47 protein-coding genes (1 of these 47 running past the window's edge) are annotated in these 57,671 nt (G+C 59.0%); 25 read left to right on the forward strand and 22 right to left on the reverse strand.

The features are described from left to right. The first annotated feature begins 305 nt into the window (after positions 1–305). A complete protein-coding gene (gene mrdA / locus CKW14_RS00005) occupies positions 306–2,198 on the forward strand; it encodes a penicillin-binding protein 2 (protein WP_034156458.1) in 1,893 nt (630 codons plus the stop codon). Positions 2,199–2,263: 65 nt separating this feature from the next. On the opposite strand, the gene CKW14_RS00010 is transcribed toward mrdA, so the two are convergent. The 7 genes from CKW14_RS00010 to CKW14_RS00035 all read right to left on the reverse strand — a co-directional run bounded on the left by CKW14_RS00010 (position 2,264) and on the right by CKW14_RS00035 (position 6,031). Next, positions 2,264–2,935, reverse strand: coding sequence for a hypothetical protein (locus CKW14_RS00010; protein WP_095124315.1), 672 nt, complete (start codon positions 2,933–2,935; stop codon positions 2,264–2,266). Positions 2,936–3,020: 85 nt separating this feature from the next. Next, a complete protein-coding gene (locus CKW14_RS00015; RefSeq protein ID WP_007910409.1) occupies positions 3,021–3,227 on the reverse strand; it encodes a helix-turn-helix transcriptional regulator in 207 nt (68 codons plus the stop codon). A 9-nt stretch (positions 3,228–3,236) separates the two neighbouring features. Beyond that, positions 3,237–3,842: a hypothetical protein gene (locus tag CKW14_RS00020; protein WP_095050453.1), complete on the reverse strand. Its 606-nt coding sequence runs from the start codon at positions 3,840–3,842 to the stop codon at positions 3,237–3,239. Positions 3,843–4,148: 306 nt separating this feature from the next. Next, entirely contained in the window at positions 4,149–4,379 is a 231-nt protein-coding gene (locus CKW14_RS30105; RefSeq protein ID WP_256579960.1) for a hypothetical protein, read from the reverse strand. Further along, complete coding sequence (locus CKW14_RS30110) at positions 4,339–4,542, reverse strand: nitroreductase family protein (protein ID WP_245397992.1); 204 nt, start codon at positions 4,540–4,542, stop codon at positions 4,339–4,341. Before CKW14_RS30110 ends, CKW14_RS30105 begins: the two co-directional genes overlap by 41 nt. A 106-nt stretch (positions 4,543–4,648) precedes the next feature. Next, positions 4,649–5,053 (reverse strand): lysozyme inhibitor LprI family protein, encoded by a 405-nt coding sequence (locus CKW14_RS00030; protein ID WP_093433626.1) that lies wholly within the window; start codon positions 5,051–5,053, stop codon positions 4,649–4,651. Between the two features lie 57 nt (positions 5,054–5,110). Continuing rightward, positions 5,111–6,031, reverse strand: a complete 921-nt coding sequence (locus CKW14_RS00035; RefSeq protein WP_095050454.1) for an ADP-ribosylglycohydrolase family protein — start codon at positions 6,029–6,031, stop codon at positions 5,111–5,113. Between the two features lie 196 nt (positions 6,032–6,227). Between CKW14_RS00035 and CKW14_RS00040 the strand changes: the two genes are divergently transcribed. After that, positions 6,228–6,716, forward strand: coding sequence for an SRPBCC family protein (locus tag CKW14_RS00040; RefSeq protein WP_093433632.1), 489 nt, complete (start codon positions 6,228–6,230; stop codon positions 6,714–6,716). 443 nt (positions 6,717–7,159) lie between these two features. Here the strand turns inward: CKW14_RS00040 and acnA are convergent, their stop codons facing one another. Continuing rightward, a complete protein-coding gene (gene acnA, locus CKW14_RS00050) occupies positions 7,160–9,901 on the reverse strand; it encodes an aconitate hydratase AcnA (RefSeq protein WP_095050456.1) in 2,742 nt (913 codons plus the stop codon). Positions 9,902–10,123: 222 nt separating this feature from the next. Between acnA and rlmM the strand changes: the two genes are divergently transcribed. Next, a complete protein-coding gene (gene rlmM, locus CKW14_RS00055) occupies positions 10,124–11,197 on the forward strand; it encodes a 23S rRNA (cytidine(2498)-2'-O)-methyltransferase RlmM (protein WP_095050457.1) in 1,074 nt (357 codons plus the stop codon). Between the two features lie 165 nt (positions 11,198–11,362). Further along, positions 11,363–11,611: a sulfurtransferase TusA gene (gene tusA / locus CKW14_RS00060; protein WP_095050458.1), complete on the forward strand. Its 249-nt coding sequence runs from the start codon at positions 11,363–11,365 to the stop codon at positions 11,609–11,611. A 48-nt stretch (positions 11,612–11,659) separates the two neighbouring features. Here tusA and CKW14_RS00065 read toward each other — a convergent pair whose 3' ends face one another. Next, on the reverse strand, positions 11,660–13,069 hold the full coding sequence (locus tag CKW14_RS00065) for an MATE family efflux transporter (protein WP_095124316.1): 1,410 nt from the start codon (positions 13,067–13,069) through the stop codon (positions 11,660–11,662). Between the two features lie 159 nt (positions 13,070–13,228). On the opposite strand from CKW14_RS00065, the gene pdxB reads away from it, so the two are divergent. Further along, positions 13,229–14,371: a 4-phosphoerythronate dehydrogenase PdxB gene (gene pdxB, locus CKW14_RS00070; protein ID WP_095050459.1), complete on the forward strand. Its 1,143-nt coding sequence runs from the start codon at positions 13,229–13,231 to the stop codon at positions 14,369–14,371. Between the two features lie 169 nt (positions 14,372–14,540). Here the strand turns inward: pdxB and CKW14_RS00075 are convergent, their stop codons facing one another. Then, positions 14,541–14,720 (reverse strand): PA1571 family protein, encoded by a 180-nt coding sequence (locus CKW14_RS00075; RefSeq protein WP_016983726.1) that lies wholly within the window; start codon positions 14,718–14,720, stop codon positions 14,541–14,543. Between the two features lie 255 nt (positions 14,721–14,975). On the opposite strand from CKW14_RS00075, the gene CKW14_RS00080 reads away from it, so the two are divergent. Continuing rightward, on the forward strand, positions 14,976–16,781 hold the full coding sequence (locus tag CKW14_RS00080) for an ABC transporter transmembrane domain-containing protein (RefSeq protein WP_095124317.1): 1,806 nt from the start codon (positions 14,976–14,978) through the stop codon (positions 16,779–16,781). Positions 16,782–16,863: 82 nt separating this feature from the next. On the opposite strand, the gene CKW14_RS00085 is transcribed toward CKW14_RS00080, so the two are convergent. Then, positions 16,864–18,792: a transglycosylase SLT domain-containing protein gene (locus CKW14_RS00085; protein ID WP_095050461.1), complete on the reverse strand. Its 1,929-nt coding sequence runs from the start codon at positions 18,790–18,792 to the stop codon at positions 16,864–16,866. A gap of 214 nt (positions 18,793–19,006) precedes the next feature. Here CKW14_RS00085 and CKW14_RS00090 point away from each other — a divergent pair, with 214 nt between their 5' ends. After that, positions 19,007–20,929, forward strand: a complete 1,923-nt coding sequence (locus CKW14_RS00090) for an ATP-binding cassette domain-containing protein (RefSeq protein ID WP_095050462.1) — start codon at positions 19,007–19,009, stop codon at positions 20,927–20,929. A 174-nt stretch (positions 20,930–21,103) separates the two neighbouring features. Here CKW14_RS00090 and CKW14_RS00095 read toward each other — a convergent pair whose 3' ends face one another. After that, positions 21,104–21,541: a universal stress protein gene (locus CKW14_RS00095; protein WP_095050463.1), complete on the reverse strand. Its 438-nt coding sequence runs from the start codon at positions 21,539–21,541 to the stop codon at positions 21,104–21,106. 103 nt (positions 21,542–21,644) lie between these two features. On the opposite strand from CKW14_RS00095, the gene CKW14_RS00100 reads away from it, so the two are divergent. The 7 genes from CKW14_RS00100 to CKW14_RS00135 all read left to right on the forward strand — a co-directional run bounded on the left by CKW14_RS00100 (position 21,645) and on the right by CKW14_RS00135 (position 30,041). After that, positions 21,645–22,082 carry a hypothetical protein gene (locus tag CKW14_RS00100; protein WP_095050464.1) on the forward strand — a complete coding sequence of 146 codons (438 nt, stop codon included), beginning with the start codon at positions 21,645–21,647 and terminating at the stop codon, positions 22,080–22,082. A gap of 517 nt (positions 22,083–22,599) precedes the next feature. Next, a complete protein-coding gene (fadB, locus tag CKW14_RS00110; protein WP_095124318.1) occupies positions 22,600–24,747 on the forward strand; it encodes a fatty acid oxidation complex subunit alpha FadB in 2,148 nt (715 codons plus the stop codon). 29 nt (positions 24,748–24,776) lie between these two features. Then, positions 24,777–25,952, forward strand: a complete 1,176-nt coding sequence (gene fadA / locus CKW14_RS00115) for an acetyl-CoA C-acyltransferase FadA (protein WP_007910465.1) — start codon at positions 24,777–24,779, stop codon at positions 25,950–25,952. A 99-nt stretch (positions 25,953–26,051) separates the two neighbouring features. Then, positions 26,052–26,288, forward strand: a complete 237-nt coding sequence (locus CKW14_RS00120) for a DUF1653 domain-containing protein (RefSeq protein WP_007910467.1) — start codon at positions 26,052–26,054, stop codon at positions 26,286–26,288. Positions 26,289–26,402: 114 nt separating this feature from the next. Next, positions 26,403–29,033 carry a type I DNA topoisomerase gene (gene topA, locus CKW14_RS00125; RefSeq protein WP_095050466.1) on the forward strand — a complete coding sequence of 877 codons (2,631 nt, stop codon included), beginning with the start codon at positions 26,403–26,405 and terminating at the stop codon, positions 29,031–29,033. 143 nt (positions 29,034–29,176) lie between these two features. Next, on the forward strand, positions 29,177–29,701 hold the full coding sequence (locus CKW14_RS00130; RefSeq protein WP_007910470.1) for a DUF6586 family protein: 525 nt from the start codon (positions 29,177–29,179) through the stop codon (positions 29,699–29,701). A gap of 106 nt (positions 29,702–29,807) precedes the next feature. Beyond that, positions 29,808–30,041 carry a hypothetical protein gene (locus CKW14_RS00135; protein ID WP_007910471.1) on the forward strand — a complete coding sequence of 78 codons (234 nt, stop codon included), beginning with the start codon at positions 29,808–29,810 and terminating at the stop codon, positions 30,039–30,041. 92 nt (positions 30,042–30,133) lie between these two features. On the opposite strand, the gene sulA is transcribed toward CKW14_RS00135, so the two are convergent. After that, entirely contained in the window at positions 30,134–30,607 is a 474-nt protein-coding gene (gene sulA, locus CKW14_RS00140; protein ID WP_095124319.1) for an SOS-induced cell division inhibitor SulA, read from the reverse strand. A gap of 10 nt (positions 30,608–30,617) precedes the next feature. Beyond that, positions 30,618–31,226 carry a transcriptional repressor LexA gene (lexA, locus tag CKW14_RS00145; protein ID WP_003226590.1) on the reverse strand — a complete coding sequence of 203 codons (609 nt, stop codon included), beginning with the start codon at positions 31,224–31,226 and terminating at the stop codon, positions 30,618–30,620. A gap of 229 nt (positions 31,227–31,455) precedes the next feature. Between lexA and CKW14_RS00150 the strand changes: the two genes are divergently transcribed. The 4 genes from CKW14_RS00150 to CKW14_RS00165 all read left to right on the forward strand — a co-directional run bounded on the left by CKW14_RS00150 (position 31,456) and on the right by CKW14_RS00165 (position 37,385). Continuing rightward, positions 31,456–32,163: a TetR/AcrR family transcriptional regulator gene (locus CKW14_RS00150; RefSeq protein WP_007910473.1), complete on the forward strand. Its 708-nt coding sequence runs from the start codon at positions 31,456–31,458 to the stop codon at positions 32,161–32,163. Between the two features lie 158 nt (positions 32,164–32,321). Next, positions 32,322–33,332, forward strand: coding sequence for a beta-N-acetylhexosaminidase (gene nagZ, locus CKW14_RS00155; protein WP_095050468.1), 1,011 nt, complete (start codon positions 32,322–32,324; stop codon positions 33,330–33,332). Positions 33,333–33,344: 12 nt separating this feature from the next. Then, positions 33,345–34,082: an S-methyl-5'-thioinosine phosphorylase gene (locus CKW14_RS00160; protein ID WP_095124320.1), complete on the forward strand. Its 738-nt coding sequence runs from the start codon at positions 33,345–33,347 to the stop codon at positions 34,080–34,082. Between the two features lie 9 nt (positions 34,083–34,091). After that, complete coding sequence (locus CKW14_RS00165) at positions 34,092–37,385, forward strand: DEAD/DEAH box helicase (RefSeq protein ID WP_095124321.1); 3,294 nt, start codon at positions 34,092–34,094, stop codon at positions 37,383–37,385. A gap of 148 nt (positions 37,386–37,533) precedes the next feature. Here CKW14_RS00165 and CKW14_RS00170 read toward each other — a convergent pair whose 3' ends face one another. The 3 genes from CKW14_RS00170 to mfd are packed head-to-tail and all read right to left on the reverse strand — an operon-like array spanning position 37,534 to position 44,262. Then, complete coding sequence (locus CKW14_RS00170; RefSeq protein WP_095124322.1) at positions 37,534–40,224, reverse strand: DEAD/DEAH box helicase; 2,691 nt, start codon at positions 40,222–40,224, stop codon at positions 37,534–37,536. An 11-nt stretch (positions 40,225–40,235) separates the two neighbouring features. Continuing rightward, positions 40,236–40,802, reverse strand: coding sequence for a CsiV family protein (locus CKW14_RS00175; protein WP_095124323.1), 567 nt, complete (start codon positions 40,800–40,802; stop codon positions 40,236–40,238). A 10-nt stretch (positions 40,803–40,812) separates the two neighbouring features. Then, on the reverse strand, positions 40,813–44,262 hold the full coding sequence (gene mfd, locus CKW14_RS00180) for a transcription-repair coupling factor (RefSeq protein WP_095124324.1): 3,450 nt from the start codon (positions 44,260–44,262) through the stop codon (positions 40,813–40,815). 354 nt (positions 44,263–44,616) lie between these two features. On the opposite strand from mfd, the gene CKW14_RS00185 reads away from it, so the two are divergent. Further along, on the forward strand, positions 44,617–46,080 hold the full coding sequence (locus CKW14_RS00185) for a glyceraldehyde-3-phosphate dehydrogenase (protein WP_093433692.1): 1,464 nt from the start codon (positions 44,617–44,619) through the stop codon (positions 46,078–46,080). A gap of 184 nt (positions 46,081–46,264) precedes the next feature. Here the strand turns inward: CKW14_RS00185 and CKW14_RS00190 are convergent, their stop codons facing one another. Continuing rightward, entirely contained in the window at positions 46,265–47,563 is a 1,299-nt protein-coding gene (locus tag CKW14_RS00190; RefSeq protein ID WP_095050472.1) for an MFS transporter, read from the reverse strand. 120 nt (positions 47,564–47,683) lie between these two features. On the opposite strand from CKW14_RS00190, the gene CKW14_RS00195 reads away from it, so the two are divergent. Together CKW14_RS00195 and sthA are read left to right on the forward strand one after the other, a co-directional pair. Next, positions 47,684–48,670 (forward strand): FAD:protein FMN transferase, encoded by a 987-nt coding sequence (locus tag CKW14_RS00195; protein ID WP_176471231.1) that lies wholly within the window; start codon positions 47,684–47,686, stop codon positions 48,668–48,670. Between the two features lie 197 nt (positions 48,671–48,867). Then, positions 48,868–50,262, forward strand: coding sequence for a Si-specific NAD(P)(+) transhydrogenase (sthA, locus tag CKW14_RS00200; protein WP_064117858.1), 1,395 nt, complete (start codon positions 48,868–48,870; stop codon positions 50,260–50,262). A gap of 42 nt (positions 50,263–50,304) precedes the next feature. Here sthA and CKW14_RS00205 read toward each other — a convergent pair whose 3' ends face one another. Together CKW14_RS00205 and CKW14_RS00210 are read right to left on the reverse strand one after the other, a co-directional pair. Beyond that, complete coding sequence (locus CKW14_RS00205) at positions 50,305–51,027, reverse strand: glycerophosphodiester phosphodiesterase (protein WP_007910500.1); 723 nt, start codon at positions 51,025–51,027, stop codon at positions 50,305–50,307. Positions 51,028–51,041: 14 nt separating this feature from the next. Next, a complete protein-coding gene (locus CKW14_RS00210) occupies positions 51,042–51,623 on the reverse strand; it encodes a PilZ domain-containing protein (protein ID WP_034156427.1) in 582 nt (193 codons plus the stop codon). A gap of 94 nt (positions 51,624–51,717) precedes the next feature. Here CKW14_RS00210 and CKW14_RS00215 point away from each other — a divergent pair, with 94 nt between their 5' ends. From CKW14_RS00215 to CKW14_RS00225, 3 genes are all read left to right on the forward strand, one after another. After that, positions 51,718–52,968 (forward strand): lipoprotein-releasing ABC transporter permease subunit, encoded by a 1,251-nt coding sequence (locus tag CKW14_RS00215; RefSeq protein WP_034156426.1) that lies wholly within the window; start codon positions 51,718–51,720, stop codon positions 52,966–52,968. Continuing rightward, positions 52,961–53,659, forward strand: coding sequence for a lipoprotein-releasing ABC transporter ATP-binding protein LolD (gene lolD, locus CKW14_RS00220; RefSeq protein WP_007910506.1), 699 nt, complete (start codon positions 52,961–52,963; stop codon positions 53,657–53,659). Before CKW14_RS00215 ends, lolD begins: the two co-directional genes overlap by 8 nt. A 63-nt stretch (positions 53,660–53,722) precedes the next feature. Continuing rightward, a complete protein-coding gene (locus CKW14_RS00225; protein ID WP_093433700.1) occupies positions 53,723–54,967 on the forward strand; it encodes a lipoprotein-releasing ABC transporter permease subunit in 1,245 nt (414 codons plus the stop codon). A gap of 119 nt (positions 54,968–55,086) precedes the next feature. Here the strand turns inward: CKW14_RS00225 and CKW14_RS00230 are convergent, their stop codons facing one another. Both CKW14_RS00230 and CKW14_RS00235 read right to left on the reverse strand, forming a co-directional pair. Then, positions 55,087–56,433: a heavy metal sensor histidine kinase gene (locus CKW14_RS00230; RefSeq protein ID WP_095124326.1), complete on the reverse strand. Its 1,347-nt coding sequence runs from the start codon at positions 56,431–56,433 to the stop codon at positions 55,087–55,089. Beyond that, positions 56,433–57,113: a heavy metal response regulator transcription factor gene (locus tag CKW14_RS00235; protein ID WP_038362249.1), complete on the reverse strand. Its 681-nt coding sequence runs from the start codon at positions 57,111–57,113 to the stop codon at positions 56,433–56,435. Before CKW14_RS00235 ends, CKW14_RS00230 begins: the two co-directional genes overlap by 1 nt. Before the next feature lie 154 nt (positions 57,114–57,267). On the opposite strand from CKW14_RS00235, the gene CKW14_RS00240 reads away from it, so the two are divergent. Beyond that, positions 57,268–57,671, forward strand: the 5' portion of a protein-coding gene (locus CKW14_RS00240; protein WP_095124327.1) for a plastocyanin/azurin family copper-binding protein. It continues 130 nt past the right edge of the window; the window shows 404 of its 534 coding nt (coding positions 1–404); it begins with the start codon at positions 57,268–57,270; the stop codon falls past the right edge of the window.

Here is a 57,671-nt window from a genome sequence, read left to right on the forward strand (position 1 = left end):
CATCCCGAACTCAGCAGTGAAACGATGCATCGCCGATGGTAGTGTGGGGTTTCCCCATGTGAGAGTAGGTCATCGTCAAGATTAAATTCCGAAACCCCAATTGCGAAAGCAGTTGGGGTTTTGTTTTGCCCGCGGGAAAGTTTTCACAGGACAACGCTGTCCCAGCTGTCGCAAGAAATGGCCATTGGGGAAATTCCTTCTGAAATGACCGGGCAGTTTTTGGTATGGTGCAGCTCGTTTTTTTTAACGGACTGATGTCATGCCCACGGATCGGCACTCATTTATGTCAAAGAGTTGCTGTAGAAATGCCTGAACCCATCCCGATCAAAGACCACGAAAAAGAGACGCGCCTGGTCAACAAACGGTTGATCGCCTGCGCCTTGTTCGTTTTCGCCATCAGCTGCGCCCTTGTCGTGCGCCTGTACATCCTCCAGGTGGTGGAGTTCGACTACCATTCCACGATCTCCGAAAACAACCGCGTCCACGTATTGCCAATCCCGCCGACACGCGGCTTGATCTACGACCGCAACGGCGTCTTGCTCGCCGATAACCGCCCCAGTTTCAACCTGACCATCACCCGCGAGCGCGCCACCGACGTCAATCAAGAACTGGACGAGGTCATCAACCTCCTGCACTTGCCTGCAGAAGATCGTACAGTCTTCGATAAAGCCATGAAGCAGTCCCGTCACCCGTTTACGCCGGTGACGCTGTTCTATGAGCTGACGGAAGAGCAAATCGCTGTATTGGCCGTCAATGAGTTCCGCCTCCCGGGCCTCGATGTCGAACCCCAGTTCGTCCGGCATTACCCGCTCGGCGCGCATTTCGCCCACTCGATCGGCTACGTCGGGCGGATCAATGAAAAAGAGTCGAAGAGCCTCGACTCGGTCGAATATCGCGGTACGCAATCCATCGGCAAAACCGGCATCGAACGCTTCTACGAGGCGCAATTACACGGCCACGTCGGTTACGAAGAAGTGGAGACCAACGCTCAAGGTCGCGTACTCCGTGTGCTCAAACATACCGACCCGGTCCCGGGCCAGAACATCGTCCTGAGCCTCGATATCAAACTGCAGGAAGCCGCCGAAGCCGCTCTGGGTGATCGTCGTGGTTCAGTGGTAGCGCTCGATCCGTCGACGGGCGAGGTGTTGGCCATGGTTAGCAATCCGAGCTTCGATCCGAATTTATTCGTCACCGGTATCAGCTCCAAGGAATACTCGGCACTGCGAGATTCGATCGACAGGCCGCTGTTCAACCGTGTGCTGCGCGGGCTCTACGCACCGGGCTCGACGATCAAGCCAGAAGTGGCAATCGCCGGCCTCGACGCCGGCGTCGTAACACCGCAGACGCGCGTCTTTGACCCCGGTTATTACCAACTCCCGGACTTCGATCACAAGTACCGCAACTGGAACCACAGTGGCGACGGCTGGGTGGACATGGACGCGGCGATCATGCGTTCCAATGACACCTATTTCTACGACCTTGCGCACAAGCTCGGCATCGATCGCCTGCACGATTACATGGCAATGTTCGGCTTGGGTGAGAAGGTCTCGCTGGACATGTTTGAAGAGTCGCCCGGCCTGATGCCATCGCAAGCGTGGAAGCGCGCGACCCGCCGTCAGGCCTGGTTCCCGGGCGAAACGGTTATCCTTGGCATCGGCCAGGGCTACATGCAGGTCACGCCGCTGCAACTGGCTCAGGCCACGGCATTGATCGCCAACAAAGGTGTATGGAACCGGCCGCACCTGGCCAAGACCGTCGACGGTGTCGCTCCTGTCGACGAACATCCGATGCCGAACATCCTGCTCAAGGATCCGCGAGACTGGGAGCAGGTCAATCACGGTATGCAGATGGTAATGCACGATGCGCGAGGTATCGCGCGTGCGGCCGCGGCCGGTGCGCAATATCGCATCGCTGGCAAGAGTGGTACCGCGCAAGTGGTGGCGATCAAGCAGGGCGAGCGCTACAACCGCGAGAAAACCCTGGAGCGCCATCGTGATAACGCCTTGTTCGTCGGCTTCGCGCCGGCCGAGCATCCGAAGATTGCGATTTCGGTGATGATTGAGAACGGCGAGGCCGGTGGTCGTGTTGCCGGCCCTGTGGTGCGGCAGATCATGGACGCCTGGCTGCTTGATCAGGACGGCCATCTCAAGCCGCAATACGCTGCGCCGACGAAAGCGCCGGGTGACCCGCACGTTTAACCTTCAACAGTTCACAGTAGCGGCTCATGCAAGCTGAACCGCTACTGTGAACTGTCTTGCAAAGACTATTTGCAGCTGTAACCCTCGGGCATCGTGACGGTGTAGTTGCGCTGCACGCGATCCTCGAAGTTCAGGTTCTGCAAGCCTTGTTCCACCAGAAAGGCTTCAACCTTGGTGGATTGGCAGTCTTCGTTATAGGACGACGCGCGAAGCAGGTAGACCGGGCGCTTACTGACTTCGTCGCGGGCAGTGGCAACGAAGGTGCTGAGCGTGGTGTAACCGGTGCGCTCCGAGGTCCCTACCGGGCCATAGGTGGTGTTCGGTTTACTCGTACAGGTCAGTCGGTCGTCTTTTTTCTTGCTGGTCTTGCACACGGTAGAGGTGCTGGTCGGAACTTGCCCATAGTCGGTGGCGGTATAGCGGTAAGTCACTTGTCGACTGCCAATATCGAGGCTGACAGTCATTTTTATCGGCGCGTGGTTTTTCGGCAGACTGGCGTCGGTATAGACCTCCTGGAAACCCCTGTCTTTCAGCGCGTTAACCATGTCGCGAAGATAATAGCGGGCATTAAGAGCGTTTTCGTCGCTGCCACTCGCAGACGTCACCAGCACAGTCGCCTTTCGGTCAAAATGATAGTCCGGATCGGGTGTCGCATTTAGCGCTACGTCCATTTGCGTGGCGCAGCCGCTGATCAACGCTGTCAGTAAAAACAGCGCGCAAAGTAAAAACCGGGTCATGACAAAGCCGCCTTACAAACTAAGGATTGAATAAGAGTTAAACGGTGTGGACTGGCGACAATTAACTTGCACGCCTGCGCAAGGCTCAGTCTTTCTGGTATTCCAGCAAATCGCCTGGCTGGCAATCGAGTGCTGCGCAGAGCTTGTCCAGGGTGGCCATCTTCACGCCCTTGACCTTGCCATTCTTCAGTAATGACAGATTGGCCTCGGTGATGCCCAGCAGGCTGGCCAACTCTTTCGAGCGAATTTTTTGCGTGGCCATGACAACGTCAAGGCGGACGATAATGGTCATTGTGTTGTTCTATATGTATTGGCTTTGCTCATCGCTGAGTACTTTTGCATCGCGCATGATAATTGAAAACAAACAGAGCAATACGCCTTTGACAATCTCATAGGCAGAAGTGGAAGACAGGCCGATCGAGAACTGAAAAATACGATCCCCTGGCGGTAGATCAATAGACAGGGCCAAACCTTGCAAAGTCTCTACCAGTGGGTAGGCGGCCGGAGAAATGATGCAAAGAATCCCCACTCGCCATAGCACCTTGATGTTGCGCTCGGTCCAGGTTTCGCCGCGGGACAAGCGCAGGAAAAACAACCCTGTCAGCCAGAGCACGTAGGTCGAAAGCAGGACGGGCAGGAAATCCAAAACGACAAGCAGCGCAGTGACCAGTGGCGAGAGCCATGTATCGGGAGCAAGCAGGGCGCCTTCGACAAACGGGTCAAGTAATTGCGGCGAGTTTTCGGCGAAGGCGTAGAGCAGAGCTGCGAGCATTTCATCCGTTTGGAAGAACCAGATCGACGCGTTGCCACCGACCTCGGTCACCCCTAAGACCCAGACAAGAATCGCTGCCAGTAGTCCGACCCAATGCATGCGCTGCAGTGCCAATCCGTTGTTACGAGTACTCATGAAAAATCCTTGCGGTGTCATTGGGAATGACTAATTCTCGATGTAAAATTATCGAATGGCAATAATAAATTGTTCTTGTTTTGTGAAGGGCGTTGTTAGCATCGGACGCAGAGGCCATAGAATGAACCTCAGTTCAATCGATTTGCGGGGATTTCAATGTCGATAGACTCTCGAGTTCGAAGCAAGTCGAGAGCAGGGAGAGGCGCGACCCACGCGGTGAACGCTGATATCGATGACGGGTTCAGCGAATGATTGGAGCGGGGGGCATGCGCCACAAGCATGCTTCAGTCCCCGCTCTAACCGGTCTTACTTGATCTCGGTAATGAAGTTTTCCCGCGAGCGGCGAACCTTTTTCAAGTTGACCAACCAGTCTCCCTCAGTTGCTCTATGCCCTAGCGGCAGAATCACTACACCGCGCAAGTTGCGGGCCGTGAGTCCGAGGATTTCATCGATGGCTGCCGGGTCGAAACCTTCCATCGGTGTCGCGTCGACTTCTTCAAATGCCGCAGCGATCAGAGCCGAGCCAAGACTCTGCATTGGTCACTACGAGCAATTCAAAGGGCCGCAGTCCACTTGATGTCGGCGTTAGCCGTACCACCTCCAGAATGCGCTCGATTTTTTCATCGAACACCGTCCGGGAAGGGTCGTACTTTTTCGTTGCATAGCGCCATTTCAGCAGGTCTGTCAGTGTGCTCGTCATCAAATTCCGTAAAGGTGAAAGATGTTCTCCGCCCCCCACATTTGAAATGCGTTCCAATGTGGGAGCGAGCCTGCTCGCGAAGGATCCTCAAAGCCGCCGCAAAAAATCAGGCCCCAGGCACCGGGCAGCTCATGTCACCTTCTTCACACTTCAAATACTGTTTCAGCGACTCAACCCGCAGCTTGGTCACCCCTGTCAGACAACTGCTGTAAACCCATGGATAAACGCTCCCGCCAGTAACTCCCGACGATGAAAACTTGCACTCGGCATCCCGAAACCCGAGCCACGCCCGCTGCGCGCTGACCAACAGCTTCTTGCCATCCGGGTTGTCCTTCAAGCGCCCGATGATCTGTTGATACACGGTGTTCAACTCTTTGTCCGCCGCTTTGAAGTCTTGCCCGGCGCACTGATTCATCGTCGCTTGATCGCTGGCATTTGCACAGTCCACGGCGGCGTGGGCGAGGGGAGTGAACAGAAAGGGCGTGAGAGCCAGAAGCAGGCGTGGGGACATGGTCAAGTCTCGCTGTATCGAAGATAAGTGCCGAGCAGTGTAGCGGCTGCTTCGCACTTATTCAGGCAGGCGCATTCGGGAGGCGTCGAGCAAACGGTCGGCGATGGCCGCAATCTCTTCACCATCGTGCAGCCTTTCCAGCCAATGTGCAGGAATGCCCCGCACGCCGTAATAGGCGCCGGCCAACTGACCGGTGATCGCAGCGGTGGTATCGGCGTCATCCCCCAGGTTGGCCGCTCGCAAAATGGCCGCTTCGAAGCTGTCCGTCTGGTGAAAGCACCACAGCGCCGCTTCCAGGGACTGCACGCTGTAGCCATTGCCTCTGATGTCCGTCTCGGACAGAACGAGGTATTCGCCATGCGCAATGGCGGCGACCTTGGATTGCGAGAAGCTGGCGAAAGGCAACTGACGCAGTTCTGCTTTGCTTGCGCCTTCAAGCGCTCTGGCAATCAACCCGGCCAACAATTGGCAGCATTCGATGGCTTCAGGTGCTGCGTGGGTGGTTCGCGAACTGTCGGCGGCAAAGCTCTGGATTTTCCGGGCATCGGGAAAGTAGAACAGCACCACCGGCACCAGACGCATCAGCGAACCGTTGCCGGCGCTGCACGGGTCGGTCGAGCCGGCGAAGGGATCAGCGGTTTGTTGATACTGCGCGAGCGCCTGGCTGACGGTCATGCCGACATCGAAACATTCACCGGTCGAACTGAGGTAACCCCATTGCCACCAGTTGAGGTAGCGCCCCATCTGATCGGCAGCGTTGAATCCATTCTTGTTCAGCAGGCTTTCTGCCAGACAGAGGGCCATGGAAGTGTCATCGGTCCACTGCCCTGGCTTGAGGTGGAACGGGCCACCGCCGACCATATCGGTCAATGGTGGGAATGATCCCCGTGGTTTGAACTCAACCGTAGTACCGACAGCGTCGCCGCACGCAAGACCGAGCAGGGCTCCGCGGTAACGTTCAGCGAGGGATGGCGGCATGATTCGTCCTTGTAGATTCAAATTCGCTGGAGAAGGTAACAGTTTCGTTGGGCGGAGGGTGCCTGGATCCATCACAGCAACGGTCAAAAAGTGCAGCTTGATGTGTCTTTGCTGATGAATGACTGCACCGCCTTGATACAACTTCACATTGGACATGTGGTCATACAGGCCTAGTGTTCAAAACAGGAGGTGACGTATGAAACCAGTACCCAATAGTTTCGAACGCAAAATCACGCTCAAGGCGCCGCGTTCGCATGTCTGGCGTGCATTGGTCGATGCCGAGGCGTTTGGCCAGTGGTTTGGGGTGGCGCTGGAGGGCAGGCGTTTTATTGCCGGTGAATGGACGCAAGGGCAGGTCACGTATCCGGGTTATGAACACGTGTTGTGGAACGTGCTGATCGAGCGGGTCGAGCCGCAGCAGTTGTTTTCGTTTCGCTGGCATCCGTATGCGGTCAATCCGAAGATCGACTATTCACAGGAGCCGACTACGCTGGTCAGGTTCGAGCTGGAAGACTTCGAGAGCGGTACGTTGCTGAAAGTGTCCGAATCCGGCTTCGCGCACATTCCTGACATTCGCCAGAAAGAGGCGTATTACATGGACAGCCGTGGCTGGGAGGAGCAGTTGAGCCGGCTCGAACAGTTTCTTGCTGAGAGCGCCAAGGCCCGCGAGCGTGACGGTGGTTGAGACCTTCGAGTCTTGCCTGAACGACAGCGATAGCCGGCTATGTGCACGGTGGTGCTGGAAGCAGGCCTCAGGGCCGCTGAAAGTCGCTTAGATCGTGGCTTCCATGCTTTCTGCATGACACGGCTAAGGGTTTTCGGAAGGGTTGCTATGGCGAATGTCCTACACGCGCTGGTAGCTTTTACGACTATTGGCGATTGGATCCACCGCGTAATCTACACACATCAACTGAGACACAGGGAGTGTTTCAGGATCAAGGATGATCGACCATTTGCAAGGATCGCTGCCGACAGGGAGTCGATAATGGTCTTGGGAAAAACCCGCTTCGGCGGGTTTTTTTTCGCCTGTATGTAGGAGCTGCCGCAGGCTGCGATCTTTTGACTTTGGCTTTTAAAAGCAAGATCAAAAGATCGCAGCCTGCGGCAGCTCCTACTTTGGTTTGTGCGTTACGAGGCGATCAATTGGCGCAGGACGTAATGCAGAATCCCGCCCGACTTGAAGTACTCCACCTCATTCAACGTATCGATCCGGCACAACACCTCGATCTTCTCCTGGCGCCCGTCCTCACGGGTGATCAGCAGCGGCAGATTCATCCGCGGTATCAGCTCGACGCCGGTCAGACCCTGGATTTCAAAGGTTTCCTTGCCGGTGAGATTGAGGCTCTTGCGGTTCTGATCAAGCTTGAACTGCAGCGGCAATACGCCCATGCCCACCAGATTGGAACGGTGAATTCGCTCGAAGCTTTCCGCGATCACCGCTTTGACTCCCAGCAGATTGGTGCCTTTGGCCGCCCAGTCACGGCTGGACCCGGTGCCATATTCTTGCCCGGCAACCACCACCAGCGGCGTTCCCGAAGCCTGATACTTCATCGCCGCGTCGTAGATCGCCAGTTTTTCGCCGGTCGGAATGTAGATCGTGTTGCCACCTTCTTCACCGCCGAGCATTTCGTTGCGAATACGGATGTTGGCGAAGGTGCCGCGCATCATCACTTCATGATTGCCACGCCGTGAACCGTAAGAATTGAAGTCCCGTGGCTCCACGCCTTTTTCGCGCAAATAACGCCCGGCCGGGCTGTCGGCCTTGATGTTGCCGGCGGGGGAGATATGGTCGGTGGTCACCGAATCACCCAGCAGGGCCAGCACTCGTGCACCTTTGACATCCTTGATTTCAGGCAACGGGCCGGAAATGTCGTCGAAAAATGGCGGATGCTGGATGTAAGTCGAATCGTCCTGCCACACATACGTCGCCGCCTGCGGCACTTCGATGGCTTGCCACTGTTCATCACCGGCGAACACTTCGGCGTATTCCTTGTGGAACATTGCCGTACTGACCTGATTGACCGCGTCGGCGATCTCTTTGCTGGTCGGCCAGATATCGCGCAGGTACACCGGATTGCCTTGCTGATCTTCGCCCAGCGGTTCGCTGCTGATGTCGCTGCGCACGCTGCCGGCCAGGGCATAGGCGACCACCAGCGGCGGTGAGGCCAGCCAGTTGGTTTTCACCAATGGATGCACGCGGCCTTCGAAGTTGCGGTTGCCGGAGAGCACCGAAGCGACGGTGAGATCAGCTTTCTGGATGGCTTTCTCGATCGGTTCCGGCAGCGGCCCGGAGTTGCCGATGCAAGTGGTGCAGCCATAGCCGACCAGGGAAAAGCCGAGCTGATCTAGGTATTGCGTCAACCCCGCAGCCTTGTAGTAGTCGGTGACCACTTTCGAACCCGGTGCCAGCGAACTCTTCACCCAAGGTTTGCGGGTCAGGCCTTTCTCCACCGCTTTTTTCGCCAGGAGGCCGGCGGCCATCATCACGCTCGGGTTCGAGGTGTTGGTGCAGGACGTGATCGCGGCGATGACCACGGCGCCGTTTTTCAGGCGATAAGTGTGGCCTTCATATTCATATTCGGTTTCGCCGACCAGATCGGCATTGCCCACCGCGACGCCGCCACCGCCCTCACTTTCCAGACGTCCTTCTTCTTTACTGGTGGGTTTGAATTGCAGATCCATGAAGTCGCTGAACGCTTGTGCGACATTCGGTAGCGAAACGCGATCCTGCGGGCGTTTCGGCCCGGCGAGGCTGGCTTCGACGCTGCCCATGTCCAACGCCAGGCTGTCGGTGAACACCGGTTCCTGACCGGGTAGACGCCACAGGCCTTGAGCCTTGGTGTAGGCCTCGACCAGTTTCACCACTTCCGGTGGCCGGCCGGACAGGCGCAGGTATTCCAGCGTTACGTCGTCAACGGGGAAGAAGCCGCACGTCGCGCCATATTCCGGGGCCATGTTGGCGATGGTCGCGCGGTCGGCCAGCGGCAGGTCGGCGAGGCCGTCACCGTAGAACTCGACGAACTTGCCGACCACACCTTTCTTGCGCAGCATTTGCGTGACGGTCAGCACCAGGTCGGTAGCGGTGATGCCTTCCTTGAGCTTGCCGGTCAGTTTGAAACCGATCACTTCTGGAATCAGCATCGACACCGGTTGCCCGAGCATCGCCGCTTCCGCCTCAATCCCGCCGACGCCCCAGCCGAGCACGCCGAGACCATTGATCATGGTGGTGTGCGAGTCGGTGCCGACCAGCGTGTCGGGGAACGCGTAGGTGCGGCCGTCCTCATCCTTGGTCCACACCGTGCGGCCGAGGTATTCGAGGTTGACCTGGTGACAGATGCCGGTACCCGGCGGCACCACGCTGAAATTGTCGAAAGCGCTCTGGCCCCAACGCAGGAAGGCGTAACGTTCGCCATTGCGCTGCATTTCGATATCGACGTTCTGCTCGAACGCGCTGGCGGTGGCGAACTTGTCGACCATCACCGAGTGGTCGATCACCAGATCCACCGGCGACAACGGGTTGATTCGCTGCGGATCGCCACCGGCCTTGGCCATCGCCGCACGCATGGCGGCAAGGTCGACCACCGCGGGTACGCCGGTAAAGTCCTGCATCAATACCCGGGCAGGGCGGTACTGGATTTCGCGGTCGGAGCGGCGCTCCTTGAGCCAGGCGGCAAGCGCCTTGAGGTCGGCGCCGGTGACCGTTTTTTCATCTTCCCAGCGCAGCAGGTTTTCCAGCAGGACTTTCAGCGACATGGGCAGCTTGTCGAGGTCGCCCAAGCTTTTGGCGGCATCCGGCAAACTGAAATAGTGGTAGGTCTTGTCATCGATTTGCAGGGTTTTGAGCGTTTTCAGACTATCGAGGGACGGCATTACGATCACTCCTTTGAATCCGCACGGCTACGGATTGAGGGGACGAATAGAGCTTTAAACCTAGCCCTGTTTTAGGTAGCTGGCTAATAACTGGACTCTATGAGCGGAACCAAGGTTCCGACATCGGCTATCATGCGCCGGTTTTCGTGACAGGCTTTGCTTCAACGCAAGGCCTGAGCATCGCGCGGCGGCCGAATGATCGCCCGCTGCCCAGGAGTAAGAATGAACACCCTATTCATGCATTGCCGGCCAGGCTTCGAAGGCGAAGTCTGTTCGGAGATTTCCGACCTCGCCGCGCAACTCAACGTGGCCGGCTACGCCAAGGCCAAAGCGGCTACCGCCTGCGCCGAGTTTGTCTGCACCGAAGAAGACGGCGCCGAGCGCCTAATGCGCGGTCAGCGTTTCGCCGAATTGATCTTCCCGCGCCAATGGGCGCGTGGGGTTTTCATCGATTTGCCGGAAACCGACCGCATCAGCGTGATCCTTGCGCACATGGCCGAATTCCCGGTGTGCGGCAGCCTGTGGCTGGAAGTCGTCGACACCAACGACGGCAAGGAACTGTCGAATTTCTGCAAGAAATTCGAAGGCCCGCTGCGCAAGGCGCTGACCGGCGCCGGCAAACTGGTGGATGACGCCAGCAAACCGCGTCTGCTGCTGACCTTCAAGAGCGGTCGTGAAGTGTTTCTCGGCATGGCCGATGCCGGCAATTCGGCGATGTGGCCGATGGGCATTCCGCGTCTGAAGTTCCCGCGTGAAGCACCGAGCCGTTCGACGCTGAAGCTGGAAGAGGCCTGGCACCACTTTATCCCGCGTGATCAGTGGGAAGATCGCCTGCACAGCGACATGACCGGCGTTGACCTCGGCGCCGCGCCGGGCGGCTGGACCTGGCAACTGGTCAATCGCGGCATGCTGGTGACCGCGATCGACAACGGCCCGATGGCTGAAAGTCTGATGGATACCGGACTGGTTCAGCATTTGATGGCAGACGGTTTCACCTTCAAGCCCAAGCAACCGGTGGACTGGATGGTCTGCGACATCGTCGAGAAGCCGGCGCGCAATGCCGCGATGCTGGAAGAGTGGATCGGCGAAGGGCATTGCCGCGAGGCGGTGGTCAACCTGAAGTTGCCGATGAAGCAGCGTTACGCCGAAGTGAAGCGCTTGCTCGAACGCATTGCCGATGGTTTCAAGGCACGCGGGATCAAGGTCGATATCGGCTGCAAACAGCTGTATCACGACCGCGAAGAAGTGACCTGCCATTTGCGCCGTCACGACACCAAGAAAGCCAAATCCCGCTGATACACCGCAAAACCCCTGTAGGAGCTGCCGCAGGCTGCGATCTTTTGATCTTAAAAAGCAAAGATCGCAGCCTTCGACAGCTCCTACATAGGGTGTGGCGTAACGCCATAGATGACCGAATACCCGGCAATGCGCGACAATGCCGGCCAGTTTCAGGAGTGAATCATGAGTGAAATGATCGATACCCCGGTCGATGGCACCCTCGACGCCACCGGTCTCAATTGCCCGGAGCCGGTGATGATGCTGCACCAGCACATCCGTGACCTGGTGCCCGGCGGCCTGCTCAAAGTGATCGCCACCGACCCGTCGACCAAACGCGATATCCCCAAGTTCTGCGTGTTTCTCGACCATGAACTGGTGAGCCAGCACGAAGACGCCGGTACATATCTGTACTGGATCCGCAAAAAGTCCTGATCAAAGGCAAAAAAAAGACCTGCATCTGCAGGTCTTTTTTATGGGCGATCAACCCGCCGAGCGACTGATCCGAATACGCTTGCGCGCACTGCGCGTCAGGCGAATCGACAGCATCAACGCCGCACAGCTCAAGCCCACGATCAAACCCTGCCACAAACCGCTCGGGCCGCGTGGTTCGCCGAGCCAGTCGGTCAGACCGAGGGCATAGCCCACCGGCAAACCAATGCCCCAATAGGCGAACAGGGTCAGGATCATGGTCACGCGCGTGTCCTGATAGCCACGCAGCGCGCCGGCGGCGGTGACCTGGATCGCGTCGGAAAACTGGAACAGTGCCGAGTACACAATCAGCATCGCCGCGATGTGAATCACTGTCGGGTCAGCGGTGTAGATCGCCGCAATCGGCTCGCGCAGCAACAGCATCATGCTCGCCGACAGGCAGGCGTACGCCAGCGCGGTGCCCATGCCGACACCAGCGGCAAAACGCGCTTCGCGTGGTTCTTCGCGGCCCAGTGCCTGACCGACGCGCACGGTCACCGCCATGCCCAGCGAATACGGAATCATGAACACCAGCGAACTGACGTTGAGGGCAATCTGGTGCCCGGCCACCACGGTGGCGCCAAGACTGCCGATCAGCAGGGCGATCACGGCAAAAATGCTCGACTCGGCAAACACGGCGATACCGATAGGCAGACCAATCGCCAGCAGACGCTTGATCACTGTCCATTGTGGCCAGTCGAAACGGCTGAATATTTCGCTCGAACGATAGGCCGGTGCCCAGCGCTCATAACCGGCCAGCCCCAGCGCCATCACCCACATCACGATGGCCGTGGCCCAACCGCAACCGACGCCGCCCATCGCCGGCACACCGAAATGGCCATAGATGAAGATGTAGTTCAGCGGAATGTTCAGCGCTAGACCGCACAGGCCCAGCACCATGGCAGGACGCGTACGGCCGATGCCGTCACTGGTGCAGCGCAGCACGTGATAGAACGCCACTGCCGGCAGACCACTGGCGATGCCGTGCAGGTATTGCATGCACGGGCCGATCAGCTCTGGATCGACTTTCATCAGGTGCAGTACCGGCTCGGCGGCCACCAGCATCGCGGTGGCGATCAGTCCGACCACCAGCGCCAGCCACAGCGCCTGACGCACGAGCGGGCCGATTTCGCTGTGGGTGCCAGCACCGAAACGCTGGGCGACTTTCGGCGTGGTTGCCAGCAGAGTGCCGGTCATCAGCAGAAACACCGGCACCCAGATCGAGTTGCCCAGCGCCACCGCTGCCAGATCCTTTGGCCCGACGCGGCCAGCCATCACCGCGTCGACGAAGCCCATGGCCGTAGTCGCCAGTTGCGCGATGATGATCGGCAATGCCAGGGCGAGCAGGTTCTTGAACTCCAGGCGAATCCGCGCGGGGCGAGTGAGGGAGACGGCGACAGGTTGATCAGTTACAGAATTCACGGGAAAAACGTCCACAGCTGTTGATGCGCAAGGCGCCGCATTCTACGCCGCTGACGCCTTGGTCAGGAAAAATCCTCTGTTGCGGATTTGTAAGCGCAAAGCCCGCTGGCCCGGCGACCGATCTGCACCTAAACTGCCGATCCGCCTAAGGAGCCCGCCATGCTGATTGTTGCCGACGAAAATATCCCGCTGCTCGATGCCTTTTTTGCCGGTTTCGGCGAGATCCGCCGGGTGCCGGGCCGTTCCATCGACCGTGCGACGGTCGCGCAGGCCGACGTGTTACTCGTGCGCTCGGTGACCAACGTCAACCGCACGTTGCTTGAGGGCAGCAAGGTGCGCTTTGTCGGTACCTGCACGATCGGCACCGATCATCTGGATCTCGACTACTTCAATGAGGCCGGCATCACCTGGTCGAGTGCACCCGGCTGCAATGCCCGAGGCGTGGTCGATTATGTGCTGGGCAGTCTGATGACCCTCGCCGAAATCGAAGGTGTCGATCTCACTCAGCGGACTTATGGTGTCGTCGGCGCCGGTGAGGTGGGAGGGCGCCTGATCAAGGTTCTAAAAGAGTTGGGCTGGAATGTCAAAGTCTGCGATCCGCCGCGTCAGGCTGCCGAGGGCGGCGATTACGTGAGCCTTGAGCAAATCATTGAGCAGTGTGACGTAATCAGTCTGCACACACCGCTGACACGCAGCGGCGTTGGTGCGACTTGGCATCTGTTCGATCAGCAGCGTCTGCAGCAGCTCAAGCCCGGTGCATGGCTGATCAACGCGGCGCGTGGTCCGGTGGTGGATAACGCCGCGCTGCGCGAAGTGCTGCTGGAGCGTGAAGACCTGCAAGCCGTTCTTGATGTCTGGGAGGCCGAGCCTGAGGTTGATGTTGCATTGGCCGAACTTTGCGTACTGGCCACTCCGCACATTGCCGGTTACAGCCTTGATGGCAAACAGCGCGGAACGGCGCAGATCTATCAGGCTTACTGCCAATTCATCGGCCAGCCAGCAAGCATTCAACTCAGTGAGCTGCTACCGGCGCCGTGGTTGTCGCAAGTGACCTTGCATGGCGACAGCGATCCGGCCTGGGCGCTGGCGATGTTGTGTCGTGGCGTGTACGACCCGCGCCGCGATGATGCGGATTTTCGCCGCAGCCTCGTAGGTAATGTCGGCGAGCAGCGGGCGGCGTTCGATGTGTTGCGTAAACAGTATCCGGTGCGGCGCGAGATTGAAGGGCTGAAGGTGCGGATTGAAGGGGATTCGCCGGTGTTGGCGAAGATAGTCGCGGCACTGGGTGCGGTGACTGTCTAGAAACCGGGTTGGCCCCTTCGCGAGCAGGCTCGCTCCCACATGGATCTCGCACTCACTGACGATCTCCTGTGGGAGCGAGCCTGCTCGCGAAGGTCGCGCCAAAAGTCCCCGGATCTGCAGGCAGAAAAAACCCGGCCAAAGGGGCCGGGTCAGGAAGACGGTGGCTATATCACTCTTGTTCGGCAGGCTTGACCAATCGCTTCTCCAGCTCGCTGCAGGCTTGCTGGATCATCTCTTCAGTGATCGGTACTTCACGCCCATCCTTATCCAGTATCGAGCAACCCAGAGATTGGCCGGGCTTGGTGCGGATCACTTCAATCTTGTCATCGCTGCTGTGTTGCAAGGACATGGCCTGTCTCCTCATCAGGTTGTATACCCAGATTAAAGCCGCCACGTGACCAGGCTGTGACAGCGCCTTTCGATCCGTCATGAGCGGCCATTCCAGTCCAACAGAAATGACCGTTCGTCTCAACCTTGACGTTAGACCGATAGCAACTATGGCCTAGTCTTTGGGGGCATATTTAACCTGACTCATTGTGATTTACAGAGTTCCACCGCAAGAAGGTTTAGGCTAGCCCTTTCATCAACACGGATGTGTACCTGAATGACCCCGAAGCTTTCTTCACGACACCGTCGGGCCCTGCGTCTGACCAGTCGGTTTCTGGCCCCTTACCGCTGGCAAGTCATCGCTGCGCTGCTGGCATTGATCGTCACCGCCGCCGTCACGTTGTCGATGGGTCAGGGGATCAAACTGTTGGTCGACCGGGGCTTCATGACTCAGTCGCCGCATCAGCTCAACCAGAGCATCGGCATCTTCATGTTGATGGTGCTGGGTCTGGCGGTCGGTACGTTTGCCCGGTTCTACTGGGTGTCGTGGATCGGCGAGCGCTGCGTGGCCGACATCCGCCGGGAGGTGTTCAACCATCTGGTCTATCTCCATCCGGGCTTTTACGAGAACAACCGCAGTTCCGAGATCCAGTCGCGGCTGACTGCCGACACGACGCTGTTGCAATCGGTGATCGGCTCGTCGTTGTCGATGTTCCTGCGCAACCTGTTGATGGTCATCGGTGGCGTCATCCTGCTGTTCGTGACCAATGCGAAACTCACCAGCATTGTGGTGATCGCCTTGCCGTTCGTGGTTGCACCGATCCTGATATTCGGCCGGCGCGTGCGCAATCTGTCGCGGTTGAGCCAGGACCGGGTCGCCGATATCGGCAGCTATGTGTCGGAAACCCTCGGCCAGATCAAAACCGTGCAGGCCTACAACCACCAGGTTCAGGACGAGCGACGTTTTGCGACGACGGTCGAGGACGCATTCGACACCGCGCGCAAACGCATCTTTCAGCGTTCGTGGATGATCACCATGGTGATCGTGCTGGTGCTCGGCGCCGTGGCGGTGATGTTGTGGGTCGGAGGCATGGACGTAATCGCCGGGCGCATCACCGGGGGCGAACTGGCGGCGTTTGTCTTTTACAGCCTGATCGTCGGCAGTGCGATTGGCACGTTGAGTGAGGTGATCGGCGAACTGCAGCGCGCGGCCGGGGCCGCCGAACGTATCGCTGAACTGCTGGGTTCGGAAAACATCATCCAGCCGCCCGTTACCGGGCTGGTGACCTTGCCGGAGCGCGTGCGGGGTGAATTGCAATTGCAGGACGTGCGTTTTTCCTACCCTTCGCGTCCGGAAAGCTACGCCGTCAACGGTTTGAATCTGACCATTCGCGCTGGCGAGACACTAGCGCTGGTGGGGCCGTCCGGCGCTGGCAAGTCCACCGTGTACGACTTGCTGTTGCGTTTTTATGATCCGCTGGAAGGGCAGATCCTGATTGATGGCGTGCCTTTGACCAGCCTCGATCCGCTGGACCTGCGCCGTCACTTCGCCCTGGTATCACAATCGCCGGCGCTGTTTTTCGGTAGCGTTGAAGAGAATATTCGTTACGGCAATCCCGGGGCGACGCTGGAGCAGGTCAAGGACGCTGCGAAAATTGCTCATGCCCACGACTTCATCGAGAAAATGCCCAACGGTTACCAGACCCATCTCGGCGATGGAGGCCTCGGTCTTTCCGGTGGCCAGCGTCAGCGTCTGGCCATTGCCCGGGCGTTGCTGGTCGACGCACCGATCCTGCTGCTGGACGAAGCCACCAGCGCCCTTGATGCGCAGAGCGAACACCTGATTCAGGAAGCCCTGCCGAGCCTGATGCAAAACCGCACCACGCTGGTGATCGCGCATCGACTGGCCACGGTGAAAAACGCTGACCGGATTGCGGTAATGGATCAGGGCAAGCTTGTGGCCATTGGCACCCATCAGGAACTGATTGCCAGCAATCCGCTGTATGCGCGGTTGGCAGCGTTGCAGTTCAATGATGGCAAGAGCGCGTCAACGAATCCTGTCACCGATCCTGCCATTCACTAAATAGCCGCTCAGGTTGTGCCCATAAAAAATGCCCGTATCTCGCGATACGGGCATTTTTCGTTAGTTGGCGTCAGTCAGGTGATCACTGATCGTCGAAGTAGCGCTCATGCCAGTCCACCAGCGGCTGCGGCGAGTTGAGCTTCTGGCCGTAGATCACCGAGTACGACAGCACGTTCTGCACATACTGACGGGTTTCGTCGAACGGAATGCTTTCGACCCACACGTCGAAGCTCAGGTGATCGGCGCCGCGCAGCCATTGGCGCACGCGACCAGGACCTGCGTTGTAGGCGGCGGAGGCGAGGACGCGGTTGCCGTTGAACTGGCTGTGCACCTGGCTCAGATACGCGGCGCCGAGCTGGATGTTCTTGTCCGGGTCCAGCACTTGCTGCGGCGAGGCCAGCGGAATGCTGAATTTGCGCGCGGTTTCCTTGGCGGTGCCGGGCATCAATTGCATCAGGCCACTGGCGCCGACACCGGAGCGTGCGTCGTCCATGAACGCGCTTTCCTGGCGGGTAATGGCAAACACCCAGCTCGAATGCAGGCCACGTACCTTGGCTTCACGCACGAGCGTTTCGCGGTGGGCCATCGGGAAGCGGATATCCAGATCGTCCCAGTACTGCGCCTGACTGATGGTGCGGATCGCCGGGAAATACCATTTCAAGTCGTAAGCGAGTTTCGCCTGGGCAACCATTTCATCGCGATTGAAATGGCGGCTGACGTGATACCACTCGCGACGACCGTCGACGATTTGCCCACGGGCATGGAATTCCAGCGCGCGGCGTACGCCCGGCGTGTTGCGCACCTTGTTGATCAGCGCCTGGCTGAGGACCAATGGCTTGTTGTTCAGCGAGTACGGCGATTGCGAGCGGTCGGCGGCGAGGAAACCGTAGAAGTCACGTTCGCGCGCAAGGTTTTTGTACAGGGTCTGCGCTTCCGGGTTCTGCGGCTGGGCCAGTTCCAGACTACGCGCCTGCCAGTAGCGCCAGCGGTTGGTGGTGGCCAGATCCTGCGGCAGACGGCGGGTCAACTGATACGCATCGTCCCAGCGCGCCAGACGCAACAGCAAGCGCAGGCGCCATTCTGAAACGGTGTTGTCGCGCAGCTCCGGGTCGTACTTGGTCATCACGTCCAGCGCGCGGCTGTCGAAACGCCGAGCGAGGGTCAGGCCGATTTCCCGGGCAATCGCGACTTTTTCATCGCGGGAGAAATGCATGCTGCTGGCGTAACCGTCGAGCAACGCCATGGCCTTGTCCGGATCCTGACGGGCCAGTCGGCGCAAGCCGAGGCTGACCACGTCGGACATCGGTTCATCGGCCGGGGTGAAGCGCGAAGGCTGATTGAGCAACTCCGGTTTTTGCGCCACATCCACCAGCAAACGACCGCGCGGGGCGAGGGTGGTCAGGCCGTTGACCAGACTGTTGGCCAATGGATAGTTGCGGGCCTGAGCGGCAAGTTTGGTGCGCTCCCAGCGTTTCTGTTCAGTGAGCTGGCCATCGGCTGCCCAGATGCCGAACAGCGCGTCACACGCGGCGGGTTGGGATTTGCCAGTCAGCCAGAGCTTTTCAGCATTGGCGTACCCCTCGGCCTTATGGTTGCTGCTGATCTGGTACTGCGCATTCAGGCAGTCCAGTTCAGTGAAGTTGAGTTTCGGGTCGTAATACTTGACGAAGGTGGCCCAGTCGCCACGGTCGGCGAGCCAGCGCAACCAGCGCAATTTCATCCAGTTGGCCTGGGGCAGGTCACCGTGTTCGGCGAGGAACTTTTCGATTTCCGCGTTGCTCGCGGTTTTCAGCCGCGCGGTCAGTTCGTCGTAGGCCAGGTACGGTTCCAGCGGGTAATCGGCCAACGCCTGGCTGTAGCGAAAGTACGGGCCGGTATCACCCTTGGCCAGGGCGCGCTTGGCTTCATCGTAATACTGGCGTTGGGTGGACAGGTCCACCGCCTGGGCGGATTGAGCGGCAGCGGCGGTAAGTAGCAAACAGGACAAGACACTGAAAAGGCGACTGCGCATGAGACATCCGGGCAGAGAAATCATGACAAGTGCCGACCTCGGTCAGCACTGAATTGTCTGTAGCTTAGCCTTTTGCCAGCAAGCGGCGAAAGCTTTGCGGGCCTCGCAGCACAAGTTCGCAACAAATGTTGTGCAGAGTGCTTCGACAGACAAATTGCCGGCCTGCTGAAGCCCTAACTCAGGTAGAATGCGCGCCCGGTTTTTGGAGAAGCTCATGACCCTGCTCAAATTCAGCGATGTGTCCCTTGCGTTCGGCGCTATGCCGTTGTTGGACAAGGTGTCCTGGCAGATCGCCCGTGGTGAGCGGGTGTGCATCATCGGCCGCAACGGCACTGGCAAGTCCAGCATGATGAAACTGGTCAAGGGCGACCAGAAGCCCGATGAAGGCTCGGTGTGGCGTGCCCCCGGTCTGAAAATCGGCGAATTGCCGCAAGAATTGCCGGTGGCCGACGATCGGACGGTGTTCGACGTAGTCGCTGAAGGCCTTGATGGCGTGGGCGCGTTGCTCGCCGAATACCATCACCTTGCGCAGAACTGCGTCACTGAAGAAGACCTGAACAAGCTGATGCACGTTCAGCAAGACCTCGAAGCCCGTGATGGCTGGCGCTTGCAGACTCTGGTCGAGAGCACTTTGAGCCGTCTGCAACTGCCGGCCGACAAGACCCTCGCCCAGTTATCCGGCGGCTGGCGTCGTCGCGTGCTGCTGGCGCAGGCGCTGGTGTCCGAGCCGGATCTGCTGCTGCTCGACGAACCGACCAACCACCTGGACATCGGTGCGATTGCCTGGCTCGAAGAAGCCCTGAAAGATTTCCAGGGCGCCGTGCTGTTCATCACGCACGACCGTTCCTTCCTGCAAAACCTCGCCACGCGCATCCTCGAACTGGATCGCGGCGGCCTGATCGACTGGAACGGCGACTACGCCAGTTTCCTTGTGCACAAAGAAGCCGCGCTGGCCGCCGAAGAAACCGCCAACGCGCTGTTCGACAAGAAACTGGCCCAGGAAGAAGTCTGGATCCGCCAGGGCATCAAGGCTCGCCGCACCCGCAACGAGGGCCGCGTCCGCGCCCTGAAAGCTTTGCGCGTGGAGCGTAGCGAGCGTCGTGAGCGCACCGGCAAGGCCAACATTCAGCTGGACACTGCCGACAAGTCCGGCAAGCAGGTGATGGTCCTCGAGAACGTGAGTTTCGCTCACCCGGGCGGCCCGTTCCTGATCAAGGATTTCTCGATGGTGCTGACACGCGGCGACCGTATCGGTCTGCTCGGCGCCAACGGTACCGGCAAGACCACCCTGCTGAAACTCATGCTTAGCGGTCTGCAACCGACCAGCGGCAAAGTGGAAGAGGGCACGCGGATCGACGTGGCCTACTTCGACCAGTTGCGTCATCAACTGGATCTGGAAAAAACCGTGATCGACAACGTCGCCGAAGGTCGCGACTTCATCGATATCGACGGCCAGAGCCGTCACGTGCTGAGCTACCTCGGCGATTTCCTGTTCAGCCCACAGCGTGCCCGCACGCCGGTCAAGGCGCTGTCGGGTGGTGAGCGTGCGCGTCTGTTGCTGGCCAAACTGTTCAGCAAACCGGCGAACCTGCTGGTCCTCGACGAACCGACCAACGACCTCGACGTGGAAACTCTCGAGCTGCTCGAAGAAGTGCTGCTGACTTTCAACGGCACCGTGCTGATGGTCAGCCACGACCGGGCGTTCCTCGACAACGTGGTCACCAGCACGCTGGTCTTCGAAGGTGAAGGCAAGGTGCGTGAATACGTCGGCGGCTATCAGGACTGGATTCGTCAGGGCGGCTCGCCGCGGCTGTTGGGCGTGACTGAAAGCAAATCGGGCAAGGCTGACCTGAATTCGGCGGTAGTCACCGCTGAGCCTGCTGTGGTTGCTGCGCCTGCCGCTGCTGCCCCGGTTGCCAAGAAAAAGCTGAGCTACAAGCTGCAGCGCGAGCTGGAAGCGTTGCCGGGCGATATCGACGCCAAGGAACAGCAGATCGCCGCAGTGGAGGCCGAGATGGCTGAAGGCGGTTTCTATCAGCGTCCACCGGCTGAAACAGCCAAGGTGATTGCCTCGCTGGAGCAGTTGCAGGCTGAACTGGACGCGTTGATGGAGCGTTGGGCCGAGTTGGATGCCTGATTGATCCGGATGTGAAAAAGCCCGGCGTTCAGTGATGAACGCCGGGCTTTTCATATGCGGGTGGAGACCCAATGTGGGAGCGAGCCTGCTCGCGAATGCGGTGTGTCAGGCGGCATTAATGCTGAATGTGCCGACGCCTTCGCGAGCAGGCTCGCTCCCACAATGATCAGTGTTTCAACGTTTGACCAGGTGGACGGCGAGGACGTCGCATGGCGCGCCGTGCAGTACGTCGTTCGCGGTCGAGCCGAGCAACAGCGCCAGACCATGACGGCCATGGCTGCCGACCACGATCAGATCGCACGTGTTTTCCTTGGCGAAATGATGGATTTCCTGGCGTGGCTGGCCATAGGTCAGGTGGCAGTTGGCGCCCTCAAGCTCTGAGTATTTGGCTTTCAAACGCTCCAGGCGCTCCTTGGCCTGATCGAACTGCTGTTGTTGCAGTTGTGACAGATCCATCGGCACGTCGCCGCCGAAGGCCATGGCCATCGGCTCAACGATATGCACGAGCGAAAGCTTGGCGCCATTGCTCACCGATAGCTCGCGGGCGCGGTGAATCACAGGGTCGCACTCTTCGGTCAGATCTACGGCGACCAGAATGTGGTGGTAGGGCATGAGGTGCTCCTCGTGAGGTTTCAATATTGTTAAGTATGGCTGGTTTCAAGCGCATTGGTTCCAAAGTGACACAATGCGCTCACCAAGAATTGGGAATAGAGATATGACGGTCTGGTTGGTGGTGTCAATCCTGCTGGTGGTTTTGAGTCCGTTGGCGTGGTTGCGCCCATCGCGCGCGCAAAGCGGTCGCATCGCCTTGCGCATGGAGGCGCGGCGCATGGGTCTGGCCATGCAACTGGCGCCTCAGGAATGGCCGCACTGGCTGGCGCAAGAGCCGCCGAATCCGTGTGCGCAGTATCATCGGCCGCGTCGTGGCAAGTCGCCTGCCTGCTGGACTTACTGGCAAAAATCGCCGGGTGTGTGGGTCAATCAATGGCAGGAAGTTTGCGAAGATCGGGCGCTGCTCAATCATTTCGAAAAGTTGCCCGGCAACGTTTTCAAAGTCGAAGCAGACAAGCAGATGATCGCCTTGTACTGGGGCGAGAAGGGCGAAGCGTCGGTGTTGCAGGACATCGACACCACTCTGAAAGCACTGGCGTGACGCGCGGACTTTTCCCACTGCAACGGTGGGGAACGTCCGGCAGACGCGCAATAAAAAGCCCGACATGATTCATCGGGCAGGGTGGCCAGGCAGGCCGGAAACCTTTTTTGATGCTGACTTGGTCGGTACATCTCTCTGTAGTCCACCCAGCGTAGCCCTTTAAACTCGGGCTGCTGCGAATTAGGGCGACTTTTCTAACTATTGATTCTATGAATGGCTTCACATGCAGACGCGTGTTGCGGGTCTTCGTCTTACAGAAATGACCGCAAAGTCGCATTTCAACCCGTATTTTGGGCGATTGACAATTGTCGGAAATTCCGTGAAGGTGACGTACCCAAATCAAACGGGCGTATGAATTGAGCGTTTGTCTTACAGACTGCTCCTACAGAATCCCGACTATCGCGTTGGCGGGTGTGCCGGGTGGATTGGCGTTAGCATCGACGAAAAAGCGTCCTGCCGAGCCATTCGCCTGCGTCCGACGTGTACTGTTCAGCTTCCATATCGTGGAGATCAGTTGATGATTTACGAAGGTAAAGCCATCACGGTTAAAGCTCTTGAAAGTGGCATCGTCGAATTGAAATTCGACCTCAAGGGTGAGTCCGTCAACAAGTTCAACCGTCTAACCCTGAACGAACTGCGTCAGGCCGTAGACACCATCAAGGCAGATGCTTCGATCAAGGGCGTGATCGTCAGCAGTGGCAAGGACGTGTTCATCGTCGGCGCCGACATCACCGAATTTGTCGATAACTTCAAGCTGCCGGATGCCGAGCTGGTTGCTGGCAATCTCGAAGCCAACAAGATCTTCAGCGATTTCGAAGACCTCAACGTCCCAACCGTAGTGGCCATCAATGGCATCGCCCTGGGTGGTGGTCTGGAAATGTGCCTGGCGGCTGACTATCGCGTCATGTCGACCAAAGCCAAGATCGGCCTGCCGGAAGTCAAGCTGGGCATCTACCCAGGCTTCGGTGGCACCGTGCGTCTGCCGCGCTTGATCGGTGTCGATAACGCCATCGAGTGGATTGCCTCCGGTAAGGAAAACCGCCCTGAAGACGCCCTGAAAGTCAGTGCCGTCGACGCCGTGGTTGCTCCTGAAAAACTGCAGGAAGCTGCCCTTGAACTGATCAAGCGCGCCATCTCCGGCGAGTTCGATTTCAAGGCCAAGCGTCAGCCGAAACTTGAAAAACTCAAGCTGAACGCTATTGAACAGATGATGGCTTTCGAAACCGCCAAAGGTTTCGTCGCCGGTCAGGCTGGCCCGAACTACCCGGCGCCGGTTGAAGCGATCAAGACCATCCAGAAAGCCGCGAACTTCGGTCGTGACAAGGCGCTGGAAGTCGAAGCCGCCGGCTTCGTCAAACTGGCCAAGACCTCTGCCGCGCAGAGCTTGATCGGTCTGTTCCTGAACGATCAGGAGCTGAAGAAAAAGGCCAAGGCCTACGACGAAATCGCCAAAGACGTGAAGCAGGCCGCTGTACTCGGCGCCGGCATCATGGGTGGCGGTATCGCCTATCAGTCGGCCTCCAAAGGTACGCCGATCCTGATGAAGGACATCAACGAGCACGGTATCGAGCAGGGTCTGGCCGAAGCCGCCAAGCTGCTGGTTGGCCGCGTTGATAAAGGTCGCATGACCGCTGCGAAAATGGCTGAAGTGCTCAATGGCATTCGTCCGACCCTGTCCTACGGCGACTTCGGTCACGTGGATCTGGTTGTCGAAGCTGTCGTCGAGAACCCTAAGGTCAAGCAAGCCGTACTGGCTGAAGTCGAAGGTCAGGTCAAAGAGGACACCATCCTCGCGTCCAACACCTCGACCATTTCCATCAGCCTGCTGGCCAAGGCCCTCAAGCGTCCGGAAAACTTCGTCGGCATGCACTTCTTCAACCCGGTGCACATGATGCCGCTGGTGGAAGTGATCCGTGGCGAGAAGTCCAGCGAGCTGGCTGTTGCCACCACCGTTGCCTACGCCAAGAAAATGGGCAAGAACCCGATCGTCGTCAACGACTGCCCGGGCTTCCTGGTCAACCGCGTACTGTTCCCGTACTTCGGTGGTTTCGCCAAGCTGGTCAGCGCCGGTGTCGACTTCGTCCGTATCGACAAGGTCATGGAAAAATTCGGCTGGCCGATGGGCCCGGCGTACCTGATGGACGTGGTCGGCATCGACACCGGTCACCATGGTCGTGACGTGATGGCTGAAGGTTTCCCGGATCGCATGAAGGATGACCGTCGTTCGGCCATCGACGTGCTGTACGAAGCCAAGCGCCTGGGCCAGAAGAACGGCAAGGGCTTCTACGCCTACGAGGCCGACAAGAAAGGCAAGCAGAAGAAAGTCGCCGATCCATCGGTGCTGGAAGTGCTCAAGCCGATCGTTTACGAGCAGCGTGAAGTCACTGACGAAGACATCATCAACTGGATGATGATCCCGCTGTGCCTGGAAACCGTGCGTTGCCTGGAAGACGGCATCGTTGAAACCGCCGCCGAAGCCGACATGGGTCTGGTCTACGGTATCGGTTTCCCTCCATTCCGTGGCGGTGCACTGCGCTACATCGACTCGATCGGTGTTGCCGAGTTCGTTGCCCTGGCTGACCAGTACGCTGATTTGGGCGCGCTGTACCACCCGACCGCGAAGCTGCGCGAAATGGCCAAAAACGGCCAGAGCTTCTTCGGTTAAGCGCCCCCAACTAGAGTGAGAGTGAACTTATGAGCTTGAATCCTAGAGACGTCGTGATTGTCGACTTCGGTCGTACTCCGATGGGCCGCTCCAAGGGCGGCATGCACCGCAACACCCGCGCCGAAGACATGTCGGCGCACCTGATCAGCAAGTTGCTGGAACGCAACGCCAAGGTCGATCCTGCAGAAGTCGAGGACGTGATCTGGGGCTGCGTCAACCAGACCCTGGAGCAGGGCTGGAACATCGCGCGCATGGCTTCGCTGATGACCCAGATCCCGCACACCTCGGCCGGTCAGACTGTTAGCCGTCTGTGCGGCTCGTCGATGAGTGCGCTGCACACCGCTGCGCAAGCGATCATGACCGGCAACGGTGACGTGTTCGTGGTCGGCGGCGTTGAGCATATGGGCCACGTGAGCATGATGCACGGTGTCGATCCGAACCCGCACATGTCGCTGTACGCGGCGAAAGCCTCGGGCATGATGGGCCTGACCGCTGAAATGCTCGGCAAAATGCACGGCATCACTCGCGAACAACAGGACGCTTTCGGCGTGCGATCCCACCAGTTGGCCCACAAGGCCACCGTGGAAGGCAAGTTCAAAGACGAAATAATCCCGATGCAGGGCTATGACGAGAACGGTTTCCTGAAACTGTTCGACTACGACGAAACCATTCGTCCGGAAACCACCCTGGAAAGTCTGGCAGCCCTCAAGCCTGCCTTCAATCCAAAGGGCGGCACCGTGACTGCCGGTACTTCGTCGCAGATCACCGATGGTGCTTCGTGCATGATCGTGATGTCGGCGCAGCGTGCGCAGGACCTGGGTATCCAGCCAATGGCGGTTATCCGTTCGATGGCAGTGGCGGGTGTGGATCCGGCAATCATGGGCTATGGTCCAGTTCCGGCGACACAAAAAGCCCTGAAGCGTGCGGGCCTTGGCATCAACGATATCGACTTCTTCGAGCTCAACGAAGCTTTCGCCGCACAGGCCCTGCCAGTGCTGAAAGATCTGAAAGTACTCGACAAGATGAACGAGAAGGTTAACCTGCACGGCGGCGCGATCGCCCTGGGTCACCCGTTCGGTTGCTCCGGTGCCCGTATTTCCGGCACTTTGCTGAACGTGATGAAGCAGAATAGCGGCACCTTCGGGGTGGCCACTATGTGCATTGGTCTCGGCCAAGGCATCTCCACCGTCTTCGAACGCGTTTAAGCGTCTCGTCGATGGAAGCCGGGGCCAAGTGCCCCGGTTTTTGTTTTTGTGGATTTATTTTGTTTTTATTTTTGAAAAAATTTGAGTGAGGGCCGAAGCATGCCGATACAACCTGGGCTCTACCAACATTACAAAGGTCCGCAGTACCGCGTATTCAGTGTTGCGCGGCATTCCGAGACCGAAGAAGAAGTGGTCTTTTACCAAGCCCTGTATGGCGATTACGGCTTTTGGGTACGCCCTCTGAGCATGTTTCTCGAGTCAGTCGAGGTTGACGGCGAGCAGGTGCCACGCTTTGCTTTGGTGCAAGCCGAACCGAGCCTTTTTTCCAAGGCATAAGGCGAGTGCGCACAGAACCCTGTGCTTGACCTCACCTTGTATCAACTATATATAGCGGTGCCGCGTCAGGCGCCAACCGCCTTTCACTTCTAGAATTCAGGAATTTTCTGATCCATGGGCAAATCGCTGGTCATTGTGGAATCCCCGGCTAAGGCCAAGACCATCAACAAGTATCTGGGTAACCAATACGTGGTGAAGTCGAGTATCGGCCATATCCGAGACCTGCCCACCAGCGGTTCGGCTAGCGCCAGCAAAGAGCCAGCCGCCAAGCGCGGTAAGGCTGCTGCGGGCGAAGGTCCGGTGCTCTCGCCGAAAGAGAAAGCGCGCAAGCAGCTGGTCTCGCGTATGGGTGTCGATCCCGATCATGGCTGGAAAGCCCAGTACGAGATCCTCCCGGGTAAAGAGAAGGTCATCGAAGAGCTGCGCCGGCTCGCCAAAGATGCTGACACCATCTATCTCGCAACCGACTTGGATCGCGAGGGGGAAGCCATTGCCTGGCACCTGCGCGAAGCCATCGGTGGTGACGACAGCCGCTACAAGCGTGTGGTGTTCAACGAAATCACCAAGAAAGCGATTCAGGAAGCTTTCTCGGAACCGGGTGAGCTGGACATTGATCGTGTCAACGCTCAACAGGCGCGTCGCTTCCTCGACCGCGTTGTCGGTTACATGGTCTCGCCGCTGCTGTGGGCGAAGATCGCTCGTGGCTTGTCCGCCGGTCGCGTGCAATCGGTTGCCGTGAAGCTGGTGGTCGAGCGTGAACGTGAAATTCGCGCGTTCAACCCGGAAGAGTACTGGGAAGTGCATGCCGATCTCGGCACCACCAAAGGCTCCACCGTGCGTTTCGAAGTGGCTCGCGAAAAAGGCGAAGCGTTCAAGCCGCTCAACGAAGCTCAGGCCATGGCCGCGCTGGAGAAACTCAAATCTTCCAGCTACAGCATCGTCAAGCGCGAAGACAAACCGACCAGCAGCAAGCCGTCGGCGCCGTTCATCACATCGACCCTGCAGCAGGCTGCGAGCAACCGCCTGGGCTTCGGCGTGAAGAAAACCATGATGATGGCCCAGCGTCTTTACGAAGCCGGCTACATCACTTATATGCGTACCGACTCGACCAACCTCTCGGCTGATGCCGTGGCGATGGCGCGTACTTACATCGAAGACGAGTTCGGCAAGAAGTACCTGCCGGAAACGCCGAACGTCTACAGCAGCAAGGAAGGCGCACAAGAGGCTCACGAAGCGATTCGTCCTTCTGACGCCAACACCACGCCAAGCAAGCTGGCGGGTATGGAGCGTGACGCTGAGCGTCTCTACGAGCTGATCTGGCGCCAGTTCCTCGCTTGCCAGATGCTGCCGGCGCAATACCTGTCGACCACCGTCAGCGTAGGCGCTGGTGACTTCGAGCTGCGCGCCAAGGGTCGTATCCTCAAGTTTGACGGTTACACCCGTGTCATGCCGCAGATTGCCAAACCGGGTGATGACGACGTTCTGCCTGATATGGCGCAGGGCGACGTGATGAAGCTGATCAAGCTCGATCCATCGCAGCACTTCACCAAACCGCCGGCCCGCTACTCGGAAGCCAGTCTGGTTAAAGAAATGGAAAAGCGCGGTATCGGTCGTCCTTCGACTTACGCTGCGATCATTTCGACCATTCAGGATCGCGGTTACGTGACCCTGCACAACCGTCGTTTCTACTCGGAAAAGATGGGAGACATCGTCACCGAGCGTCTGTCGGAAAGCTTCTCGAACCTCATGGACTACGGCTTCACCGCAGGCATGGAAGAGAACCTCGATGACGTAGCGCAGGGCGAGCGCGACTGGAAAAACGTACTGGACGAGTTCTACGGCGACTTCAAAAAGAAACTCGAAGTAGCCGAAAACCCGGACAGCGGCATGCGTGCCAACCAGCCGGTCATGACCGACATTCCGTGCACGACTTGCGGTCGTCCGATGCAGATTCGTACCGCGTCGACAGGCGTTTTCCTCGGTTGTTCAGGCTACAGCCTGCCGCCGAAAGAACGCTGCAAGGCCACCGTCAACCTGGTGCCGGGCGATGAAATCGCTGCGGACGACGAGGGTGAGTCGGAATCGCTGGTACTGCGTGGCAAGCACCGCTGCCCGATCTGCAGCACGGCGATGGACGCTTACCTGCTGGACGAGAAGCGCAAGCTGCACATCTGCGGTAACAACCCGGATTGCGCCGGCTACGAAATCGAAGAAGGCAGCTATCGCATCAAGGGCTACGAAGGTCCGAGCCTGGAATGCGACAAGTGCGGCAGCGAGATGCAGCTAAAGACTGGCCGTTTCGGCAAGTTCTTCGGTTGCACCAACCCGACCTGCAAAAACACCCGCAAACTGCTGAAAAGCGGTGACGCGGCGCCGCCGAAGATGGATCCGGTGAAGATGCCTGAGCTGAAATGCGAAAAGGTCAACGACACCTACATCCTGCGCGACGGTGCTTCCGGCCTGTTCCTGGCGGCCAGTCAGTTCCCGAAAAACCGCGAGACCCGTGCTCCGCTGGTGATCGAGATTCTGCCGCACAAGGACGAGATCGATCCGAAGTACCACTTCCTCTGCGACGCTCCACAGAAAGATCCTGATGGTCTGCCGGCGGTGATTCGCTACAGCCGCAAGACCAAGGAGCAATACGTACAGACCGAAGTCGATGGCAAGCCTACCGGTTGGAAGGCGTACTTCGACGGCGGCAAGTGGACGGTTGAAGACAAGCGTACGAAGCCAAAAGCTGAGTAAGCCTTAGCCTGATACTGAAAGGCCGCATGAGAACTCTTGGGTTTTCATGCGGCCTTTTTGTTTTGTGCTTGCGGTGGGATCGGCTGATCCACGACACTGTCCGGCCTGTGTGAAGCAATTATTTCGTTGTGGAGAGCGCCGTCATGGCTCACGAACTCTATACCCGCACCAACCAGAAGATCTATTTCGCCGGACTGTCGCTCGAAGCTCTGGCTCGCGCCGAAGAGGGGCGAGCGATGAATTCGCTGGCGTTGATTCAGGCGGGGCGTGAATCGGCGTTGTTTCACCTTTACGGCGCCTTGCTCGGTCTCTGTCACGAGATCGCTGGTTTCTATCGTCTGCCGCAGGCCAATGCACCACGCGCCGAGATGCTGCTGACACGTGAGGTGCTGGAGTCGATCGCGATTCCCGAGTTGGCCGAGATGGTCGAACTCGCTGGCAACTCTGAAACCTGGCTGGCAAAACTGCTGGCAGCGCATTCGGCGCTGTTCCAGCCGCCACGGGTGCCACACAAGCCCAAAGGGGACGTGACTCAGCCGCTAATTCAGGCGATTAATCTGGATGAAGAAGAAGCGCCAGAAGAGTTGAGTCGAGAGGAGCTGGAGAGCTGGCGGCAGAACTTGAAAGGTCTGGCGATACGTTTCCGCGAAGGCTTGAACGAGTGCTGAGGGCGATTGACACGGTGGCAATCTGAAACATGCTGCTGGTCAAGATCCCGAGCGAAGCCTGAATGATGTCTATATAATCCCTGCCTTTCGTGGAGAACAGACCTTTATGCCAACGTCCTTTCTAGAAATTGTCGAGTTACCAGACGGCCGAATCGAACTGCGCAGGGCTGAGGACGAGGGTTCTCTGGTGACGCTGGATTTCTCCGACGATGCCAAGGCGTTCCTTCAAGGTCAGCATGTAGAAATTGCCAAGGCGATGCTAAGCGTCGGCGTGCAGATGGCCGGTCGTATGGTCGAAGGCGAGTTTGATAAGGAAGAGGGGCCGCGGGTTCTTCATTGATCCGCGCCTTTGCTTTTTAACGTTACCGCTTCAGATCGGCTTCTCTGTCCCTGGAGAAGCCCTGCGCTTCACACAGCGCGTAGTAGCAACCCTCAACCCAAACGAATATTCAGGCTCTGAGCTTCGCCCGTGCGTGCGGCGCTGATCAGTTGTTGCCGCGAGTGGTTGTTTAGCGGGTTGAGCCAGGTGACCACAGTGTGGCTGCGCCCCAACCGCAGAGCTTCGCACGCCAGTTGCTGGGCGCTTTGAGCGCCCCGTGGTTGAAGTAGCAGAATACGTTCGCGGTTCAGGCCGGCATCCCGCAGCCAGGTTTGAGTCAGGCTGGCAGGTGGCGCGATCAATGTCAGCCAGCGTGCGTCCTGATCTTCACTGAGTTCGCGAAGAATCGGGGCGAGCAGGTTCAGGCAGTTCCCGGCCGCACCACGCAGTGACAGCTCACTGAATACTTCGGGTTCGGCATTCCAGGGGCGTTCGACCACGTCTTTCAGGATCGGCGCCATCGGTTGCGCCAGAAACGCTTCGAATAAAGGCAGTTGTGTTTGCTGGGGGGTGTGTGGGAACTGCATAAAGCCTCCTTTAGCGGCGGATTACGCCGACACTCAAGCCTTCGATCACCAGTTCCTGATCTTTCAGGTCGACTTCGATAGGGGCGAACTCGGGGTTTTCGGCAATCAGCCAGACCTTGCTGCCTTCACGCTTGAAACGTTTGACCGTCACTTCGTCGCCGATACGGGCAACGACGACCTGGCCATTACGTGCTTCGCGGGTGGTGTGCACGGCAAGAAGGTCACCATCGAAAATGCCGATGTCCTTCATGCTCATGCCGTGTACGCGCAGCAGATAGTCGGCGCGCGGATGAAAGAAGGCCGGATTGATGTTGCAAGACTCTTCGATGTGCTGCTGAGCGAGGATTGGCGCGCCGGCAGCGACCCGGCCAATGATTGGCAGGGTAGAGTCGTCGGCCTTGGCTTCAAAGCCGGGAATGCGAATACCGCGAGAAGCGCCCGGTGTCATCTCGATGGCGCCTTTTCGGGCCAGAGCCTTGAGATGTTCTTCAGCCGCGTTCGGCGACTTGAAGCCCAGTTCCTGAGCGATTTCCGCACGGGTTGGCGGGTAGCCGTTGTCTTCGAGGCAGCGTTTGATAAAGGCCAGAATCTCGGCTTGGCGTGGCGTCAGCTTTAGCATATTGATCGCTCTGTCTTTTTATACAGTGACTGTGATTATATACAGTGAAGCGTCCTTGGCAATGCCCGTTTTTTTGCAGGCCGCCAGACGGTCGGTATTCGTGCTTATTAATGAGTTGGGCTTGTGTGGTTAAATAGCTGACCGACCATTCCCAAAACGAACCGGCAGGCTTGACAAGGCACAGGCTGAAACGTATGTTTCAAACAAGTGTTTGTCAGGCGGAGTAGCCATGGCCCAGTCGGAAACCGTTGAACGCATTCTTGATGCTGCCGAGCAGTTGTTCGCGGAGAAAGGTTTCGCCGAAACCTCATTGCGTTTGATCACCAGCAAGGCCGGCGTCAACCTGGCAGCGGTGAACTATCACTTCGGCTCGAAAAAAGCGCTGATTCAAGCGGTTTTCTCGCGCTTCCTCGGGCCGTTCTGCATCAGCCTCGATAAAGAGCTGGAGCGCCGTCAGGCCAAGCCTGAAAACAAGCCGACGCTTGAAGAGCTGCTCGAAATCCTCGTCGAGCAGGCCCTTGTGGTGCAACCACGCAGCGGCAATGACCTGTCGATCTTCATGCGCCTGCTCGGCCTCGCGTTCAGCCAGAGCCAGGGCCACTTGCGCCGTTATCTGGAAGACATGTACGGCAAGGTGTTCCGTCGCTACATGCTGCTGGTCAACGAAGCCGCGCCACGCATTCCGCCGATCGAGCTGTTCTGGCGCGTGCACTTCATGCTCGGCGCCGCGGCGTTCAGCATGTCTGGCATCAAGGCGTTGCGCGCAATTGCCGAGACCGATTTCGGCGTCAACACCTCCATTGAGCAAGTGATGCGCCTGATGGTGCCGTTCCTCGCTGCGGGCATGCGTGCCGAAACCGGCGTCACCGATGCGGCGATGGCTACCGCACAACTGCGCCCGCGCAGCAAATCAACGCCGGTCGCCGCCAAGGTTTAACCGCGCACGGGTGGGCGCGGCAGCTTGTATCCGCTAAGCTAGCCGCCCATGCCGACTCTCGTTCTGAACCCGAAATCCATACAAATTGCCAACCTGCCGAGCATTGCTCAGGGTAGCGATTTGCTGCGGATCGGGTTTTTCGTTTTCAAGGAATCTCTATGACTGCTGGCCTGCAAGGCTCGTTGATGGTGGACGTCGCCGGTACCTGGCTGACGGCCGAAGATCGCCAATTGTTGCGTCAGCCCGAAGTGGGCGGCCTGATCATTTTCGCGCGCAACATTGAGCATCCGCGTCAGGTGCGTGAGCTTAGCGCGGCCATTCGTGCAGTTCGTCCTGATCTGCTGCTGGCGGTGGATCAAGAGGGCGGTCGCGTGCAGCGCCTGCGTCAGGGCTTTGTGCGCCTGCCGGCCATGCGTGCCATCGCCGACAACCCGAACGCCGAATACCTCGCCGAGCAATGCGGCTGGATCATGGCCACCGAAGTGCTGGCGGTCGGTCTCGACCTGAGCTTCGCCCCGGTGCTCGATCTGGATTACCAGCGCAGCGCTGTTGTCGGCACCCGTTCATTTGAGGGCGATCCGGAGCGCGCCGCAGTGCTTGCCGGAGCGTTCATTCGCGGCATGAACAGCGCGGGCATGGCTGCTACCGGCAAGCATTTTCCTGGCCACGGCTGGGCCGAAGCCGATTCCCACGTGGCGATCCCGAACGACGAGCGCAGCCTGGACGAGATCCGCGCCAACGATCTCGTGCCCTTCGCCAGGCTCAGCAAACAACTGGCCGCTGTGATGCCGGCCCACGTTATCTACCCGCAAGTCGACTCGCAGCCTGCCGGCTTCTCCCGGCGCTGGTTGCAGGACATCCTGCGCGGCGAATTGCAGTTCGACGGCGTGATCTTCAGCGACGACCTGTCGATGGCCGGCGCCCACGTTGTTGGCGATGCCGCCAGCCGCATCGAAGCCGCACTGACTGCCGGTTGCGACATGGGGCTGGTGTGCAACGACCGCGCTGCTGCAGAGCTCGCCTTGAGCGCCGCACAACGCATGAAGGTCAAGCCATCGGCCCGAATCGCGCGCATGCGCGGTCAGGCCATTGCCAGCACCGAATATCGTCAGGATCCGCGCTGGCTCACCGCCATCGGCGCGCTCAAAGACGCTCAACTGATCGATTAAGGATTTTTCGCTATGACGGTTTACGCAATCATCGGTGGCACGGGCCTGACTCAACTCGAAGGTTTGACCATTCGCCAATCGCTGGCAGTGGACACACCCTACGGCGCGCCATCGGCCGACGTGCAGATTGGCGAGTACGCCGGCAAGGAAGTGCTGTTCCTCGCCCGTCACGGCCACCCGCATCGCTTTCCGCCGCACAAGGTCAACTACCGCGCCAACCTGTGGGCGTTGAAGCAGGCCGGTGCCGAAGCGATCATCGCGGTAAATGCGGTGGGCGGTATTCACCCGGCCATGGGCACCGGGCATTTCTGCGTGCCACACCAGATCGTCGACTACACCAGCGGCCGCGAACACACCTTTTTCGCCGATGATCTGGAGCACGTCACCCATATCGACTTCAGCTTCCCCTACAGCGAGCCGCTGCGTCAGCAATTGATTGCGGCGGTGGCTGCCGAAGGCTGCGAATACAGCGATCAAGGCGTGTATGCCTGCACTCAGGGCCCGCGTCTGGAAACCGTGGCGGAGATCGTGCGTCTGGAGCGCGATGGCTGTGGCATCGTCGGCATGACCGGCATGCCGGAAGCTGCACTGGCCCGCGAGCTGGATCTGGATTACGCCTGTCTGGCGCTGGTGGTTAACCCGGCAGCGGGAAAAACCACCGAAGTAATCACCATGGCCGAGATCGAGCAGGCCTTGCATGACGGCATGGGCAAGGTTAAGTCGGCGTTGGCGCGGGTGTTGGCCGGCTAAGGACTGCCCATGAGCATTATCATCGAACAGCTTAAGTCGTTGGCCTGGGCCCGGGCATTCACTAGCAACGCGCTGGCCAAGGCTCGGGCTTATGCCGCCGATGATCGGGTAGAGATCATCGAGATCGATGACAGAAAGATCGAGGCGTTCTGCGTCGGTTCGGAAGATCAGGCGTATGAACAAACCATTTACCTGTCCGAAGATCGGCTGGGTTCCGTCAACTTGCGTTGCCTGTGCACCTGTCCTGTCTCAATCGACTGCAAACACTGCGCTGCGGTGCTCTATCACCTGCAGGGCAGTGATCATGAAGCGTCCGAAAGTAACGCACAGACCCAGTTGGGGCGGGCGCTGGAACATTGGCTTTCGACCATTCCCGTGCCGGCCAAGCCCATCGAAGAAGGCGCGCAAACTGCAGGCACGCGCCTGTTTTACAAGCTCAAGCCGACGTCAGTGAGCGGCAAGTGGCTGCTCGATATTTTCAAGGTCTCCCAGCTCAAGAGCGGCGAGTTGCGCGAAGTCAAACCGATGTATTCGCTGGCGGAAATGCTCATGCGTCAGCCCGGCTACCTGTCCGAGCTGGATCTGCGCGTCGCCAGGCTGCTGGTTGCCATGCACTCCCATCACGCCTATTACAGCGGCTATCCGCTGGAAGGCAGCAGCGGCGCCGAACTGCTGGAAATGCTCCTGCGCACCTCGCGGCTGTTCCTCGATTTCGAGGATCTGCAACCGTTGATGTCTGGCGCGAAACGCATCGGCCAGTTCGCCTGGGCCGAGCAGGCCGACGGCGGGTTCCGCGCGCAGTGGAGCAGTGCCGAGGCTGCGCAGGAAACCGTGCTGGCGCTGGAGCCGCTTTATTACCTGGATCGTGAACAGCGGCAGATTGGCCCTCTGTTCAATGAACTGGATGAAAAACTGGCCAGTCATTTGACTCTGGCGCCGGACATTCCGGCGCGTCAGGCCATGCAGTTCAGTCATCGCATGAGTGCGGCAACGAGAATCCCGCCGCCACACCAACTGACCGAACGAATCATCGACGACGTACTACCGCAGCCGCAACTCACCCTCGTCAGCGGTCGGGAGCGCTCGCGCTGGGAATACGTTCTTGAGCACCGCGCCGCCCTGGTGTTTACCTACAACGGCCAGCCGACGGTGGATCGCAACCCGGAAGTAATGATCCTCAACGGTACCGAAACCCAGCGCATTCAACGCCAGCCTGCGGTGGAAAAGAAACTGCGTCAGATCCTGCAAAAGTTCGGCTTCAAGAAAGCCACCCGTAAGAGTTCGCTGGATCGTCCCGGCGAGATGTTCACGTTGCCGGATGATTCCGCCTGGCTCGGGTTTATGCACGAAGGGCTTGCCACGTTGCGCGCCTCGAACTGGGAAGTCGAGATGAGTCCCGGCTTTCATTTCAATGTGCAGCCAGTCGAGCATTGGTACGCCGAGGTCGAAGAAGAGGCTGGGCATCAGTGGTTTGATTTGCAGTTGGGTATCGTCGTCAATGGCCAGCGCTACAGTTTGCTACCGATCCTTCTGCACTTGTTGCGCACCCAGCCGCGCTTGCTTGACCCGGTCAATCTTGCACAACGCAGCGATGACGAAAAACTCCTGATCGAACTGAAGCCCAGCGGTTTTGGCGACCCATCGGGCGCCAAGGTCGCGCTGCCGCTGAGTCGGATCAAACCGCTGATGGCCACGCTGGGCGAGTTGTACCTGGGCGGTCATCAGGGCGATGCACTGCGCTTGAGTGTCCCGGACGCCGCGCGCTTGAGTATGCTTGATGGCGTACCGCTGGATTGGCAGGGTGGCGAGCGGCTGCGCACCTTTGCCAAGCGCCTGCAGGATGCCAGTCACACCCACGTTGCTGCGCCGGCCGGCCTTAACGCGCAACTGCGCCCGTATCAGCTCGAAGGTCTGAACTGGATGCAAACCCTGCGCGAGCTTGAAGTAGGCGGCATTCTGGGCGATGACATGGGGCTGGGCAAAACGCTGCAAACCTTGGCGCATCTGCTCACGGAAAAACACGCCGGACGCCTCGATTGCCCGGCACTGGCGGTGATGCCGACCAGCCTGATTCCCAATTGGCTCGACGAGGCCGAGCGTTTCACCCCACAGTTGAAAGTATTGGCGCTGCACGGCTCGGGGCGGCAAAAGGATTTCGCTGATCTGGCTGGATACGATCTGGTACTGACCACTTACGCTTTGCTGCCGAGGGATCTCGAGGTTCTACAGCCGCAGTTGTGGAGCGTGCTGATTCTCGACGAAGCGCAGAACATCAAGAACCCGCTCAGCAAAGCCGCGCAGGCCGCACGCGATTTGCAGGCCCGCCAGCGCTTGTGCCTGAGCGGCACGCCATTGGAAAACCACTTGGGCGAGCTTTGGTCGCAGTTTCATTTCCTCATGCCCGGTTGGCTCGGCGACAGCAAGTCCTTCAATCGCGATTACCGCACGCCAATCGAAAAGCACGGCAATGTTCAGCGTATGCAGCACCTGACAGCGCGCATCAAGCCGTTTTTACTGCGCCGCAAAAAGGATCAGGTGGCCACCGAACTGCCGCCGAAAACCGAAATCATCCATTGGGTGGATCTCAGCGACGGCCAGCGCGATGTCTATGAAACCGTTCGCGTGGCGATGGATAAAAAAGTGCGCGACGAAATTGCCCGCAGTGGCGTGGCGCGCAGTCAGATCATCATTCTGGATGCCTTGCTCAAGCTGCGGCAGGTCTGTTGCGACCTGCGCCTGATCAACATGCCGCTGACAGCGAAGGCGCTGCGCTCCGGCAGTGGCAAGTTGGTCAGCTTGATGGAGATGCTCGAAGAGTTGCTCGGCGAAGGTCGAAGAATCCTGCTGTTTTCGCAGTTCACCTCGATGCTCGCCTTGATCGAGGAAGAATTGCAGCAACGTGACATTGCCTATTCGCTGCTGACCGGGGACACCACGGATCGACGCACACCGGTGAAGGATTTTCAGGGCGGCAAGGTGCCGCTGTTTCTCATCAGTCTCAAAGCGGGTGGTACCGGTTTGAACCTGACCGCTGCGGACACGGTGATTCACTTCGACCCTTGGTGGAACCCGGCGGTGGAGAATCAGGCCACCGATCGTGCGTATCGAATCGGGCAAAACAACCCGGTGTTCGTTTACAAGCTGATTGCTCGTGGCACGGTAGAGGAAAAAATACAGGCGCTGCAGCAGGAGAAAGCGGCGTTGGCCGGAGCGGTGCTTGAGGGTGGGACGACAGGTGGCTGGAAACTGGAGCAGGGCGACATCGAGGCGCTGTTTGCACCGTTGCCTGTTGCCAAGGGCTGAGCCCTAAGTAATAGAGCAATATCTGATGGCCCCATCGCTGGCAAGCCAGCTCCCACAGGGTTGGGAGTCGTACACAAAACTGTGTTCCAACTCGGTACCTGTGGGAGCTGGCTTGCCAGCGATGGCTATCTAACAGGCGACGCAGATCTCAACGCTTGTCGAGCTTATCCGGCAACGGCGCAAACAACGCCTCAATATCATCACTCTGCAACTTCCAGTCCCCGGCCTTGCGCCCATCCAGCACGCCCGCTGCCAAGTCGGATTTTTCCTTTTGCAGGTGCTGAATCTTCTCTTCCACCGTGCCCCGGGCAATCATCTTGTAGACGAACACCGGTTTCTCCTGACCGATCCGATAGGCACGATCCGTCGCCTGATTCTCGGTGGCCGGGTTCCACCACGGGTCGTAATGAATCACCGTGTCGGCCTCGGTCAGGTTTAAACCGACGCCGCCGGCCTTCAGGCTGATCAGAAAAATCTGACGCTTGCCACTCTGGAATTCCTTCACCGGCGTGCGCCGATCCCGGGTCTGGCCGGTCAGCAGCGCGTAAGCGACATTACGTTTTTTCAGCTCGTCTTCGATCAAGGACAGCATCGAGGTGAACTGCGAAAACAGCAGAATCCGCCGGCCCTCCTCGAACAGCTCCTCGAGCATTTCCATCAGGCTGTCGAGCTTGCCCGAGGTACTGCCGCGAGCGGGCAGGGTGGCGTCATTGACCAGGCGCAGATCGCAGCAAACCTGACGCAACTTGAGCAGCGCCTCAAGAATGATGATCTGGCTGCGCGCCACGCCTTTGCGGGTGATCTCGTCGCGGACCTTCTTGTCCATCGCCAGGCGCATGGTTTCATATACATCGCGCTGCGCTTCGTTGAGATCGACCCAATGGATGATCTCGGTTTTCGGCGGCAACTCAGTCGCCACTTGTTCCTTGGTGCGGCGCAGCAGGAACGGTTTTATCCGACCGTTGAGGTGCTGAAGCCTGACTTCACTGCCGCGCTTTTCAATCGGCACGCGGTAATCGGCGTTGAAGCTTTTTACGTCGCCGAGCCAGCCCGGCAGCAAGAAGTGAAACAGCGACCACAGCTCGCCCAGGTGGTTTTCCAGCGGCGTGCCGCTGAGGCACAAGCGCTGACGCGCATTCAGTTCGCGCGCGGCTTGAGCGGCTTTGCTGTTCGGATTCTTGATGTACTGCGCTTCATCCAGCACCAACACATGCAGCGGCTGCTTGGCCAGACGTTCGACGTCTTTTGGCAGCAGGGCGTAGGTGGTGAGGATCAGGTCGAAGTCGGCCAGGTTATCGAAATGCTTTTTGCGAGTGGCGCCATACAGGGCAACCACTTTCAGTTGCGGCGTAAAGTGCGCCGCCTCATCGAGCCAGTTCGGAATCAGGCTGGTCGGCATCACGACCATGCACGGACGATCGAGGCGTCCGGCGATTTTCTCGCTGAGAATATGCGCCAGGGTCTGTAGGGTTTTACCCAGCCCCATGTCATCCGCAAGAATCCCGCCGACTTCCAGTTGCCGTAGCGACTGCATCCAGCTCAAGCCTTCGAGCTGATAAGGGCGCAACGTCGCATTCAAACCTTCCGGTGCTTCTGTGCTGAAATCACGAATATCACGCAGACGTTGGGCAAACGTGCGGATCTGTTCGCCGCCCTCCCACAGCAGCGGAAGGCCTTCCAGCGAATTGAGACGCGTGGCATCGGCCTTGCTCAGGCGCAGGGTGGTTTCGCCCGGCTCTTGTAAGTAAAACTCCCCGAGCGTCATCAGTACCGGCTTCAGCCGACCCAGCGGTAAGGCCACCTGCAACGGCCCGTGCTCGCTGTTGCGCTGCGGAATATTCACCAGAATCAGCTCGTCATCGCGGCGGCGCGCCAGGCGTTCCGGGTTGAGGATTTCCGCGTGCGAGCGCATCAGATTGAGCAAGATAGGCAACAGACTCAGGCGCTCACCATTGACGATGATCCCCAGTTCCAGATCAAACCAATCGCGTTCCGGCACCTGCTCGACGGTGGCGTACCAGTCATCAACGGCGGTCAGGTCAAAACCGAATTCCTCGTCGATCTGCAGTTCCCAGCCTTGGCTGCGCAGTTTCGGCAGGTCGTTGAGGGTGAACGTCAGCCAAGCGCTGTCATTGACCATTTCGTACAGCTCGCCAGCGCTCTCCGGCAGGGCTTTGCTCTGGCGGGTGGCGATGCGAAAGCCGAGGATGCGCAACTGTTCGCGGTACGACTGCTCGACATCCGGATGGCGTTTGACGCGCAGCGTCTGGCTTTCCTGGCGAATCAGGATGTCGCTGTTCTTTTGTCCGCTGACGTATTCATCCAGATAGCTGAACGACAACGCCGCGCGATGCTGAATGTAGCGCTGCATCTTGCCGTTGCGCGGTTCGAAGGCGCTGAACTCGACGCTGGCCAGCCATAGGCGCGGCATTGGCTGCACATTGTCGACCAGCACTTGCGGTGGCGCCTTCGGGCTGCGGTTTTCCAGCACGGCTTGCAGCTTTTCCAAGAGTTCGGCGTCTTTGGCGGCGGCAGGGTAATCGAGGGTTTCCTGCACTTTCAGGAGCACCGCTGCGCAGTGTTTGCAGTTGCTGCGAACCGGGCAGGTGCAGCTTGCATCGACCAGCAGCAAGGTGCTTTTGGCGGATTCGCGCAGCTGGATGGTCTGGCGGTAAACGTTACCGCCAGAGCCTTCGCAACTGGCGGTGATGGTCGCATCGCCGACCTGGGCGATGCGTACCCGGTTTTCCAGGGCATAGCGGCGGCCACGCTCCAGGCTCTGTTCCTTGAATCGGCTGACCCAGGAGGGTGCCAACGGTTTACTCAGGGGCGGGGACATAAGGACTTCGATCAGTCCGGAATCGCTTCAGGCGCTTCCCGTGGCGCTGGCGCGGTCAGGGAAGTGATCTTGATCAGCAAGGCCAGATGACCGTTGTCCAGGTAGTTGAGTTGGCCGTTCTTGGTGTGACTGTCCTGTTTCAGGCGCTCGCTGGCGGTGACCAGGCCATTGGCGTCGATCTGATTGACCCAGAAATCGGCGTTCACATCGGTGAAACGCCCCAGTTTCATTTCCAGCGTGCCCTCGATCGGGAATTGACCGAACTGCTCCTGACCGTCGCTGACCGCCACTTTTGCCGGTGCTTCGCCAAGGGTTTGCTGCCAGGCCTTGTGCATCAGCACGCTGTAGTCGCCGCTGGCGGTGAGTTTGCTGACGACGTCATTCAACGCCGGTGTGCGTTTGCTTTCGTCGCTCAAACGCTGGGCGCCAGCGGCCCAGTCTTCCGGCGCGGCGCGGCTGACGATTGCCGGCACGGCGTTCTGGCGCACCAGAATCATTTCGACCTGATACAGGTCATCGGCGAAAGCCGAAGGGGCTACCAAAGCAAGTAGCAAAGTCACTGAGCGGAACAGGCGCATTGGGCGTCCTTCAAACAGATTTCGGGAGGAGGCGCTCAAACAGCGCCTCTACAGTATTAAAGCGCTCTTCCGGACGTTCCATCGGTACCTGGAATTTGAACATCGTCGCGCCTTCGAATTTATAGCGTTTTGGCTGGCTCTGGATCAGCTTTATCAGCGTCATCGGGTCGACCGGGGTTTGCGCGGCGAACTCAATACGCCCACCTTGCGGGCCACCATCGACCTTCTTGATGCCCAATTGCTCGGCCTGCAACTTCAGCGCTGTGATGCGCACCAGATTCTTCGTCGGTTCCGGTAGCAGGCCGAAGCGGTCGATCATCTCGACTTGCAGATCTTTCAGGCCTTCCTCGTCGGTGGCCGAAGCGATGCGCTTGTACAGAATCAGACGCGCGTGAACGTCCGGCAGGTAGTCTTCCGGAATCAGCGCCGGCACCCGCAAGTTGACTTCCGGGCCACCGCCCAGCGGTTGATCAAGGTTCGGTTGCTCGCCCTTGCGGATCGATTTCACCGCGCGTTCCAGCATCTCCATGTACAGCGTGAAGCCCACGGCCTGAATCTGCCCGCTCTGGCCATCGCCGAGCAGTTCGCCGGCACCACGGATTTCCAAGTCGTTGGTCGCGAGCACGAAACCGGCGCCGAGATCCTGAGTATTGGCAATCGCTTCCAGACGCTTTTCCGCGTCCGAAGTGATTTGCTGGCGCGGCGGCGTCAGCAGGTAGGCGTAAGCCTGGTGGTGACTGCGGCCGACACGACCACGCAACTGGTGCAGTTGTGCCAGGCCGAACTTGTCGGCGCGCTCGATGATGATGGTATTGGCGCTCGGCACGTCGATGCCGGTCTCGATGATGGTCGAGGCGATCAGCACGTTGAAGCGCTTGTGATAGAAGTCGCTCATCACCTGTTCGAGTTCGCGCTCGCGCATCTGTCCGTGACCGATGCCGATGCGGGCTTCCGGCACCAGTTCGGCGAGATCGGCGGCGCACTTCTCGATGGTTTTCACATCGTTGTGCAGGTAGTAAACCTGGCCGCCGCGCAGCAGTTCACGGAGCAGGGCCTCTTTGACCGTGCTCTTGTTCTGCTCCATGACGAAAGTGCGCACCGACAGGCGTCGCGCTGGCGGCGTGGCGATGATCGACAAGTCGCGCATGCCCGACACCGCCATGTTCAGTGTGCGCGGAATCGGCGTGGCGGTCAGGGTAAGAATGTCGACTTCGCTGCGCAGGGCCTTGAGCTGTTCTTTCTGACGCACACCGAAACGGTGTTCTTCGTCGATGATCACCAGCCCGAGGTTTTTGATTTTCACATCGTCGGACAGCAGCTTGTGCGTACCAATGACGATGTCGATTTTGCCTTCGGCCAGATCAGCGATAGCCGCGTTCACTTCCTTGGCCGACTTGAAGCGGCTCATCACTTCGACGGTCACTGGCCAGTCGGCGAAGCGGTCGCGGAAGCTGTTGTAGTGCTGCTGGGCGAGCAGGGTGGTCGGCACCAGAATCGCCACCTGGCGACCGCCGTGCACGGCGATGAATGCCGCACGCATGGCCACTTCGGTCTTGCCGAAACCGACGTCGCCGCAGACCAGGCGATCCATTGGTTTCGGCGCGAGCATGTCTTCGCGCACGGCTTCAATGGTCGATTGCTGGTCCGGGGTTTCTTCGAACGGGAAACCGGCGCTGAACGTCGCGTAATCGGCTTTCGGGTCGGCGAATGCATAACCTTCGCGAGCGGCACGCCGGGCATAGATGTCGAGCAGTTCAGCGGCAACATCGCGCACCTGTTCGGCGGCTTTACGCTTGGCCTTCTGCCAGGTTTCCGAGCCGAGGCGGTGCAGCGGGGCCAGCGCATCGTCGCTGCCGGTGTAACGCGCGATCAAATGCAGGTTGGCTACGGGCACGTAAAGCTTGGCGTTCTCGGCGTATTCGAGGGTGAGGAATTCGGCGGCCTGATTGTCGATTTCGAGAATCGTCAGACCCAGATAGCGACCGACACCATGATCAATGTGCACCACCGGCGCGCCTTCGCGCAGCTCGGTGAGGTTTTTGATCACCGCATCGTTATTGCCGTCGGCACGCTTCTCGCGGCGGCGGCGTTGCATCACGCGTTGGCCGAACAGCGGACTTTCCGCGACCAGGGCCAGCGCCGGGTCATCGAGCATCAGGCCTTCATCGAGCGGGGCAATGGTGATCGCCAGACGATCCTTGCTCGCGACGAAGTCCGGCCAGCTGTCGACGGTTTTCGGTCGCAGCTTCAGGCGTTCAAGCAACTCCAGCAGGACTTCACGACGGCCGGCGGATTCGGCGGTGAACAGCACGCGTCCGGGGAATTCATCGAGAAATGCCGACAGTGCCGCCAGCGGTTGCGTGGCTTTGGCCTCGATTGCCAGATTCGGCAGGGCTTGCGCGGGGAAGCGCTCGCGGCCGACGCCGGTTTCCACGTCTTGTTGACTGGCGACCACACGTGGCCAGCTCTTCAAACGGGCGAAACAGTCTTCCACCGGCAGGAACAACTCTGCCGGCGGCAATAAAGGACGCGAAGGGTCGACGCGACGCTCTTCATAACGATTGCGCACGTCGTTCCAGAAGTTTTCCGCCGCTTGCTCGATGCCCGGCAGAGAGAACACCTGGGTGTCTTGCGGCAGGTAATCGAACAGGGTCGAGGTTTCGTCGAAGAACAGCGGCAGGTAGTACTCGATACCGGCCGGAGTGATGCCGCTGCTCAGATCCTGAAAGATCGGGCAGCGACGGAAGTCGACGTCGAAACGCTCGCGAAAGCGTGCCTTGAAACGGGTGACCGCGTCTTTCTGTAGCGGGAACTCACGGGCCGGCAGCAGCTTGACCGATTCGACCTTGTCGATGGAGCGCTGGTTTTCCGGGTCGAAGGTGCGCAGGGTTTCGATTTCGTCATCGAACAGGTCGATGCGATACGGCAACTTGCTGCCCATCGGAAACAGGTCGATCAACGCACCGCGCACGGTGAACTCGCCGTGCTCATAAACCGTATCGACGTAGCGATAGCCACTGGCTTCGAGTCGCGAACGCATCTGTTCAACATCGAGCTTCTGCCCGACATCCAGCACCAGGCTGCTGCCGAGCAGGAATTTGGTCGGCGCCAAACGGTGCAACGCTGTGGTGATCGGCACCACCAGCACGCCATGCGCCAGTTCCGGCAGCCTATATAAGCTGGCGATGCGCTGGGAAATGATGTCCTGGTGGGGCGAGAACAGGTCGTACGGCAGGGTTTCCCAGTCAGGGAAATGCAGAACGGGCAAATCCGGGGCGAAGAAACTCAGCTCCTGTTCCAGTCGTTCAGCACTCTGGCTGTCGGCGGTCAGTAGCAGGGTGAAGCGCTTGGCAGCGCTGGCAGCCTCGGCAATCGCCAGGCTGAGGGCAGCACCGGGCAGATTGCCCCAATGCTGTTTACCTGCCTCGGCAGGGAGTAGCGGTAGACGCAGAACGGGCACGGAAGGTTGAGCTCCAGGCTTTGCGACAAAGTCGGTAATTGTAGCGGCGTCCGGTGCCGCCTGTCAGTTGCAGACTACGTCTATCTTCGCTGTTTGGACGAAATGTAGTGGTAACCATAAAAACCAGCCGTTTTTTTGTGGTTATGTAGTGCCGAAAGTGGCTGGTGTTACGGAGGGTTACAGACATCGTCTAACAGTCGTCGAAAAATTGACTGCGCTGAAAGCCCCGGTTTTACTGGGCTTGAGAGAGGCGTAATTTTTTTGAACGGAATTTTGTTACCGATTTCGCGACAAGCGCACATTGCCACAAGAGGTTGTCGGCGGCATAATGTAGCCCCTTTTTTCTGCCCCTACATGTGGAAGGTTACCGTGACTCAGAAGCCCGACCAGTGTCTTGGTGAATGGATCGACCGTGAAGCACTCGCAGAAGCGATGATTCCGCTTATCGGTCAGCTCTACCGCAATAACAACGTGGTGAGCTCGATCTATGGCCGCAGCCTGATCAACCAGTCTGTCATCGCGATTCTCAAAGCTCACCGCTTTGCGCGCCACCGTTCTTCCGACGACAGCGAACTCTCCGTCCACGAAACATTCCCACTGCTCAAAGCCATGAGCGAGCTCAAGCTCGGCGCGGCTTCGGTAGACCTGGGCAAGTTGGCGTTCAAATTCCGTAACGAAGGCAATGGCCGCAGCGCCGAGCAATTCGTTCGTGAAGAAATGGCTGACGTGGTTGGCCAGCAAAACGCTTCCGCACGTAAAGGCACTGACGTTGTGCTGTACGGCTTCGGTCGTATCGGCCGTCTGCTGGCGCGCATCCTGATCGAAAAAACCGGTGGTGGCGACGGTCTGCGTCTGCGTGCCATCGTCGTGCGCAAAGGCGCCGACAACGACCTGACCAAGCGCGCCAGCCTGCTGCGTCGCGATTCGGTCCATGGTTCGTTCAACGGCACCATTACCATCGACGAAGAAAACAACACCATCACCGCCAACGGTAACCTGATCCAGGTGATCTACGCGAAGAACCCGACCGAGGTGGATTACACCCAGTACGGCATCAAAGATGCGCTGCTGGTGGACAACACCGGTGTATGGCGTGACGCCGATGGTCTGGGCCAGCACCTGCAATGCCCGGGTGTCGCCCGCGTTGTTCTCACCGCGCCTGGCAAAGGCAAGCTGAAGAACATCGTTCACGGCATCAACCACAACGAAATCACCGCTGACGACAAGATCGTGTCCGCCGCTTCCTGCACCACCAACGCCATCGTGCCGGTGCTGAAAGCTGTGAATGACAAGTTCGGCATCATCAACGGTCACGTCGAAACCGTTCACTCGTACACCAACGACCAGAACCTGATCGACAACTTCCACAAGGGCGATCGCCGTGGCCGTAGCGCCGCGCTGAACATGGTCATCACCGAGACCGGTGCTGCCACCGCTGCTGCCAAGGCCCTGCCTGAGCTGGCCGGCAAGCTGACCGGTAACGCGATCCGCGTTCCGACGCCAAACGTGTCGATGGCCATTCTCAACCTCAACCTTGAGAAAGCTGCCACCCGTGAAGAGATGAACGAGTACCTGCGCTACATGGCGCTGCACTCCGATCTGCACAAGCAAATCGACTTCGTCAACTCGCAGGAAGTGGTTTCGACTGACTTCGTGGGCTCGCGCCACGCCGGTGTGGTCGACGCTGAAGCGACCATCGTTCAGGACAACCGCGTTGTACTGTACGTGTGGTACGACAACGAGTTCGGCTACAGCTGCCAGGTGGTTCGCGTGATGGAAGACATGGCTGGTGTAAACCCGCCAGCGTTCCCGCGCTAAGCGATAGCTGCACATGAAAACGCCCCGACTTTGTTCGGGGCGTTTTTTTATGCCTGCAAAACTTCTATTGCCTTGGCCAGCCTCATCGCTGGCAAGCCAGCTCCCACAGGTTTACTGGTTAATTACACAATTGCATTAACACCTGAAACCCTGTGGGAGCTGGCTTGCCAGCGATGGCGTCCTGTCAGGCGCCGCCAGGGACGGCCGCTTGCGCGGTACGCAGTTCATGCTTATTGCCCCGGAACAACACCAGCGTCGCAATCAATCCCAACACCGCCGCACCACTCAGCCAGATCCCCGGCGCAGCCTTGTTGTCCAGCACATGAATCAGGTAAGTACACGCCGCCGGGGTAAACCCGCCGAACGTCGCGGTTGCCAGGCTGTAAGCCAGTGAGAAGCCGGTCGTACGCACTTCAACCGGCATGATCTCGGTCAGCGCCACCACCATCGCGCCGTTGTACGAACCGTAGAGGAACGACAGCCACAACTCGACAATCAGCAAATGGCTGAAGCTCGGGTTCGCCACCAGCCACGACAGCGCCGGGTAGGCGGTCAGGATCGCCAGAATCGTCGCCGCCAACAGTAAGGGTTTACGGCCGATCTTGTCAGACACCGAGCCCATCACCGGCAACCAGAAGAAGTTCGACAGGCCGATGCACACCGTCACCAGCAACGCGTCGAAATCCGACAGGTGCAGCTCAGCCTTGCCGAACGTCGGGGTGTACGCAGTGATCAGGTAGAACGACACCGTAGTCATCACCACCAGTGCCATGCCGGCGATGACGATGCCGAAGTTCTGACCGATCGAGCGGACAATTTCCCGCAGGGTTGGGCGATGTTTCCTGGCTTGGAACTCTGGCGTTTCCTCCAGCGAGCGGCGAATGACGAAGATTACCGGCACAATCATGCAGCCGATCAGGAACGGCACGCGCCAGCCCCAGTCACCCATTTGTTCCGGGCTCAGCCAGTGGTTGAGGCCGACGCCGAGCAGGCCGGCGAAAACCACCGCCGCTTGCTGACTCGCAGACTGCCAACTGACGAAGAAACCCTTGCGGCCTGGTGTGGCGATCTCTGCCAGATAGACAGATACGCCGCCCAGTTCTACGCCAGCGGAAAAGCCTTGCAGCAACCGACCGAACAGTACGAGCAGCGGTGCGGCGACGCCGAGGGTGGCGTAGCCCGGCACGCAGGCAATCAGCACCGTACCGGCAGCCATCAACGCCAGCGTGATGATCAGCCCTTGGCGACGGCCATGACGGTCAATGTAGGCGCCGAGGAAAATCGCCCCGAGCGGACGCATCAAGAAGCCGGCCCCAAAAGTGGCCAGTGAAAGCATCAGCGAAGCGAAGGCGCTGTCGGTGGGGAAGAAGGTCTTGGCAATGGCTGTGGCGTAAAAGCCATAGACCATGAAGTCGAACATTTCGAGGAAGTTGCCGCTGACAACGCGAAAAATCGCTTTGCCTTTGCCCGTGGTGGAGGACATGTTCAGGTACTCGCTATTGGATTTTGTATAAAGATGTTGCAGATCCTTTAATTCATAATGGCCGTCGCGGTTTTACGGAGAGATGAATAATTGTTCACTAGACGGTTGCTGGGGCTTGTGATGCTGGCTGGCTTATTGGCTGGCTGCGGCAATGGCGATTCCATGGAAAGCCTTGGTGGGGCGACCATGGGCAGCACGTATTCAATCAAGTATGTGCGCCGCGCCGGCTTGCCCGAACCGAAGCAAGTTCGCGGTGAAGTGGAGGGGATCCTCGGCGAAGTCGATCGGCAGCTATCCACCTATCGCAACGATTCGGACATCGAGCGCTTCAACGCTTTACCCGCCAATAGCTGTCAGAAAATGCCTGCAGCGGTACTCGAATTGGTCCGCACGGGCGAACAACTGTCAGCGCAAAGCGAAGGCTCCTACGACCTGACTGTCGAACCGCTGATGAATCTCTGGGGGTTCGGCCCGCAGGGGCGCGAAGAGAAAGTCCCTGGCGCCGCCGCACTCGCCGAGGTGATGTCGCGCGTCGGTTATCAGCACTTGCGCATCAATGGCGAGCAGTTGTGCAAGGACGCCGCCGTCGAAGTCGATTTCAACAGCATCGCCGCCGGTTATGCCGTCGACACCATCGCGGCACGGCTCGATGCCATGGGCATCCACGATTACCTCGCTGAAGCCACGGGTGAGCTAAAGGCAAAGGGGCGAAAGCTTGACGGCTCATCGTGGCGCATCGCGCTGGAAGAACCTCGTGACGATCAACAGGTCGCCGAGCGCATCATCAATGTCGACGGCTACGGCGTTTCCACCTCCGGCGACTACCGCAACTATTTCCTGCAGAGCGGTCGGCGTTATTCCCACACCTTCGATGCGCGTACCGGTGCACCGGTCCTACACGATCTGGCGTCAGTCACGGTGATTCATCCTTCAGCGTTGATGGCCGATGGCCTATCGACGCTGTTGCTGATTCTCGGCCCTGAAAGGGCGTGGGACTATGCGGAAAAACATGACATTGGTGCATTCTTTGTGATTCGTGCCGATACAGGTTTTGTCGTTCGCACCAACAAGGCTTTCGAACGCCTCAGTGGCGCAAAAACTGACTGAGAACAATACGAAAGCTGGCGTTGTAGTGCAGGCAAAAGTAGCCTACGACGCGACCAAGGGTTAATGTGCGCGGCGTTGACGCTTCTATAGACTGTATCCGGGTTCTTGATTGACCCCCAATTGTTCCTTCGCGCCGCCGTTCGGCGTGATTTAGCCGCCGGTGCTGCTGGCACCGCGGCCTGTTCTGAGGAGTACGCATGGCTGTCTACAACTACGACGTGGTGGTGCTGGGTTCCGGCCCGGCGGGAGAAGGCGCGGCAATGAACGCCGCCAAAGCAGGGCGCAAGGTCGCGATGGTCGACAGCCGTCGCCAGGTCGGCGGCAACTGCACCCACCTCGGCACCATCCCGTCCAAGGCACTGCGTCACTCGGTGCGGCAGATCATGCAGTTCAACACTAATCCTATGTTCCGGGCGATCGGCGAGCCGCGCTGGTTCTCCTTCCCGGACGTGTTGAAAAGCGCCGAAAAGGTTATTTCCAAACAAGTCGCTTCGCGTACCGGCTACTACGCCCGTAATCGCGTCGACGTGTTCTTCGGCACCGGCAGCTTCGCCGACGAGCAAACCATCGAAGTGGTTTGCGCCAACGGTGTGGTCGAGAAACTGGTGGCCAAGCACATCATCATCGCCACCGGTTCGCGTCCTTATCGCCCGGCGGACATCGATTTCCACCATCCGCGTATCTACGATAGCGACACCATCCTCAGCCTCGGCCACACCCCGCGCAAACTGATCGTTTACGGCGCCGGCGTGATCGGTTGTGAATACGCGTCGATCTTCAGTGGTCTGGGTGTACTGGTCGAGCTGGTCGACAACCGTGGTCAGTTACTGAGCTTCCTCGACTCGGAAATCTCCCAGGCGTTGAGCTACCACTTCAGCAACAACAACATTACCGTGCGCCACAACGAAGATTACGATCGCGTTGAAGGCGTCGACAACGGCGTGATCCTGCACCTGAAGTCCGGCAAGAAGATCAAGGCCGACGCCTTGCTCTGGTGCAACGGTCGTACCGGCAACACCGATCAGCTCGGTCTGGAAAACATCGGCGTCAAGGTCAACAGCCGTGGCCAGATCGAAGTCGACGAGGCTTACCGCACCTGCGTGCCGAACATCTACGGTGCCGGTGACGTGATCGGCTGGCCGAGCCTGGCCAGTGCCGCCCACGACCAGGGTCGTTCGGCCGCTGGCAGCATCGTTGATAACGGTAGCTGGCGCTTTGTGAATGACGTGCCGACTGGCATCTACACCATTCCGGAGATCAGCTCGATCGGCAAGAACGAGCAGGAGCTGACCCAGGCCAAAGTGCCGTATGAAGTGGGCAAGGCGTTCTTCAAGAGCATGGCGCGTGCGCAGATCGCCGGCGAGCCGCAAGGCATGCTGAAGATCCTGTTCCACCGTGAAACCCTGGAAGTGCTGGGCGTTCACTGCTTCGGTTATCAGGCGTCGGAGATCGTTCACATCGGCCAGGCGATCATGAGCCAGCCGGGCGAGCTGAACACCCTGAAGTACTTCGTCAACACCACGTTCAACTACCCGACCATGGCCGAAGCCTATCGGGTAGCGGCGTACGACGGCCTCAACCGGCTTTTTTGACGGGCTCCGGCCGGTGGCCTGAGCCGGCCGGGGAGACCGATTTCAGCAATTCTCGAGGGTGGCAGTGGCCAAACCGGGAAAGTCTGTAATCAGGCTGTCAACGCCGAAGTCGGCGAGTCTGCGCATCAGCGCAGGCTCGTTGACGGTCCACACCGACACATGCAGCCCCTGACGCTGCGCCTTTTGCAGACGTTCCGGCGTGCACAGTGTCCAGTTCAGCGCGAGAATCTCACAGCCATAGCTGGCCGCGACCTTCAACGGGTCGAGCCAAGCGTATTCGGCCACCAATCCGCGCGACACGTCCGGCACCAGATCCAGCGCCGCTTTCAGCACTTCCCGCGAACTCGAGGTGATCGTCACCTTGTCGAGCAGGCCATGCCGTTGCGCCATTTCACGAATCGCCAGCACCGTGGTTGCGGCGCGAGTACGTGAAGCGCTTTTGACCTCCAGTTGCCAATGCTCGAAATCACACTTCTCGAACAACTCTTCCAGCGTCGGAATCGGGCACGGCTTGATCCAGCCCGGGCCGCCCTTGCGCGCGTCGTAGGTCACCAGCTCGGCGGCGGTGTGTTCGACGACCTTGCCGCGCCGCTCCGTGGTGCGTTTGAGGGTCGGGTCGTGGATGACCATCAACTCGCCGTCCTTGGACAGGTGCAGATCCAGTTCGCAACGGCGCACGCCGTGCTTGAGACATTCCTGAAAGCTGCTCAGGGTGTTTTCCGGTGCTTCGCCCTTGGCGCCGCGGTGGCCGTAGATGAGGGTCACGGTTCTTCCTTAAATTAAATGCCTGATTCGTTCTGTTCGCGGGCCAGACGTCGTTCCTGGGCCTGCTTCTGCAAGATATAGCGGGCGAGCAATTGGCGTTGGGCGTCGGTCAAGTGTTCGAACTCGGTGCCGACGTCGTAGCCTTCGCCTTTGCGATCGCAATGGGTGACGCGAGCGCGCAGCAGCAGGCCGAGCGCTTGCGGCATTAGCACCAGTTTCACTGACAGGTGAGCGCCGGTGGCAATCGGTGTCGGGTGCTGAAAGTCGATTCCGCCCTCGGAGATGATCACCGGTTGCGGCTCGCCGATATGACCGAGTACGGTCAGGGCGACCACCTGGCTGAGCAGGTCGATGCGTTTGTTCTGGGATTTCAGGAACGCGGCAATGGCCCGGTCGCGCTCGCTGATCTGCCGCAACAGGTGTTGCGACTCGAATTCACTCAGGTGCAGTTCGCTGAGCAGGTTGAACAGTGGGGAAGCATCCTGCAACACTTCCTGGCCTGCGGCTTCGGGAGCAGACAGGGGCCGAATTTCCAGTGCGATCGTGTCCTCGATACGGTAGTATTCGCGGCGATCTTCTTCATCTAATGTCGACATGGCGAACCCATGGTAGCGGCGGTGGTCTGAGTGTAAAGCTGGTTATCGACCCCCGCCACAAGGACGTTCCTTTTCCCTCCGAACAAGCCCCGACATGTTCAGACCTCTCTTCGTATTTATCGGCACGCGTTATACCCGTGCAAAGCGTCGCAATCATTTTGTGTCATTCATTTCCCTGACTTCGATGATCGGGCTCGCCCTTGGCGTGGTCGTGATGATCGTCGTGTTGTCGGTGATGAACGGCTTCGATCATGAGATGCGCACCCGTGTGCTGGGCATGGTGCCCCACGCGACCATTGAATCCACTGAGCCGATCAACGATTGGCAAAGCCTGGCCACCCAGGTCAAGCAGAACCCGCAGGTGACGGCGGTTGCGCCGTTCACCCAGATGCAGGGCCTGCTGACCAATAACGGTCAGGTGTCCAAGGTATTGCTCAATGCCATCGACCCTGCGCTCGAGCGCAATGTGTCGATCATCGACAACTTCATGAAACAGGGCAAGCTCGACGATCTGACGCCGGGCAGCTTCGGCATCGTCATCGGCGACAAGGCTGCGACCAAGCTCGGCGTCGGCATCGGTGACAAGGTCACCTTCGTCGCGCCGGAGGTCAGCGTGACCCCGGCCGGGATGTTCCCGCGCATGAAGCGCTTCACCGTTGTCGGCATTTTCCATGTTGGCGCCGGCGAGCTTGATGGCTATCTGGGCGTGACCAACCTGCAGGATCTGGCGAAGATGCACCGCTGGAAGCCTGATCAGGTGCAGGGCATTCGCCTGAAGTTCGACGACCTGTTCCAGGCACCGCGTGTGGCATGGAACATCGCCCAGCAGCTTGGCGAAGACCACTACTACGCCCGCGACTGGACCCGCACCCACGGCAATCTGTATCAGGCGATCCGTATGGAAAAAGCCATGATCGGCCTGCTGTTGTTGCTGATCGTCGCCGTCGCTGCGTTCAACATCATTTCCACGCTGGTGATGGTGGTCAACGACAAGAAGGGCGACATCGCCATTCTGCGTACGTTGGGCGCGACGCCGGGCACGATCATGCGCACGTTCATGGTGCAAGGCACGGTGATCGGTGTGGTCGGCACGGCGATTGGCGCGGTGGTCGGCATTTTCGCGGCGCTTAATGTCAGCGCGGCGATCTCGGCACTGGAAGGCCTGATCGGCCACAAATTCCTTAATGCTGACGTGTATTTCATTGATTATCTTCCGTCGCAGGTGCAGAGCCAGGATGTGGTCATGGTCTGCGCCGCTGCGTTGGTCCTGAGTTTCCTCGCCACCCTGTATCCAGCCTGGCGTGCCGCGCGCACCCAGCCGGCGGAGGCGCTACGTTATGAGTGAGTCGGGCATGAGTGAACAAGCAATCCTGAGCTGCCGCAACCTGGGCAAATCTTACGAGGAAGGCCCGGAATCGGTAGAAGTACTGGCCGGCCTGCAACTGGAGTTACACCCGGGCGAGCGCGTCGCGATCGTCGGCACCTCGGGTTCGGGCAAAAGTACCTTGCTCAACCTGCTCGGCGGCCTCGATACGCCGACCAAGGGCAGCGTCTGGCTCGATGGTGAAGAACTGTCGGCGCTGAGCGAGAAGAAGCGTGGCCTGCTGCGTAATCGTGCGCTCGGTTTCGTTTACCAGTTCCACCACTTGCTGCCGGAATTCACTGCGCTGGAAAACGTCTGCATGCCGCTGCTGATCGGCAAGACGCCGATCCCGGAAGCGCGTCAGCGCGCCACGGCGTTGCTGGAACGCGTCGGCCTCGGTCATCGCCTGGAGCACAAACCGGCGGAACTGTCCGGTGGTGAACGTCAGCGTGTGGCCATCGCCCGCGCCCTGGTGAACAAGCCGGGTCTGGTGATGCTCGATGAGCCGACTGGCAACCTCGACTCGCACACCGCGCAAGGCATTCAGGATTTGATGCTGGAACTCAGCACCTCGATGCGCACGGCGTTCCTGGTGGTGACTCACGACATGAACCTGGCTCGCCAGATGGATCGCGTATTGCACCTGCAAGAAGGTTGCCTCACGCCTATCTGATTGGCTGAAACCCGGCGCCTGCAAAGGCGTCGGGTCTTTTATTTTTATACGGTGCCCCAGCGAATGTTCAGACCGTTATCGATCTTTATCGGCACGCGCTATACCCGCGCCAAGCGCCGCAATCGCTTTGTTTCGTTCATTTCGATGACCTCGATGATCGGCCTCGCCCTCGGCGTGCTGGCGATGATCGTGGTGTTGTCGGTGATGAATGGCTTCCAGCGCGAAATGAGCTCGCGCATCCTCGGCATGGTGCCGCACGCCACCATCGTGGGCGTCAAGCCGATCGATGACTGGCAGCCGGTTGCCGCCGCCGCGATGAAAAATCCTGAAGTGACCGCCGCCGTGCCGTTCACTGAGATGGAAGGCATGCTCTCCTATAAGGGCTTGATGCAGCCGATCCAGATCAGCGGCGTTGATCCGGCGCAGGAAGGCAAGGTTTCTATCGTTGCTCAGCACATTGTGCAGGGTCGTCTTGATGCCTTGAAGCCGGGCGAGTTTGGTGTGGTGATTGGTGAAATCACCGCGCGCCGTTTCCGCCTCAACGTCGGTGACAAGATCACCCTGATCGTCCCGGAAGTCAGCACCGCACCGGGCGGCATCACCCCGCGCATGCAGCGTCTGAACGTGGTGGGCGTGTTCAAGGTTGGCGCTGAACTGGACGGCTCGATGGGCCTGATCCATGTGGCGGACGCTGCGACCATGCAGCATTGGCAGCCGAATCAGGTACAGAGCGTGCGTCTGGCGGTCAAGGATCTGTACGCCGCGCCGAAAGTCTCTTCGGACATCGCTGCCGGCCTGGGCGCCGAGTTCAAGGCTGACGACTGGACCCACACCCAGGGCAGCCTGTTCAGTGCGATGAAGATGGAAAAAACCATGATCGGCCTGCTGTTGCTGATGATCGTCGCGGTGGCGGCGTTCAACATCATTGCGACCCTGATTATGGTGGTGAACGACAAGGGCGCGGACATCGCGATCCTGCGCACCATCGGCGCCACGCCACGACAGATCATGGCGATCTTCATGGTTCAGGGCACCGTGATCGGGATTGTCGGCACGATCATTGGCGGCGTTTTGGGCGTGATCGCCGCGCTGAATGTCAGTCAGATCGTGGGCTGGATCGAGCGAGTCAGCGGGCAGCACATCTTCAGTTCTGATGTGTATTTCGTCAGCAATTTGCCGTCGGAATTGCAGGGTGGGGATGTGCTGTTGATCTGCTCGGCGGGCTTTATCCTGAGCTTCCTGGCGACGGTGTATCCTGCGTGGCGAGCGGCGAAGATCGAGCCGGCTCACGCGTTGAGATATTCGTAAGCGACTCCATGCTCGTTCCCACGCTCTGCGTGGGAACGCCTCAACGGACGCTCCGCGTTCGGCTCTGGAAGGGACGCGGAGCGTCCCGGGCTGCATTCCCACGCAGAGCGTGGGAACGATCAGGTTCGAGGTAGCTCAATCACAAACCGCGTCCATCCCGCTTCAGATTCGCAATGAATCTGCCCACCATGGGCGCGGACGATCGACTGAGTAATCGCCAGCCCCAATCCCGCATGCTCACTGCTACCTTCCTGTCGCGCCGGATCGGCCCGATAAAATCGATCAAACAGGCGTGGCAACAACTCCGCAGAAATCCCTTCGCCACTGTTTTCGACTGAAATGCGTACCGCGTTCGGTTGATCAACGATCCGCAAGCTCACGTAGCCCTCGACCGGGGTAAACCGCAGCGCGTTATCGAGCAAATTCGACAAGGCACGGCGCAACATGCTGCGATCACCTTCGATCCGCGCATTGCCCTCGCGCGTCAGCTTGACCCCGGCGTCCTCCGCCAGCGGCGCAAAAAACTCCAGCAACACATCGGTCTCGTCCGCCAGTTCCAGCGCTTCGCGCTTGGGCATCAGCAAACCGTGGTCAGCCTTGGCCAGATACAACATGTCGTTGACCAGTTGTGCCATCCATTGCAGCTCTTCGAGGTTGCTGTGCAGCGCTTCGCGGTAATCCTCGATCGGCCGAGGGCGGGTGAGGGTGACTTGAGTGTGGGTCAGCAGGTTCGACAATGGCGTGCGCAACTCATGAGCGATGTCGGCGGAAAACGCCGAGAGCCGCTGAAACGAGTCGTCGAGGCGTGCGAGCATGGCGTTGAAGCTGTGGGCCATTTCCGCAAGCTCGGGCGGCATTTGCGCTTCCGGCAGTCGCGCATTCAGCGATTGTGCGGAAATCCCACGGGCGACCGCGCTCATGCGCCGCAATGGCCGTAAGCCGCTGCGTGCTGCCCAGGCACCGAGCAAAGCGGTGGCCAGTGCCGAGAGACCGACAGTCAGCCAGATCAGATGCTGCATGCGTTGCAGGAAGTGCTGGTGATGGGTGATGTCCAGCAGCATTGTCAGTTGCGGGGAATCGGCGTTTTCCGGGTAGAGCGGGGCGTTGAGCACGCGGTAATCGGTGCCGTCGTTGCTAACTGTCAACAGGCCGGATTGTTGCGGCAAATCCTTGGGGATTTGCGTCGAACTGTCATACCAGCGCTGGCCGTCAGTGCCGGTAATGCGCAACGACAGATCGGCCTGACGGCTCAGCTCATCCGCCAGCCGCGCCTCACGTTGAGCGGGTTGAACATCCTGCAAGGCGCGGCGCAGGCCAATCAGCTTACCGTCCAGTTGCTGTTGGTCGAGTTCGATGAAGTGCGCCTCGCTGGCGCGGTTGAACAGCACCCCGGCAAACAGTGAAACCACGGCGGTGCAAGCGGCAAACAACAAGGCCAGACGCGAACTCAGAGACAGCCGGCTCATCAGGCGCCACGCTCTTCGAGCACGTAACCCATGCCGCGCACGGTGTGGATCAATTTGTTGGGAAACTCGTCGTCGATTTTCAGGCGCAAACGGCGGATCGCCACTTCGATAACATTGGTGTCGCTGTCGAAATTCATATCCCAGACCTGTGAGGCGATCAGCGATTTCGGCAGCACCTCACCCTGACGGCGCAGAAGCATTTCCAATAGCGCGAATTCCTTGGCGGTGAGATCAATGCGTTGGCCACTGCGTTCGACCCGACGGCGAATCAGGTCCAGACGCAGATCGGCCAATTGCAGGCTGGTTTCTTGCTGTGTAGCACTGCCGCGACGCAACAGGCTGCGCACCCGCGCCAGCAGTTCGGAGAAGGCGAACGGTTTGACCAGATAGTCGTCGGCGCCCAGTTCAAGGCCATGCACCCTGTCCTCCACCGCGTCTTTGGCCGTGAGAAAAAGTACCGGCGTATCCAGTCCGGCGCTGCGCACCGCTTGCAGAATCTGCCAGCCGCTGCGACCCGGCAGCATCACGTCGAGGATCAGCAGCGCGTAATCACCGCTCAGCGCCAGTTGCTGACCGCTGTTGCCGTCGGCCACCAGTTCCGTGTTGAACCCAGCCTCGGTTAGGCCCTGGCGCAGGTATTGGCCGGTTTTCGCTTGGTCTTCGACGATCAACAGTTTCATGGGCGACTCGGGTTGTAGTAACTAAGGCTTTATACCGTGAGCGCGTGCGGTAAGCGCCAACCTGACAAAGTTGTAATCTGCCTGTCAGGTAGGCGCCAGCGCAGGCCGGCTAAAGTCTCCCACAGGCTGAACCTTAACTTGTTGGAGAACGACCATGTTTTTACGCCAATCCCTGACGTTGGCTGCCTGTCTGGTGGCGCTGAGTTCGCCAGTGTGGGCCGCGCCAGCTCACACCTACGATTTTGGCCAGCCAGCACCTGCCGCCAACGCCGCGCGCAGTATCGAGGTGGTGATGGGTGATATGTCCTTCGATCCCAAGGCGATTCAGATCAAGGCCGGTGAGACCGTTCGTTTTGTGCTGGTGAATAAAGGCCAGTTGTTGCACGAATTCAACCTCGGTGACGCAGCGATGCACGCCAAACACCAGCAGGAAATGTTGCAGATGCAGCAAAGCGGCATGCTTACGCCTACCGGTATGAAGGAAATGTCCCACGACATGGCTGGCATGGATCACGCGGCGATGGGCCACGGCATGAAGCACGACGATCCGAACAGCGT

Origin of the sequence: Pseudomonas sp. Irchel s3a12, assembly GCF_900187485.1 — a bacterium.
Classification (GTDB): Bacteria; Pseudomonadota; Gammaproteobacteria; order Pseudomonadales; family Pseudomonadaceae; genus Aquipseudomonas; species Aquipseudomonas neuropathica.

Excerpts from the sequence above, each read along its gene's own strand:
- CKW14_RS00085 (WP_095050461.1), bottom strand. The coding sequence starts at position 18,792 with ATGCGCAGTCGCCTTTTCAGTGTCTTGTCCTGTTTGCTACTTACCGCC.
- lolD (WP_007910506.1), top strand. The coding sequence starts at position 52,961 with ATGAGTGAGTCGGGCATGAGTGAACAAGCAATCCTGAGCTGCCGCAAC.
- CKW14_RS00185 (WP_093433692.1), top strand. The coding sequence starts at position 44,617 with ATGTGGAAGGTTACCGTGACTCAGAAGCCCGACCAGTGTCTTGGTGAA.
- CKW14_RS00035 (WP_095050454.1), bottom strand. The coding sequence starts at position 6,031 with ATGCCGCCATCCCTCGCTGAACGTTACCGCGGAGCCCTGCTCGGTCTT.
- topA (WP_095050466.1), top strand. The coding sequence starts at position 26,403 with ATGGGCAAATCGCTGGTCATTGTGGAATCCCCGGCTAAGGCCAAGACC.
- CKW14_RS00040 (WP_093433632.1), top strand. The coding sequence starts at position 6,228 with ATGAAACCAGTACCCAATAGTTTCGAACGCAAAATCACGCTCAAGGCG.
- CKW14_RS00165 (WP_095124321.1), top strand. The coding sequence starts at position 34,092 with ATGAGCATTATCATCGAACAGCTTAAGTCGTTGGCCTGGGCCCGGGCA.
- CKW14_RS00095 (WP_095050463.1), bottom strand. The coding sequence starts at position 21,541 with ATGCCCTACCACCACATTCTGGTCGCCGTAGATCTGACCGAAGAGTGC.
- tusA (WP_095050458.1), top strand. The coding sequence starts at position 11,363 with ATGAGTGAAATGATCGATACCCCGGTCGATGGCACCCTCGACGCCACC.
- acnA (WP_095050456.1), bottom strand. The coding sequence starts at position 9,901 with ATGCCGTCCCTCGATAGTCTGAAAACGCTCAAAACCCTGCAAATCGAT.
- CKW14_RS00160 (WP_095124320.1), top strand. The coding sequence starts at position 33,345 with ATGACGGTTTACGCAATCATCGGTGGCACGGGCCTGACTCAACTCGAA.
- fadB (WP_095124318.1), top strand. The coding sequence starts at position 22,600 with ATGATTTACGAAGGTAAAGCCATCACGGTTAAAGCTCTTGAAAGTGGC.
- lexA (WP_003226590.1), bottom strand. The coding sequence starts at position 31,226 with ATGCTAAAGCTGACGCCACGCCAAGCCGAGATTCTGGCCTTTATCAAA.
- CKW14_RS00010 (WP_095124315.1), bottom strand. The coding sequence starts at position 2,935 with ATGACCCGGTTTTTACTTTGCGCGCTGTTTTTACTGACAGCGTTGATC.
- CKW14_RS00075 (WP_016983726.1), bottom strand. The coding sequence starts at position 14,720 with ATGTCCTTGCAACACAGCAGCGATGACAAGATTGAAGTGATCCGCACC.
- CKW14_RS00190 (WP_095050472.1), bottom strand. The coding sequence starts at position 47,563 with ATGTCCTCCACCACGGGCAAAGGCAAAGCGATTTTTCGCGTTGTCAGC.
- CKW14_RS00130 (WP_007910470.1), top strand. The coding sequence starts at position 29,177 with ATGGCTCACGAACTCTATACCCGCACCAACCAGAAGATCTATTTCGCC.
- sthA (WP_064117858.1), top strand. The coding sequence starts at position 48,868 with ATGGCTGTCTACAACTACGACGTGGTGGTGCTGGGTTCCGGCCCGGCG.
- CKW14_RS00020 (WP_095050453.1), bottom strand. The coding sequence starts at position 3,842 with ATGAGTACTCGTAACAACGGATTGGCACTGCAGCGCATGCATTGGGTC.
- fadA (WP_007910465.1), top strand. The coding sequence starts at position 24,777 with ATGAGCTTGAATCCTAGAGACGTCGTGATTGTCGACTTCGGTCGTACT.
- CKW14_RS00230 (WP_095124326.1), bottom strand. The coding sequence starts at position 56,433 with ATGAGCCGGCTGTCTCTGAGTTCGCGTCTGGCCTTGTTGTTTGCCGCT.
- CKW14_RS00235 (WP_038362249.1), bottom strand. The coding sequence starts at position 57,113 with ATGAAACTGTTGATCGTCGAAGACCAAGCGAAAACCGGCCAATACCTG.
- CKW14_RS00100 (WP_095050464.1), top strand. The coding sequence starts at position 21,645 with ATGACGGTCTGGTTGGTGGTGTCAATCCTGCTGGTGGTTTTGAGTCCG.
- CKW14_RS00210 (WP_034156427.1), bottom strand. The coding sequence starts at position 51,623 with ATGTCGACATTAGATGAAGAAGATCGCCGCGAATACTACCGTATCGAG.
- CKW14_RS30110 (WP_245397992.1), bottom strand. The coding sequence starts at position 4,542 with ATGACGAGCACACTGACAGACCTGCTGAAATGGCGCTATGCAACGAAA.
- CKW14_RS00135 (WP_007910471.1), top strand. The coding sequence starts at position 29,808 with ATGCCAACGTCCTTTCTAGAAATTGTCGAGTTACCAGACGGCCGAATC.
- CKW14_RS00175 (WP_095124323.1), bottom strand. The coding sequence starts at position 40,802 with ATGCGCCTGTTCCGCTCAGTGACTTTGCTACTTGCTTTGGTAGCCCCT.
- pdxB (WP_095050459.1), top strand. The coding sequence starts at position 13,229 with ATGCTGATTGTTGCCGACGAAAATATCCCGCTGCTCGATGCCTTTTTT.
- mrdA (WP_034156458.1), top strand. The coding sequence starts at position 306 with ATGCCTGAACCCATCCCGATCAAAGACCACGAAAAAGAGACGCGCCTG.
- CKW14_RS00170 (WP_095124322.1), bottom strand. The coding sequence starts at position 40,224 with ATGTCCCCGCCCCTGAGTAAACCGTTGGCACCCTCCTGGGTCAGCCGA.
- CKW14_RS00215 (WP_034156426.1), top strand. The coding sequence starts at position 51,718 with ATGTTCAGACCTCTCTTCGTATTTATCGGCACGCGTTATACCCGTGCA.
- rlmM (WP_095050457.1), top strand. The coding sequence starts at position 10,124 with ATGAACACCCTATTCATGCATTGCCGGCCAGGCTTCGAAGGCGAAGTC.
- CKW14_RS00080 (WP_095124317.1), top strand. The coding sequence starts at position 14,976 with ATGACCCCGAAGCTTTCTTCACGACACCGTCGGGCCCTGCGTCTGACC.
- sulA (WP_095124319.1), bottom strand. The coding sequence starts at position 30,607 with ATGCAGTTCCCACACACCCCCCAGCAAACACAACTGCCTTTATTCGAA.
- CKW14_RS00225 (WP_093433700.1), top strand. The coding sequence starts at position 53,723 with ATGTTCAGACCGTTATCGATCTTTATCGGCACGCGCTATACCCGCGCC.
- nagZ (WP_095050468.1), top strand. The coding sequence starts at position 32,322 with ATGACTGCTGGCCTGCAAGGCTCGTTGATGGTGGACGTCGCCGGTACC.
- CKW14_RS30105 (WP_256579960.1), bottom strand. The coding sequence starts at position 4,379 with ATGCAGAGTCTTGGCTCGGCTCTGATCGCTGCGGCATTTGAAGAAGTC.
- CKW14_RS00015 (WP_007910409.1), bottom strand. The coding sequence starts at position 3,227 with ATGACCATTATCGTCCGCCTTGACGTTGTCATGGCCACGCAAAAAATT.
- CKW14_RS00030 (WP_093433626.1), bottom strand. The coding sequence starts at position 5,053 with ATGTCCCCACGCCTGCTTCTGGCTCTCACGCCCTTTCTGTTCACTCCC.
- CKW14_RS00120 (WP_007910467.1), top strand. The coding sequence starts at position 26,052 with ATGCCGATACAACCTGGGCTCTACCAACATTACAAAGGTCCGCAGTAC.
- CKW14_RS00195 (WP_176471231.1), top strand. The coding sequence starts at position 47,684 with ATGCTGGCTGGCTTATTGGCTGGCTGCGGCAATGGCGATTCCATGGAA.
- CKW14_RS00150 (WP_007910473.1), top strand. The coding sequence starts at position 31,456 with ATGGCCCAGTCGGAAACCGTTGAACGCATTCTTGATGCTGCCGAGCAG.
- CKW14_RS00090 (WP_095050462.1), top strand. The coding sequence starts at position 19,007 with ATGACCCTGCTCAAATTCAGCGATGTGTCCCTTGCGTTCGGCGCTATG.